This is a genomic window from Streptomyces sp. NPDC051662, assembly GCF_040681655.1.
Lineage (GTDB): Bacteria > Actinomycetota > Actinomycetes > Streptomycetales > Streptomycetaceae > Streptomyces.
Map to the genome: position 1 here is coordinate 567,854 of NZ_JBFAZD010000002.1, position 42,934 is coordinate 610,787.

The following is a 42,934-nucleotide window of genomic DNA, read 5'->3' on the forward strand; positions in this document are numbered from 1 at the left end:
GCGATCTGCGAGGACCTCTGGCAGGACGGCGGCCGGGTGCCGGCGGCCCGGTCCGCGGAGGCGGGGCTGCTGCTCTCGATCAACGCCTCGCCGTACGAGCGCGAGAAGGACGACACCCGCCTCGACCTGGTGCGCAAGCGCGCCCAGGAGGCCGGCTGCACCACCGCGTATCTCGCGATGATCGGCGGCCAGGACGAGCTGGTCTTCGACGGTGACTCGATCGTGGTGGACAGGGACGGCGAAGTCGTGGCGCGCGCACCGCAGTTCGCCGAGGGGTGTGTGGTCCTCGACCTCGAACTGCCGGCCGCCTCGCCGGAGGCCCCGGACGGAGTGGTGGACGACGGGCTGCGGATCGACCGGGTCATCCTCTCCGAGGACCCGCTGCCGGCCTACGAGCCCGAGCTGACCGGTGGCTACGCCGAGCGCCTGGACGACGAGGAGGAGGTGTACTCGGCGCTGGTGGTGGGCCTGCGCGCGTACGCCGCGAAGAACGGCTTCCGGTCCGTGCTGATCGGTCTCTCCGGCGGTATCGACTCCGCGCTCGTCGCCGCGATCGCCTGTGACGCGGTCGGCGCGGGGAACGTGTACGGCGTCTCCATGCCGTCGAAGTACTCGTCCGGCCATTCCAGGGACGACGCGGCCGAGCTGGCCCGCCGTACCGGACTCAACTTCCGTACGCACCCGATCGAGCCGATGTTCGACGCGTACATGGGCGCGCTCGGGCTCACCGGGCTCGCCGAGGAGAACCTTCAGTCGCGGCTGCGCGGCACGATGCTGATGGCGCTCTCCAACCAGGAGGGTCATATCGTGCTCGCGCCGGGCAACAAGTCCGAGCTGGCGGTGGGCTATTCGACGCTCTACGGCGACTCCGTCGGCGCGTACGGCCCGATCAAGGACGTCTACAAGACCTCCGTCTTCCGGCTCGCGCGCTGGCGCAACCGCGTCGCCGAGGAGCGCGGCCAGACCCCGCCGATCCCGGAGACCTCGATCTCCAAGCCGCCCAGCGCCGAGCTGCGCCCCGGGCAGGTGGACACGGACTCGCTGCCCGACTACGACGTGCTGGACCGGATCCTGGAGCTGTACGTCGACCGCGACCAGGGCAGGGACGCGATCGTCGCGGCCGGCTTCGACGCCGAACTGGTCGCCAGGACGCTGCGGATGGTGGACACGGCGGAGTACAAGCGGCGCCAGTACCCGCCGGGCACCAAGATCTCGGCGAAGGGCTTCGGCAAGGACCGGCGGCTGCCGATCACGAACCGCTGGCGCGAGCTCACGCCGTAAGCCCACGCCGTAAGCTCACGTCGAAATCTCACGTTGTAACGGACAGGGCTCAGCCCACCCGTTCCGTCGTCGCCTCGGCCTTCGTCACGGCGGAGGCGACGACCCGCGACGCCTCCGGCACCCGGTCGGCCCGGTCACCCCGGTCCAGCAGCCCGGCCGTCACCGCGATCGCCAGGCCGACGACCGCGAGCACCGCGCCGACCAGGGTCGGGGACAGCCAGCCCCAGCCCGCCGCGATCGCCACGCCGCCGAGCCAGGCGCCGCCCGCGTTGGCCAGGTTGAAGGCCGAGTGGTTGGAGGCGGAGGCGATCGTGGGCGCGTGCCTGGCCTTCCGCATGACGAGCATCTGGAGCGGCGTGGTCGTCATGAACCCGACCGCGCCGAGCACCACGACCGTCACCAGCGCCGCCCACTGGATGTGCGCCGTGAAGCGGAAGGCGAGCAGCACGACGGCGAGCGTGCCGAGCGAGGCGTACAGGGTGGGCCGCAGCGCGCGGTCGGTCAGCGGCCCCGCCGCCAGCGCGCCCAGCGTCATTCCGATGCCGAAGAGCGCGAGGACCAGCGTGACGGAGGATTCGCCGAAGCCCATCACCTCGGTCGTGATCGAGGCCAGATACGAGTAGACGGCGAAGACCCCGGCGAAGCCGAAGACCGCGGTCGCGAGGCCGAGCAGCACCTGACGGTCGCCGAGGGCGCGTATCTCACGGCCCACGCTCTGGTGCGCCTCAAGCGGTATGTACGGGACGAGCCGGGCCAGCGCCGCGAGCGCGATCAGGCCGATCACGGTCACCACCAGGAAGGTGGCGCGCCAGCCGAGGCTCTGGCCGAGCAGAGTGGCCGCGGGGACGCCGACGATATTGGCGACGGTCAGGCCCAGGAACATGGTCGCGACGGCCCGCGCCTGCCGGCCCTCGCGCACCAGCCGGGCGGCGACCACCGCGCCGACGCCGAAGAACGCGCCGTGCGGCAGCCCGGCGAGGAACCGGCCCGCCAGCAGCCAGCCGAAGCCGGGGGCGAGCGCCGAGCCGAGGTTGCCGATGACGAAGAGCCCCATGAGCAGGAGCAGCATCCGCTTGCGCGGGATACGGGAGCCGAGAGCGGTGAGCAGGGGGGCGCCGACGACGACACCGATCGCGTAGGCCGAGACCAGATATCCGGCGGTCGGCACGGACGTACCCAGATTCTCCGCGACATTGGGCAGCAGGCCCATCATCACGAACTCCGTCGTCCCGATCCCGAAAGCGCTGACGGCCAGGGCGAACAGGGCGAGGGGCATCGAGAGACCTTCCATGGTGAGCTTCCGGGGGTTAAGTACCCCCACGGAACAAAGTCTCTCAGGGTTTCTATTCCGGCGGATGAACTCCGGATTGCGCCCAGCGCTCCGATCGGCGAGACCCCGGTCAGCGAGGCTCCGACCGTCGAGGCTCCGGTCGGCGGTGCCCCGCCCGCCGGCTCAGCGCAGCTCCACCCGCGCCGCGATGGGCAGATGGTCGCTGTCCGTCTCGGGAAGGGTCCAGGACGAGGTCGGTTCGACGCCCTTCACCATGATCTGGTCGATCCGGGCCAGCGGGAACGACGCCGGCCAGCTGAAGCCGTACCCGTGCCCGGCCGCGCCCTGCGTCGAGCGCATCTGGGCGGTCACGGCGTTGAGCGAGCGGTCGTTCATGGTGCCGTTCAGATCGCCGAGCAGGATCACCCGGCTCAGCGACTCGTCGGCGATGGCCTCGCCCAGCGCGTCGGCGCTCTTGTCACGCTGGTTGGCGGTGAAGCCCGCGTTCATCTTGACGCGTACGGACGGGAGATGCGCCACGAAGAAGGCGACCGGGCCCTCCGGTGTGTCGACGGTGGCGCGCATGGCGCGGACCCAGCCCAGCCTGATGTCGACGGGCTTGATCCCGCTCATCGGATACTTGCTCCACAGTCCCACCGTGCCCTGCACCGAGTGGTACTTGTACGTCTCGGCCAACGCGTCGACATAGATCGGTACGGCACTGGCCTTCAGCTCCTCCAGCGCCACGACATCGGCCCCGGACCGTGCCAGCTCGCGCGCGGTGCCCTGCGGGTCGGGGTTGTCCGCGTTGACGTTGTGGGTGGCGACCATGAGGTCACCGCCGCCGCCGGACTTGTCGGTGAGCAGTCCGCCGAAGAGATTGACCCAGACCACGGCGGGCAGCAGTACGGCGATCAGCGCGGTGGCGGACCGCCGTACCAGCGCCAGGAGGAGGATCAGCGGAACGAACACGCCGAACCAGGGCAGGAATGTCTCGGTGAGACTCCCCAAGTTGCCGATCTTGTTGGGGATCTGCGCGTGAAAGATCATCAACAGCGCGACGACCACGGCGAGCACCGCCAGGACGATGCCTCGCCGCCAGATGCCCGGGTCGCCCCGCCATCGGTCGAGCAGGGCTCTGGCGCGGGAGGCGGCGCGGGGGTCCTCCTCCTCGCCGTCCGTCACCGAATGCGCCGTGTACTCCTGCGTCATATGCGCTGCCCTCACTGCCTTGCCGTGCACGCTCGCCCCCGACCCTAGGCGATGTACGGGCACTTTCTCCGCCGTCCGGGGACAGCCGTTCCCGCACGGAGACGAAGAGGGAGGGTTTGGGGGTTCCGATCACGGATGGAAGAGCGGCGGGTGTGACAGATCCCGCACCGCTGTATCGGGCGATTCGAGTCGCGCGCCCGTCCGGTACGGGGAAACCGGTACTCCGGTACGGCGGAGCCGGTACGGGGAGAACGGTACGGGGACACACGCGCGTCCGTCACGTGCGCGGGCCCAGCCCCTGGAGCACGGCGCTGATGATCCGGTCGGGAAGGTCCTCCTCCAGCGGCGCGCCCTGCCGGTACAGGGTGCGCATGAGCATGGGGCCGATCAGCAGCTCGTTCATCAGCTCCACGCTCAGGTCGTCCCGCAGCTCACCGGAGGCGACCCCGCGCCGGATCAGCTCCGTCGTCATCGCGCGCCGGGGGTCGATGACCGTCCTGTGGTACTCCGCCCAGAGCCTGGGCTGGCCCTTCATCTCGACGACGACGTTGTGCAGCAGGGCCGAGGAGCGCTGGGCGAGACCTCGCTGACGCATCGCCTCCAGCATGACCCTGAGATCGTCGAGCGCCGAGGTTCCCGGCAGTTCGGGCTCGGGCGGCTCGATCTCCCGCAGGACATCGAGGAAGAGCGCCTCCTTGCCCTGCCAGCGCCGGTAGATGGTCGCCTTGCCGACGCCGGCCGTACGGGCGATGCGTTCGACGGAGAGCGCGCCGAGCGGCACACCGTCCTCCAGCAGGGTCACGACGGCTTCCAGGATCGCCCGCTCGACCGCCTCGCTGCGTGGCCTGCCGCGCCGGTGTTCCTTCTCGTGACCCTGCTCCCGCACCTGTCTCCGCCTCTCGCCGCCCCTGGACCTACGGCCTGTAGGCCGCGCCGCGCTTCCGCCGCGCCAATTCTCGTACACGGCGGCCCGCCGCACGCCGTCCTCGCGCACACGTACACGGCGCGCACACGTACACGGCGTATACGGCGTACGGCGTCGCTGTCAGCCGCGGACGGCGCTCGCGGGTTCGGGCACCTCCTCGCTCCCCGCGAGCTTCCGCGGCTCCGGCCGGCCCGGCAGGAAGAGCGCGACCACCGCGGCGCCGATCAGCGCGACGGCCGCCGAGCCGAGCGCCGTGACATGCATGGCGTCGAGGAACGCGTCGTAGGCGGAGCTGATCAGCGGCCGGCCCGCCGGACCCATCTTCTCGGCGACACCGATCGTCGCCTCGATCGACTCCCCCGCCGCGTCCCGGGCGCCGGCCGGGACCGCGCCGAGGTGTCCCTCGATCCCGCCCCGGTAGGTCGCGGAGAGCACCGAGCCGAGTACGGCGATCCCGAGGGCGCCGCCGACCTGGCGGAAGGTGTTGTTGATGGCGGAGCCCGAACCGGCCTTCTCGCGGGGCAGCGCCTGCATGACCGCGACGGTGACCGGCGGCATGATGTGCGCCATTCCGGCGCCCTGGACGAAGAAGACGAGGCACAGCACCCAGACCGGGGTGTCCGTGCCGAAGAGGGCGAACGCGGCGAGTCCCGCGGCGACCAGCAGCATGCCGACCGTGCAGACCGCGCGGGCGCCGAACCGGTCCACCACCAGCCGGGCCCGCGGCGCGAAGATCATCTGGGCCGCGGCCAGCGGCAGGATCAGCAGTCCGGACTGGAGCGCGCTGTAGCCGCGGACGCTCTGGAGGTAGAAGGCCGAGAAGAAGGTCACACCCATCAGCGCGAAGAAGACCAGCGCGATGGCGGCGACGGCGGCGGCGAAGGCCGGCTTCCTGAAGTACGAGATGTCGATGGCCGGATGGCTGCTGCGCTTCTCGTGCCAGACGAAGAGGGCCAGTACGGCCACGCCGCCGATGAGCGGGGCGAGCACGCCCGCGCCGGTGAAGTCGGCCAGCTCGCCGCCGCGGATGATGCCGTACACCAGCAGGACGAGTCCGACGATGGAGAGCACGACGCCCACCGGGTCGAGCCGGCCCGGCCTGGGATCCTTGGAGTCCGGGACCAGCAGCACCATCGCGATCAGCGCGACGGCGGCCACCGGGACATTGACCAGGAAGATGGAGCCCCACCAGAAGTGTTCGAGCAGCAGACCGCCGGTGATCGGGCCGATGGCGATACCGAGGCCCACGCTGCCCGCCCAGATGCCGATGGCCTTGGGCTGCTCCTCGCGCTCGAAGACATTCATCAGGATGGCGAGGGTGGCGGGCATCACAAAGGCGGCGCCGAAGCCCATCAGAGCGCGGTAACCGATGAGTTCGGCGGGCGATCCGGACAGGGCGGCGAGCGCCGAGCCGAGGCCGAAGACGGCTGTGCCGAAGAGAAGCATCTTCTTGCGGCCGACACGGTCACCGAGCAGCCCGGAGGTGAAGAGCAGTCCGGCGAAGACGAGCGTGTAGGAGTTGATCGCCCACTCCAGCTCGCTCTGCGTGGCGCCGATACCGGTGGGCTCGGGGGCGGCGATCGTCTTGACCGCCACGTTCAGGATCGAGTTGTCCAGCACGACGATGAGCAGGCTGAACATCAGAACACCGAGGATGGCCCAGCGACGGCGGTGGACCGCCTCCGGGACTCGGGACTCGGGTATGCGGGGTGCGGCGGCGGCGCCGCCGGACGGTGTGGACATGGCGTACACCCTAGACGCGTTTCGATACGAGACCGTCTCGTATTGGAAAGTCTTTACGAACGGCCCCTACTTCCCGCGACCGGCCCCGGGATGCCACCATGGAACCGGTCCGGGGACACCGTCAGGGTGCCTCGAGATGACGAAAGGGCCTTTGGCCATGACTGTTCAGACCGAGGCTGCTCAGAAGCCGCCCGCGGGACGCCCGGCCGGCTCCGAAGCCGGTTCCAAGGCGCTGTACGGCGGGAAGAGTTCGCGGCGTATCACCGTCCATGACATCGCCGCCGCCAAGGAGCGCGGCGAGAAGTGGCCCATGCTCACCGCCTATGACGCGATGACGGCCTCCGTGTTCGACGAGGCCGGCATTCCGGTCATGCTCGTCGGCGACTCGATGGGGAACTGCCATCTCGGGTACGAGACGACCGTGCCCGTCACGCTCGACGAGATGACGATGCTCGCCGCCGCCGTCGTACGGGGCACGAAGCGCGCCCTGATCGTCGGCGACCTGCCGTTCGGCTCGTACCAGGAAGGGCCGGTCCAGGCCCTGCGCAGCGCCACGCGGCTGGTGAAGGACGCGGGCGTGGGCGCGATCAAGCTGGAGGGCGGCGAGCGCTCGCACAGCCAGATCGAGCTGCTGGTGCAAGCCGGTATCCCGGTGATGGGGCACATCGGACTCACGCCACAGTCCGTCAACACCCTCGGCTACCGGGTGCAGGGCCGCGGCGAGGAAGCCGCGCAGCAGCTGCTCCGCGACGCCAAGGCGGTACAGGACGCGGGGGCGTTCGCGGTCGTGCTCGAACTGGTCCCCGCCGAGCTGGCCGCCGAGGTCACCCGCATCCTGCACATTCCGACCATCGGGATCGGCGCGGGGCCGGAGACGGACGCGCAGGTGCTCGTCCATACGGACATGGTCGGGCTGACCGGAGGGAAGGTGCCGCGCTTCACGAAGCAGTACGCGAATCTCCGGCAGACGCTCGGGGACGCGGCGAGGGAGTTTGCGGACGAGGTGATTGGAGGAACGTTCCCTCAGGAGGAGCACACGTTCCACTAGGCGGATTCGCCCCCGCGAGGGGGCCCTCCGCCCCAGAAGCCACTGCCCGCACGAACGACAGCCCGCCGATCTTCCCCCGTCGGCGGGCTGTCGGCTGCTCCGACGGGGACTGTCGGCTTCCTCGGCGGGGGCTGTCGACGGCCCAACGGCGGTACGCGGTGGGGCCGACGGCCGCCCGACAGCCGCCCGACAGCGGCCTGTCGGCAGCTTGTCGGTGGATTGTCGGTGGCGGCTGGTCCACTGGTGTCATGACGCGAATCGACAAACACCCCAACGGCAGCCGCACGGGCAACGCCGTCGAGGTACGGGGGCTGGTCAAGCACTACGGCGGACCACAGGGCACCCGGGCACTCGACGGAGTGGACCTCGATGTACGCGAGGGCACCGTCCTCGGTGTGCTCGGACCCAATGGCGCCGGCAAGACAACGCTCGTCCGTATTCTCTCCACGCTCGTCCAGCCGGACGCCGGGACCGCGATGGTCGCCGGGTACGACGTGCTGCGCCAGCCGCGCCAGCTGCGCCGCACCATCGGTCTCACCGGCCAGTACGCCTCGGTCGACGAGAAGCTCTCCGGCTGGGAGAACCTGTACATGATCGGCCGGCTGCTCGATCTGTCCCGCAAGGACGCCCGCCGCCGCGCCGACGAACTGCTGGAGCGCTTCTCCCTCACCGAGGCGGCGAAGAAGCCCACGATGCAGTACTCCGGCGGGATGCGGCGCCGGCTCGACCTGGCGGCCTCGATGATCGGCCAACCGGCGGTGCTGTATCTGGACGAGCCGACCACCGGGCTCGACCCCCGTACCCGCAACGAGGTCTGGGACGAGGTGCAGCGGATGGTCGCGGAGGGTGCCACCGTCCTGCTCACCACCCAGTACATGGAAGAGGCCGAGCAGCTCGCCAGCGAGCTGACGGTGTTCGACCGCGGCCGGGTCATCGCCAACGGCAAGGTGGACGAACTGAAGGCGAAGGTCGGTGGCCGTACGCTCCAGATCCGGCCCACGGACCCGGCCCAGCTCCCCGCGATGGCGCGGGCGATCGCCGAGACCGGGCTCGACGGCCTGGCCGGCACCCAGGCCGTCCCTGACGAGGGCCTGCTGTACGTACCGATCCTCAGCGATGAGCAACTGACCGCGGTCGTCGGTCTGCTGGGCGAGCGCGGCTTCGGAATCGCCCATATCGGCACCCATCTCCCGAGCCTGGACGAAGTGTTCCTGGCCATCACCGGCCAGAAGACGGCCTCCGTGTCCGACACCACACCCGAGGAGGTCGCGGCATGAGCACGACCACACTGCCCACGTCCGCGCCGGAGAAGGCACCCGCGCCGAGGCCCGCCCACACCGCCGCCGCCGAGGGCCGGATCGGACTGCGCGCCAATCTGCGGCACATCGGCGCGCTGGTGCGCCGCAACGCCCTCCAGATCAAGCAGGACCCCGAGTCGATGTTCGACGTCCTGCTGATGCCGATCGTCCTCACGCTGCTGTTCGTCTATGTCTTCGGCGGCTCCGTGGGCGCGAGCCTCGGCGGCAGCCGCGACCAGTATGTGAACTATGTGGTCCCCGGTCTGATGGCGATGATGGGCATGAACATCGCGATGGCCGTGGGCGCGGGTGTGAACGACGACTTCCGCAAGGGGGTCATGGACCGGTTCCGCACGATGCCGATAGCCCGGTCCTCCGTGCTGATCGCCAAGATCGTTGTCGAGATCGGCCGGATGCTGGTCGCCACCGCCATCCTGCTCGGCATGGGTTTCCTGCTCGGCATGGAGATCAAGACGTCGGTGCTCGAACTGCTCGGCGCCGTCGGACTGTCCCTGGTGTTCGGCGCCTCGCTGATGTGGATCTTCATCCTGCTGGGGCTCACCATGAAGACGGCGCAGGCCGTCCAGGGGGTGGCGGTGCTCGTCCTGATGCCGTTGCAGTTCGGCTCGTCGATCTTCGCCCCGCCGTCCACGATGCCCGGCTGGCTCCAGGCGTTCACCGACTACAACCCGCTGTCCAATCTCGCGGACGCGGCGCGGAGTCTGATCAACGGCGGGCCTGTCGCGCACTCGATGTGGATGACGCTGGTGTGGGCGGTGGCGATCACGGTGGTGACGGCGCCGCTCGCGGTGGCCAAGTTCCGGAAGAAATCCTGAGGTCCGGGACCCGTCGGACCCGAGACCGGCGGACCCAAGACCGGCGGATTCGGGTCCGACGGGGTCGGGGGCCGATGGATTCAGCATCCGGCGAGGGCGGTGGCCTCCTCCAGCGTGAGGCCGCCGCCCTCGGCGTGGGCCCGCTCGAACGCGGCCTCGCCGAGCAGGCCCACCACGACCCCGCGCGCCCTCACCAGGTTGTCCCGCTCCACGAACGTTCTGAAGTGTCCGACGGGCAGCAGCCCCTCGTACGCGCCGATCAGCCGGGCCGCGTCCCGCACCCGCTCCGGTGCGGCGCCGGCCGCCGCCAGGCCGCCCAGTGCCCAGGCCGCCGTCAGGAGATGGAGGGGGGCCATCTCCGGAGCCATCATCATGGACAGCGGCGACAGCGACATGCGCAGGGCCACGCGGGCTTCCGCCAGTCCCTCGGTGTACCGGCCGGCCAGGCAGTCCAGCCAGGCGAAGGTCCCCTTCACCAATCCCTCGAAGACCGCCAGTGTCTCGGAGCGGAACGTGTCGAGCAGTCGCCCCAGTTGCTCCCTGGCCTCGGCCTCGCGTCCCGTTCTGCCCAGCCACAACCCGAGATAGAGCCGGGCCGGCAGCGACTCGTGCCACGCGTCGTGACGCTCGGCCAGCAACTCGCGGAGGATGCGCTCGCCCTCCTCGCCCTCCCCCGTCTCGAACATGGTCGCCGCGAGTCGGGAACGCAGCAGGAAGACCTGGCTCTGCGCGCCGAGCCCCTCGGCATGGGCGATGGCGGCCGTGTAGTCCTCGGCGGCCAGGACGTGCTGACCGGCCTTCTCCCTGGCCTCGCCGCGCGCGGACAGCGCCTCCGCCGCGCCCCAGGCATCCCCCAGCCGCTGGTAGATGTCCAGGCTGCGGTCGGCGTCACGCCTCGCGTCCCCCGCCAGGTCGCTGCGGTTCGCCAGCAGATTGGCCCGTGCGTGCAGCGCCGCGGCCAGCTCCCACTCGTAACCGAATTCCTCACTGGCCCGTACGGTCTCGTCCAGGATCAGCCTCAACTGGCCGGCGTCACCGGTGAGCAGGATCGCGAGGAACCACAGGGTGGCGGGGAAGCGGCAGGTCTGCGGCAGTCCCGGCCGGTAGACGGTGATCACCGCGTCCAGCCAGGCGAGCCGCAGAGGCGTGGTCCAGTCGTCCTCGTCGAGGTTCATGCTGATCATCTCGATCAGCCGCACCTGGCGCCGGGCCTCCTGAAGCATCTCGGGGGCCATGGGCGGCGGCGCCTCGGTGCACCGCTGCGCGATGGGGGGAGCGGGCTCCACCGGCGGGGCGAACGGATCGGGTCCGAGCTCCGCGGTGGCCCCCGCCCAGTGGTGGGCGTCGGCGGAAAGATCGAGCATCTGCCAGAACCAGCAGAGGGAGAGTACGAGACACAGCGCCTCCTGCTCGTCGCGGGCGGCGACGGCACGGCGCAGCGCGGTGCGCAGATTCTCGTACTCCAGCTGGAAGCGGGCGATCGCGGCGTGCTGGCCCGGGCCGCGCAGTACGGGGTCGGTGGTACGGGCCAGCTCCCGGTGGTAGACGAGATGACGGCGCTCGGCGGCGGCCCGGTCACCGGCCTGGTCGAGCCGCTCGGCGGCGTACTCCGCGACGGTTTCCAGCAGCCGGTAGCGCATATCGCCGTCGGGCGCGGGGGCGGCGACGACGAGGGACTTGTCGATGAGCGAGCCGAGGAGCCGGGCGACGTCATGGGGTGCGACGGCTTCAGTGGTGTCCGGTTCGTACGGGCCGCCCACTTCGCCGAGGCCGGCCGGGGTGTCCGAGCCCATCGGGGTGTCCGAGCCGGTCGGGGTGTCCGAGCCGGCCGAGGTGTGCGAGCCCGTCGGGGTGTGCGAGCCGGTCGCCTCATCCGCGCAGACCGCCTCGGCGGCCGTCAGTCCACAACCGCCCGCGAAGACCGACAGCCGCCGCAGTACGGCGCGTTCGGACGCGTCCAGCAGGTCCCAGGACCAGTCGACGACGGCGCGCAGCGTCTGCTGGCGCGGCAGAACGGTCCGGCTCCCACTGGTCAGCAGCCGGAAACGGTCATCGAGACGATCCGCGATCTGACGTGGCGTCAGCATGCGCAACCGCGCCGCCGCCAGCTCGATCGCCAGCGGCAGACCGTCCAGACGACGACAGATCTCCGCCACCGCCGCCGGATCCCCCGCCGGATCGAACCCCGGCCGCACCGTACGAGCACGCTCCGCGAACAACCGATGCGCCGGATCCGGAGGCAACGGCTCCACCGGCCGCACCGACTCACCCGGCACCCCCAACGGCTCCCGGCTGGTCGCCAGGACGGTCAGCTCCGGGCAGCGGGCGAGCAGCTCCTCGGCGAGGGCGGCGGCAGCGCCGATCACATGCTCGCAGTTGTCGAGAAGCAGCAGCATGCGCCGGCGCGCGCAGTGCTCGGCCAGCCGGACGATCGGCTCAGCGGCGTGCCGATCGGCGGCGCGCAACTCCTCGGCCCCGACGCCGCGCAGCACGGTCTCCCGCGCTCCGAGTGCGGTCAGTACGGCCTCGGGCACGGTCTCCGGATCGTTCACGGGTGCCAGTTCGGCGAGCCATACGCCATCGGGCCACCCCTCGGCCATCCGCTCCGCGGCCTCCTGCGAGAGCCGGGTCTTCCCCGCTCCGCCGGGCCCGAGCAGGGTGACGAGCCTGGCGCGGCCCAGATCGTCGCGGATGGCTTCGATATCGCCTTCGCGGCCGACGAAGCTGGTCAGCCGCGCGCGGAGATTGCCGGGGGGCGTGGCGGCCGTGTCGGCTGCGGGGGGCGTGGCGGTGGTGGCGGTCGTACGGTCGGAGTGTCCACCGCCCCCGGCCCGCCCGTGCGCACCGTGGAACCCGCCGGTGTCTTCGGCCCGCCCCTTGGGCCCGTCGGCGCCCCGGAGCAACTCCTCGTGCAGAGAACGCAGTTCGGGGCCCGGGTCGGTGCCCAGACGGGCCGCCAGCGCGCGCCGCACCCCGTCGTACGCGGCCAGGGCCTCGGCCGGGCGTGCCGCGTCGCGCAGGGCGCGGATACGCAGTGCCTGAAGCGGCTCGTCGAGCGGGAACTCACCACAGAGCGCGGCCAGTTCGGGCAGCGTCTCCTCGGCCCGGCCGAGGGCGAGCGCGGCCGTGAGCCATGCCCGGCGGGCCTCCAGCCGACGGGTCTCCCAGCGGGCCGCCTCGTTCGTACGGTCGGGGAGGTCGGCCAGCGCGGGACCGCGCCAGAGCGCCAGCGCCTCGTCGAGCAGGCCCGCCGCCTTGGCCGCGTCCCCGTCCGCCAGGGCCCGCGCGCCCTCCCCCGCGAGCCGGCCGAAGCGGTGGAGATCCACCTCCTCCTCATCGGCGCACAGCAGGTAGCCGCCCTCCACGGAGGAGACGGCCGTGGGGCCGAGCGCCCGTCTCAGCCGCCCGACCAGCGCCTGGAGCGCCCCCACCGCGTCGGCGGGCGGGTCGCCGTCCCAGACCTCGGCGACAAGCAGGGCGACCGGAACCGCACGGCCGGGCCGCAGGGCGAGCACCGTCAGCAGCGCACGCAGCCGCGCACCGCCAAGGGCGACGGAGGTGCCGTCGTCATGCAGTGCCCGTGTGGTGCCGAGGAGCCGGTAGCGCATCAGCCCATTGTCCGTGACCGCCGCCGGGAAGGCCGCCCCGACCTGTCCGGTCGCGAGTCCGACCAGCGCGCCGGTCGCCTCGCCGTCGTACATGATCTTCCACCGTGCCACGGCACCGGCCTCTCCCTCCCCCTCCCCGGAACCGGGATCCGTTGGCGAGACGTTATCGGCGTGCCGGACGTTCGCGTTCTGACGGCTGTACGGTCGGTCGACGCCGACCCCGTAGTCCCGGCGCCGCTCACGCCAGGGCGGCCCGACCGCCCTACCGCCCCACGCCGCACGTCCCACGCCCCGCCCCACGCCCCGAGGAGACCCACCCATGACCACCGCCTCCTCCCGCCGGAGCGACCGGCGGATCTCCCCCGTCTTCCTGGGCATCGCCGCTGTCACGGCGGTCTCGGGCTGGGCCGTGTGGACCGACTTCGCGGCGAACATCCGGATCGCCGTATTCCTGTTCGTCACCGGCGCCTGGATCGTCTCGCTCTGTCTGCACGAGTACGCGCACGCCCGTACCGCGCTCCACAGCGGGGACATCTCGGTCGGGGCGAAGGGCTATCTGACGCTCAACCCGCTCAAGTACACGCACGCGCTGCTGTCCATCGTGCTGCCGGTGATCTTTGTGATCCTGGGCGGTATCGGTCTGCCGGGCGGCGCGGTCTTCATCGAGCGCGGGCGCATCCAGGGCCGCTGGCGGCACAGCCTGATCTCCGCGGCAGGCCCGCTGACGAACGTACTGTTCGCCGTCGTCTGCACCGCGCCCTTCTGGCTGGACGCCCTGTCCGGTGTCCCGACGGGCTTCCGCTACGCCCTCGGCTTCCTCGCCCTGCTCCAGATCACCGCGGCGATCCTGAACTTCCTGCCGGTCCCGGGCCTGGACGGCTACGGGGTGGTCGAGCCCTGGCTGTCCTACAAGGTCCGCCGCCAGGTGGAGCCGTTCGCTCAGTACGGACTGCTCGCGGTCTTCGTTCTGCTCTTCTTCATCCCCCAGGTGAACGCGGCCTTCTTCGACTTGATCCACACGATCCTGCGCGGGATGGGGGTCTCGGAGCTGGACAGCTACTGCGGACGCGATCTCTTCAGCTTCTGGACGACGCGGAACGAATACGTCTGCGGCCCGGCCGGCCAGTAGCGGTACCGGCGGCGACGGCGAGCCGGACAGGACCTGACCGACCCTGTCGATCCAGTGGTCGCCCCACCTGGCGACGAGGTCCCGACGGGATACCGCGTTGATTCCTCCCGGGGCGGCGCTACCCGTTCAGATCCCAGAATGGGGCCGGCGCAAACCGATCACCGAGTCATCCGGAGATGTGGAGTGGAATGGTGAGACAACGGTTTCCATGAACATCTCATAGGCCCAGTGATCTCTGCTGTCGGGTTCGGCGCCATCTCCGGTGACGAATCCACGAAGGATCCACCCCGGGCCGTCGGCGCCCAGTACCCGCACACCCTGCACGGAACGATTGCCATCGGGTTCAATGACAGGAACGGATACCCTGAGCTCGACGCCGGCCATACCCGCCCATTCCACGACCGCGGTCCCCTGCGCCTTCATCTTCTTCATCATGTTCCCGCGGATCACATCCCAGGAACGTCCTTGGGTGGCTCGATAGGCTTGCAGCTGAATCGCCGTCGGACCCTTTATCACCGTGACCGCGAGAATCTCGTCACCATCCCGCATCGGCTCGATCCGCAGCCCGGGTTCCGAAGGGATCCGCATTCCCCCCAGGTCGATACGTTCTCCACCCGGAACGTTCTCGCCACTGTCCCACGGTCCCACGTGAATTCCGCGTCGAGCGGGATGCCACGGATCTCCGGTACGGAGAACCTCCCGACAGTTGTTCTCCGCGTATTCGAGTATCGCGTCGAGTTCTTCCTCGGTCATCGATTCCTGTTGAACCACGACGGCCATCAAACCGACCAGGTTCTCCAAGGTGATCAATCCCCGCGACTGCGCCTCGTGGACTGCCGCGATATCACCCAGCATGGCTTCGATCATGTGGGTAATCTGACGCTGTTCGAGGCGCGGCGCCAACTCCGCGGCCTCAGCCGCTTGGTCGTCGGGAGAGCGCCCGCTGTCCCACCTGAGCCAGAGAACGGACTTGAGCGCCGCGAGGATGACCCAGGCCGGTGTTACGCGATCCCAGGTCCCGAACTCGGCGGAGACGACACGGTCGGGAGCGATCGAACCGTTCCGGTTGAACTCCCCGATGATTCCCTTGGCTTCATTTCGCACGTCGCGCATACCAGATCCTCTTGAGATTCCGCACCGGGCGGCCGTGGGACGTTCCCGGGCATGGGGGACACTGGAGCGCGTACGACGACAACCCACGACGCCCAAGGCGCCCACGACGCCTCGACAGGAGCCGACCCCCATGCCCCGCCTCGCTCTGTACGCCCTCGCCGTCTGTGTCCTCACGGTCGCCGCGGCCGTGTTCTCCTTCATCCAGGGCAACTGGCTCGGCATCGTGTGGGTGCTGCTGGCCGGGCTGTCGTCCAACATGGCCTGGTACTACGTACGCAAGGCGAAGGCCGAGCGCGCGGCCCGTACGGCGACGGCCACGGGCTGACGGCGCGGGCCGGGGCCCGTGCCGTCGTTACCCGTGCCTCCCCTGTACGTACCTGGCTAGACGTCCGTCACACGCAGGCCCGCGTGTGCCTTGTACCGGCGGTTCACCGAGATCAGGTTGGCCACCAGTGACTCCACCTGGTGGGCATTGCGCAGCCGGCCCGCGAAGACCCCGCGCATGCCAGGGATACGGGCCGCCAGCGCCTGGACGAGGTCGGTGTCCGCGCGTACCTCGCCCAGCACCATCACATCCGTGTCGATCCGCTCGACCGCCGGGTCCTGGAGCAGCACCGCGGAGAGATGGTGGAAGGCGGCGGTCACCCGCGAATCCGGCAGCAGGGCGGCGGCCTGCTGGGCGGCGCTGCCCTCCGTCGGCTTCAGGGCGTACGCGCCCTGCTTGTCGAAGCCCAGTGGATTGACACAGTCGACGACGAGCTTGCCCGCCAGTTCCTCCTTGAGGGCTGCCAAGGTCTTGGCATGGCCCTCCCACGGCACGGCGATGATGACCACATCGCTGCGGCGCGCGCACTCGGCGTTGGCCAGGCCCTCGACGCCGTTGCCCAGTTCGGCCGCCGCCGTCTCGGCCCGCTCGGCGACCCGGGAGCCGATGATCACTTTCTGTCCGGCCCGCGCCAGCCGGTAGGCGAGCCCGCGCCCCTGGTCGCCGGTGCCGCCGAGTACCCCGATGACGAGACCGGAGACATCCGGGAGGTCCCAGGGGTCCTTGGCGGGAGGCTTGGGAGTGCTGCCACTGTCCGTTGAAGTCATGGTCACGACCCTACGCGCCGGTACAAGGGCACGTTCGGGTGAGCCTCCTCCGACCGCCCGCGCCGCGCGGCCGACTGCGGCAGGATGCGGGCCCATGGATGCCGTACGCGTCGCACTGCTGCGTGAAGTACTCGCCGGAACGGAATGGCCGTCCACGACCCGCCGGTTCGCGGGGGCGCTGCGTGCCTCCGTCGTGTCGCACGGCGGCGGGCTGCTGCTCGTCGGGACGGAGGAGTACGAGCCGTGGCATCTCACCGCGCATCTCGTGGACGAGGCGGCGTGGTCGGGGCAGCCGGAGCTGACGCCCACGCTGGTACGGCACCGGGTGCGCTCGGGGGACCCGGCGCATCTGGCCGTCGGTCTGGGCCGTCTTGAGGCGGCCGGCCGGGGCGAGACGCTGCTCGTGGTGGCGCCCGAGCGGCCCGGCACCGGCCTGCTGGAGCGGGTTCACGGCGCGCGCCGGGCCGGGGCGACGGTGCTGTCGCTCGACGGCGGTGACGCGGAGGTGCGCGGGCTGGCGCACGAGGCCCTGTCGGTGGACGCGATGGAGGCGGCGCACGGCGTGGATCTGGACACCGTGCAGCATCTGGTGAGCGCGGCGGCCGGGGAGAACAGCCTGCCGGGGCGGCGTGGGCGGCGGCGGTTCCGGGACCGGCTGTCGCGGCTGGCCGACCAGCTGACGGCGCCGCCGCCCGCCCGCTGGTAAGCCCCGAGCCGGCACGTGCCGGCGCGCCCTTGTGCCGACACACCCTTGTGCTGACACGCGCTTGTGCCGACACACCCTTATTCGGTTGCCCGATCCACTCGTCCACACCGAACATGGCCTCTCGTGACCAGAAAGCTCGGCGCGATACTGCCGGATCTCTCCCCGCTCCGTTCCTCCCGGGAATTCCGGCTGCTCTGGGTGCAGGGGCTGGTGACGAACTTCGGCAGCTTCATGGCGATGATCGCGCTGCCGCTCCAGATCAAGGACCTCACCGAATCGCCGCTCGCGGTCGGCGCGATGGGCGCGGTGGAGCTGGTGCCCCTGGTGATCTTCGGGCTGTACGGCGGCGCGCTCGCCGACGCCGTCGACCGGCGCAAGGTCATCCTGCTCACGGAGGCGGGGCTCGGCCTGCTCGCCGTCATCCTGCTGGTGAACGCGCTGCTTCCCGAGCCGCTGCTGTGGCCGCTGTACGTGGTGGCGGCCGGGGTGTCAGCGCTGGCCGGGCTGCAACGACCCGCGCTGGACTCGCTGATGGCGCGGATCGTCCCGCACGCCCAGCTCACCGCAGCCGCCGCGCTCAACGCGCTGCGCTGGCAGCTCGGCGCGATCGCGGGGCCCTCACTGGCCGGTCTGGTCGTCGCGTACGCCGGTCACGGCACGGCGTACGGGGTGACGATCCTGGGCTTCGCCGTCTCCGTACTGCTCTGTCTGCGGCTCTCTCCCGCGCCCGCCGCGCATGACGCGGAGGCGCCGTCCCTGCGGGGCATCGTGGAGGGGGCCCGTTACGCGTGGAGCAGACCGGTGCTGCTGGGGACGTACGCGATCGATCTGGCCGCCATGTTCTTCGCCTTCCCGAACACGATCTTCCCGTTCCTCGCGGACGATCTCAACGCCGAGTGGTCGCTCGGTCTGATGTACGCGGCGGGGTCGGTCGGCTCGGTCGTACTCAGCCTGACCAGCGGCTGGACCTCACGGGTCCGCAGACACGGCCTCTTCGTGGTGTTCGGCGCGGCGGGCTGGGGGCTGGCGATCACGGCCGCGGGGTGGTTCTCGAACATCTGGGTGGTGCTGGTCTGTCTGGGGTTCGCGGGCGCGGGCGACATGCTCAGCGGTCTGGGCCGCTCGACCATCTGGAACCAGACGATCCCGGAGGAGCTGCGTGGCCGGCTCGCGGGCATCGAGGTGCTCTCGTACAGCGTCGGACCGCAGCTCGGCCAGATCCGCGCGGGCACGATGGCGGGCTGGACGGGCACCCGCCCCGCGATCTGGAGCGGTGGGCTGGCCTGTCTGGCCTCGGTGGGGCTGCTCGCGGCGGTGCTGCCGAGGCTGGTGACCTACGACTCGGAGACGGACGAGGACGCCCTGCGCCGCCGCGCCCAGAAGGAAGCGGCGACGGCGGCGACGGCCTGACCCCGCCGGATACGGCCCAGGCCCGGTGGCCGGACCGCACCCCTCAGCCGGACGGGTTCGTGTCCTTCCCGCCCTCGGACTCGCCCTCGGGCGCGTCCTCGGACGCGTCCTCGGACGCGTCGTGCCAGCGCGGATCCGTCTCCCAGTCCAGATTGCGCTCCTGAGCCGTCTGCATCGCGTGCTCCGCCTCCTGGCGGCTCGCGTACGGCCCGAAGCGGTCCTTGGCGGGGCACTCGGGCCCCTCCTCGACCTTCCGGTGCTTCAGGCAGTAGTACCACTCGCCGGGCTTGCCGACCGTGCGCTTCTTGAACAGGGCCATCATCGGCTCCTTCCTCTGACGCCATGCTGCCCCACCGGCGCTCGTTAGACTCGCCGGCATGTCTGGCCAGTCACTCCTCGTACCAGGGGAGCTCTCTCCCGTCCGCTCCGTCCCCGGCAGAATCCGGCGCCCCGAATACGTCGGGAAACCCGCTCCCACCCCGTACACCGGGCCGGAAGTGCAAACCGCGGAAACCATCGAGCTGATGCGGATCGCGGGCCGCGTCGCCGCGCAGGCGATGGAGGAGGCCGCGAAGCACATCGCGCCCGGCGTCACCACGGACGAGCTGGACCGGGTCGCGCACGAGTTCATGTGCGACCACGGCGCCTATCCGTCGACGCTCGGCTACCGCGGCTTCCCCAAGTCCCTCTGCACCTCGGTCAACGAGGTCATCTGCCACGGAATCCCGGACTCCACGGTGCTCCGCGACGGCGACATCGTGAACCTTGACGTGACCGCGTACCTCAACGGGGTGCACGGGGACAACAACGCCACCTACTTCTGCGGGAATGTCGACGAGGAGTCGAAGCTCCTGGTGGAGCGGACCCGCGAGGCGCTGAGCCGCGCCATCAAGGCCGTACGGCCAGGCCGCCAGATCAATGTGATCGGGCGGGTCATCGAGTCGTACGCCAAGCGGTTCGGCTACGGGGTCGTCAGGGACTTCACCGGCCACGGGATCAATTCGTCGTTCCACTCCGGGCTGATCATCCCGCACTACGACAGCCCGCACGCCACCACCGTCATCCAGCGGGGCATGACCTTCACCATCGAGCCGATGCTCACGCTCGGTACGTACGAGCACGACATGTGGGACGACGGCTGGACCGTCGTGACCAAGGACCGCAAGCGGACCGCGCAGTTCGAGCACACGCTGGTGGTGACGGAGACGGGGGCCGAGATTCTCACGCTTCCCTGAGGTTGCCGGCCCCGGAGGGCGGGGTAGCGTTTTTACCGACAGGACGTCGGGAACCAGTTGACTTAGGTAAGCCTAAGTAAGAGTATCGGTCCTGGCGGCCGTCCGTGCCGCCGACGCCGGCACCCGCCTGCTCCCGTCCCCCTCGGTCCCGGAGGCCCGCCTTGGACGCAACCGCCACCGCCACCCCGTTCTCCACGCTCATCCGCGTCGCCTCGCACGCACAGCACACCGAGGCGGAGACCTCGACCTTCATGAGCGATCTGCTGGGTGGCCGGCTCGGGGTGGACGCGTATACGCGCTACACCGAGCAGCTGTGGTTCGTGTACCGCGCGCTGGAGGGCGCCTCGGAGTCGCTGCGACAGAACCCGGTCGCCGGGCCCTTCATCCAGCGCGAGCTGGAGCGCACACCCGAGCTGGAGCGCGATCTGGCGCATCTGCGCGGGGCGGAGTGGCGTACGGGCCTGGAGCCGCTGCCCGCGACCGCCGCGTACGCCGCGCGGGTCGAGGAGTGCGCGCGCGACTGGCCGGGCGGCTTCGTGGCACACCACTACACCCGCTATCTCGGAGATCTCTCCGGCGGCCAGATCATCCGTGACAAGGCGGAGAAGACCTGGGGCTTCGCCCGCAAGGGCGACGGCGTCCGCTTCTATGTCTTCGAGGGGATCGCCAACCCGGCCGCGTTCAAGCGGGGTTACCGCGAGCTGCTCGACCGGGTGGCGGCGGACGATCTGGAGAAGCAGCGGATCATCGACGAGTGCAAGCGCGCGTTCGACTTCAATGGAGCGGTGTTCCGCGAGCTGGGCGCGCAGTTCCCGCTGAGCGCGTAGGCCCTGTCCGGCCGGACAGGACCTAGGTCCGGCTCGTCGGGGAACTCGGTCCGGAGGTGGCCGTCGTCGGCACGGATTCCCTCCGGCACACCCGCGATTCCTTGACATGGTCGCGACACCACACACAGGCTTGTCAACCGAAAGTTGAGTGATTGTCTGCTGATACCCCACACCTACAGACAGGGCCGACAGTGCCGATACTGCCGATAGTGCCGAGAAGAAGACGTATCAGACCTGCCGCCGTCGCCGTGGCCACGGCCCTGACACTGGCGGCGGGGATGACAGGGGGACTCGCCAACGCACCATCGGCCACCGCGGACACCGGGAGCACCGGGAGCACCGGGCGCGCGTCCGGGCCGGATGCCGCGACCGCCGCCGTGCACACGGTCACCCTGATCACCGGTGACCAGGTGCTGCTGGACAAGGACGGCGGCGTCATCGGCGTGGCACCCGCCAAGGGCCGGGCTTCCGTACCCGTACAGATCAGCCGGACCGACGGGCACACCTATGTGATCCCCTCGGACGTCGAACCACTGATCGCGGAGGGGCGCCTCGACCTGTCGCTCTTCGACACGGCCGAGTTGAACCGTCCCGAGTACGACGAACTGGCGGACGGCGGAACACCGGTGCTCGTCGAGTACGCCGCGAAGAACCCGGCCGCGCGGACGCGACTGCACGAGACGACCAGCACGCCCGTCACAGATCTCTCGGCGGTGGACGGCGAGGCGCTGGTCCTGCGCCCGAAGGAGGCGGCCGGAGCGTGGTCCTCGCTCTCCCGCACCTCGGCCGGGGTGAGTGAACTGGCCCCGGGCGTCGCCTCCATCCGGCTCGACGGCGTGGCGACGGCGGCCCTGGACGTGAGTGTCCCGCAGATCGGCGCACCGGACGTGTGGAAGTCGGGCTACGACGGGACGGGTGTGCGGATCGCCGTACTCGACACCGGCATCGACGCCGGTCACGCCGATGTGGCCGACAAGGTCGTCGCCCAGCGCAACTTCACGGCCGAGGCGGACGTCCAGGACCACAACGGGCACGGCACGCATGTGGCGTCGACCGCGGCCGGTACCGGCGCCGCGTCCGGCGGCAGCTACCGGGGCGTGGCTCCGGGCGCCGACCTGGTCATCGGCAAAGTGCTCAACACCGCCGGTTCCGGCCTCAACTCCGACATCATCGCCGGGATGCAATGGGCGGTCGAACAGGGCGCCGACATCGTGAACATGTCCCTCGGCGCCCCGGACAAGCTGGGCACCGACCCGCTCGAAGAAGCCGTCGACGCGCTGTCCGGCCAGGCGCTGTTCGTCATCGCCGCGGGCAACTCCGGCCCGGGGGACACCACCATCGGAACCCCCGGCGTCGCCGACAGCGCGCTGACCGTGGGGGCCGTCGACAAGAAGGACGCGCTCGCGTCGTTCTCCTCCCGGGGGCCGCGGCTGGAGGACGGGGGCGCCAAGCCCGACGTGACCGCGCCCGGCGTGGACATCACCGCGGCGTCGGCCGCGGGGACCATGCCGAACTCCCCGCATCCCGCCCCCGGTTACGTGACGATCAGCGGCACCTCCATGGCCACCCCGCATGTCGCGGGCGCGGCGGCGCTGCTCGCCCAGCGGCATCCGGACTGGAGCGGCCCGCAGATCAAGTCCGCGCTGGTCGGTTCGGCCGAACCCGGCGGGTACAGCACCTACGAACAGGGCAGCGGGCGGATCGACCTGACCCGGGCGACGGGGCAGAGCGTCGTCGCCGAGCCCGTCTCGCTGAACTTCGGCCGCGTCCTCTGGCCGCACACCGACGACGAGCCGATGACCCGGACGATCACCTACCGCAACGACGGCGACCAGGCGGTGACGCTCGACCTGTCCGCCGTCGGCGCCGACGCGGCGGGAGCCGCCGCCCCCGAGGGGCTGTTCACGCTCAACACCCGGCGGGTGACCGTCCCGGCCGGTGGAACCGCCGCCGTCGATGTCACCGCGGACACCCGGATCGGCGGGGACGCCGCGGGCGCCTACAGCCTCACCGTCATTGCGGCCGGCGGCGGCCAGACCGTCCGCAGCGTCGGTGGGCTCGACCGCGCGGCGGAGTCCCACGACGTCACCTTCCGGGCCACCGCCCGGGACGGCTCCACGCCCGGCTCGTTCGACTGGGCCGCCACGCTGACCGGCGTCGGGAACGACGCCTACGAGCTGGTCAGGGGGGAGAACGGCACGGCGACGGTACGGGTGCCCGCGGGCGACTACACGGTCGTCGGCAAGACCTTCACCAGGGATGACCCCCATGGACTCGGCCTGGACTACCTCGTCGCGCCGAAGTTGACGGTCGACCGCGACATGACCATCGAGATCGACGCCCGGCGGGCGAAGCCGATCGACGTGTCCTCGCCGGACCCGGAGGCCGCCGGATACTCCTCGTTCATGGTCACCACGGTGAAGGCGCACGATACGGAGACCACCACCAGCCTCGGGCTGGGGACGAATCCGGCCGGCACCCGCACCGCGCAGATCGGTGACCCGGCGCCGCCGGGCGAAGTGACCTCGCACTTCCTGTCGCACTGGTACCGCGGCGACAGCGAGTACCACCTCGCCGACACCCTCAAGGACGCCTTCTACACCGGCCATACGCAGCATGTGACCTCGGCCGACCTGGCCGAGCTCACCGTACGGCAGGGGTCACCGGTCACCGGCGCCACCGGGCTGAACTGGACCGCGGCGCTCGACATCGGGGCGGGCGCGGTGGGGTTCTACTCGGACCTGCCGAACACGAGGACGGTGTACCTCCAGGGGGGTTACCGCTGGGGCGAGTTCTCCCAGCAGCTCGCGGCCGACTCCAGGACCGTCCTGGCCGAGTACCGGATTCCCGGCAGGACCTACCACGGCGGCAGGAGCTCTACCGAGACCGTCAACACCGGGGTGTTCGGCCCGGCGCTGAGCAAGGGTCTGGGGCTGGTCAGGGAGGGCGACACACTGACCGGCACGATCCAGCCCTTCGCCGACGGGGCGGGCCACGGCGGCGGGAGCGTGTACGACGCGGAGTCGGCGTCCACCACGCTCTACCGCGACGGCCGCGCGTACGCGACCGTCGACGACGTCCTGGACGCCGCCAGTTTCCAACTGCCCGCCGAGAGAGCGCGGTACCGACTGGTGACCACCGTGGGCCGGGCCTCCTCCGGTGTCTCACCGGTCAGCTCGACCGTCACCTGGCAGGCCGAGTTCAGCTCGTCCCACTCGTCGAAGCGCGTCGCCGTCCCGACAAGCGTGGTCCGCTACGCCCCGGAACTCGCCCTCGACTCGACGGCCGCCGCCAGCGTCAGGCAGTCCGTGCCGGTCACCGTCCAGGGATCGGCCGCCGGCCGCGACCTCGCGTCGCTGACGGTGTCCGTCTCCTACGACGGCGGCAAGTCCTGGCGTCGGCTGGTCGTGCGGAAGGGCGTGGTGACGGTGGACAACCCGGCCGCGGGCGGCACGGTCTCCTTCCGGGCCGACGTCAGGGACCGGGAGGGCAACGCCTTCTCCCAGACGATCACCGACGCCTACCGTACGAAGTAACGCGCCTCGCGCGCACGGTCGGTCGGGCTATGTACCCGTGAGCAGCCGTACCCGGCCGCCGATCTCGATCGATCCGTCAGGGCCGGGGGCCGTGATCAACTGCGACCCCCGGCCCTGTGTGATGTTCAGGGCACGGCCCAGCTCGGCCGTGAGCAGCAGCGCCGCCGCGCCGGTCGCCTCGTCCTCGGCTATGCCGTCGGCGCGGCGCGGGAAGGCGCGGGCCCTGACCCGGCCGGCGGCCTCGTCCTCCCAGGCCCAGGCGTAGAGCCAGCCCTCGCCAGGCGGCGGGGCGGGCAGCGCGTCGACCTCGGCGGCGGAGGCGTACTGCCGGAGCGTGCGCGGCGGCGCCCATTCGGGGCGGGCGGTGATCCAGGTGAACTCGCCGTCCTGACGCACCCACACCTCGCCCGCGGGCGGGTTCACGGTCTCCAGATCCAGCAGCCAGGCCGCGCCGACGAGCGGATGCCCGGCGAAGGGCAGCCGCAGCCCCGGCGTATAGATGTCGACCACACCGCGCTCGGGGTCGTCGACGAACACCGTCTCGCTGTAGCCGAGCCGGGCCGCGATGGCCTGCCGGGCCGCCCGGTCGGGGTGGTGACGCCCCTCGCGGACGACACCGAGCGTATTGCCGTGCCGGCCGTCGGCCCCGCAGAAGACGCTGAGTACGTCGATGTCAGTCACGCAGGCATTTAAGCACCGTCGTCGAGCGGCGCGGCCTGGCCTGTACGGCGCCGCTGGGCCGCGAAGACGACGGCCGCGCCGGCGGCGGCGATCGCACCGGCCGCGCCCATCAGCGCGCCGACCGGGACCTCGGAGCCGGTGGAGGCGAGGGACCCGCCCCCCGTACCGCCGACGGTGCCGCCGCCCGCCGTACCGGAACTGTCCGAACCGCCCGAACCGCCCGAACCGCCCGCGCCGCCCGGGAGGTTGGCGTTCTCGTCGAGCGCGACCGCGAGGGTCAGCCTGTCCAGCTCCGTGCCCGCCTGGTACATCCCGCCGAAGGCTTTCGTGCCGTCGGCGGTGAGGGTCGCGGGTACGGCGTTCAGCGTGACGACGCCGTCCTTGACGACCGGACCCGCGGCCGGGACGTCCAGCGTGGCGACGGTCAGATCCTGGTACGTGGAGACCTTGTGCGTCTCCTGGTCCTTGGTGCTGACATCGGCGACGAGCGTGCCCTTGCCGTCCTTCACCACGACCTGGAGACCGCCCAGCCGGAGGTCGAGCACGTACTCGCCGTCCGCCTCCTGGTGGCCGAGGAAGCGGACCGTACCGCCGAAGGACGCCGTGAGGGTCTGAGCGGTCGCGTCGAAGTCGCCCGTGCCCTTGGGGAAGCGGTAGGCCGCGGCGCCCGACTTCGCCGCGCCGTCGGAGAGTTCGACCTTGCCCCGGGCGATCGGGCCGGCGACGTACGAGCGGAAGGACTCCTTGACGCCCCAGTCGAGAGTGCCGTCCACGATCGCGCCGTCCTCGGCCGTCGGAGGCGCCGCGGAGGTGGAGGTGGACGGGGTGGTGTTCAGGGTGGTCGTGGTCGGGGCGGTGGTGGTCGGGGCGGGCCCGGTGGGCGCCTCCGAGGTGGGGGGCTTCGTCGGCTCCGTGGGGGCCGTCGTCGGCTCGGGCTCCGTCGGCGTCAGCTCGGTCGGCGTCAGCTCGGGCTCGGTCGGCGTCGGCGAGGGCGTGCCGCCGCCCGTCTCGTAACCGACGGCGAGCGTGGCCTTGTCCAGCTCCGTGCCCTCCGTGTACATCCCGTTGAACGCCTTCGCGCCCTCGGCGGTCAGCGTGGCCGTGATGTCCTTGAAGACCATCCTGGTGCCCGAGGTCTCCGGACGGATCCCCGTCAGATCGATCGCGGCCAGCTCGATGTCGTTCTGGGTCGCGCCGTTGAGCGTGACGTCCGCCTCGATGGCGCCGCCCGTCCCCGCCGTGACCAGCCTCACGTCGGCCACCTTGATCTCGAAGCCGTGCGCCTTGGAGGAGAACAGCACGCTGCCGTCGAAGTCCGTGGCCACATCGTGTGTGGCGGGGTCGTACGAGCCGGTGCCGTTGGTAAAGGTGAAGGGGCCGTTCCCGGTGGCCTGGGTGGCGCCGTCGGCGGCGGTGATCGTGCCCGCGGCCATGCCGGTCACGTAACGACGGAAGGACTCCTTGAGGCCCCAGTCCAGGGTGCCGTCCTTCAGATCCAGCTTCGGGGCGGCGCCGGGCGCGGCGAGCGGTCCCCGGGGCACGCCGGCCGGGGGGCCGGACGCGAGCGCCGGGAGGGTGAAGGCGGTGGCCCCGAGAGCCGCCGCCGTCGCGATGGCGGCGGCGAGTGCTATGGGGCGGCGGGTTGCTGCCATGGGGGGATGTACTCCTTGACGGTGGGGCGTGGAACGCACGCGTGAACACACGGAATCCGCGCGGGAGATGGCGGAGCCGTGGGGGGGTGGTCGTGGGGGGTTGGTCGTGGGGGTTACGGCGTGTCGGTGCCGCGGCGCCTGCGGACGGTGACGGCCGCGAAGCCCGCCAGTCCCGCGACGACGAGCGCGCCCGCGCCGATCGCCACATACGTCCCCGCACCGGCGGACGACGAGGACGAAGAGGCCGAGGCGGCGTCCGTGGCCGGACCGCTGGAGGGCGCGGCGGACGAGGCGGCCGTGTCCTCCGGCGCCGCGGAGGGCGAGGCGTCGCTGCCCAGGTCGGGCAGCGCGGGCAGCTCGGCCTTCTTGTCGACGGCGACGGCCAGCGAGACAGGGTCCATCGCCGTACCGGCCGCGTAGAGGGAGCCGAAGGTGTCGGCGCCCGGTGAGGTGAGCGTCGCGGGAACCTCGGTGAGCGAGGCGAGACCGTCCTTGGGCGTGAAGTCCTTGGCCTCGAAGGTGACGAGCGGCACGGCCTTACGGGGCGGACTGCCCTCGGCCGCGTCGAAGACATCCGCCGAGAGCGTGCCCTTGCCGTCCTTCACCCGTACGGCGACCTTGCTGAGCGTCAGATCCAGCTCGGTTCCGGTGAACCGGACGCTGCCCGCGAAGGCGGCGTCGAGCGTGCCCTTCCCGGCGTCGTACGTCCCCTTGCCCCGCGGGAAGCGGAACAGCGCGCCGCCGTCCTGGGCCCCGCCGCTCAGCGTCCATTTCCCCTTGGCGATGGGGCCGGTGACGTACTCGCGGTAGGTGCGGCGCACGCCCCAGTCGACGGCCGCGTCCTGGAAGGCGTCCTTCGCCTTCTCGCCGTCACCGGATCCGGTCGCGGACGGCGCCGGTGACTTCTTCCCCGGCGCGCCCGCCGCCTTGACATCCACGGACAGGCTGACCGGATCGAGCGCTGTACCGGCGGTGTAGTAGCCGGCGAAGGCGGTGGCGCCCTGCGCGGTGAGCGTCGCCCAGACGCGGGTGAGGACGACGGGGCTGCCGCCGCCCTTCATCTCGATCCCGGAGAGATCGAGAGTGGCGAGCGGGACCTGGGAGGTCGAGGTGACTTTGCCGCTGCCCCTCGACTTGCTGGTCATGTCCGCGTGGAGCGTGCCGCTGCCGCCGGTGATCCGGACGGTGGGACGGCTGATCGTGAGATCGAGTTCATGGCTGCCGTCCGCCTTGAGGTGACCGACGAACCGGACCCCGCCGGAGAAGCCGGCCCGGAAGGCGCCGGTGTCCGGGTCGTAGGTGCCGGTGGCCGAGTGGAACCGGAACTGGCCGCCCACCGTGGCCGCGCCCCCGTTCAGCGCCCAACTGCCTTGTGCGATGGGGCCGGTGACATAGCTGAGGAAGGACGACTTGATGCCCCAGTCGAGCCGGCCGCCCCGCACCGTACGGTCGGCGGCCTGCGCACCGGCGGCCGGCAGCAGGGCCACCGGCAGCGCCATGAGCAGCGCGACGACGAAGGCGCGCACGGGTCTGAAGGACAGCATCGGAGTCACTCCCACATCTGACGAGCAGGGACGGCGGACCCGGACACAGCACAGCCCCGGGCCTAACAAGCAAGGTAAGGCTAACCTAAGCTATCTCCAGCGTGTGCTGGACCCCTCCCCACGGAAACCTCGGCCGAACCACTCACAGCACAACTCGACAGAACGAACAGGATGGTGCGCTCGGTGCGCAGATCACGTCTCACGGGCGCCCCTCTCTCCGCGATTGCCCTCGCCCTCGCTCTCGCTCTGACCGGCTGCGGTTCCGGCGGCGGAAGCGGAAGCGGAGGCGGTACGGATACGACCGGCGCGAAGCGGAACCCGACGCCCACCGCCGCCGCCGCCGACCGGCTGGAGCCACTGGCCGCCGTACCCGCGCCCCGGCTGCCCGTCACCGTCAACTCGGCCGACGGCAGGAAGGTCACGGTCGCCTCGGCCGACCGGATCGTGCCGCTGACCGGGTCGCTGAGCGAGATCGTCTTCACACTCGGTCTCGGTGAGCGGGTCGTCGCCCGCGATGTCACCGCCACCTTCGAACAGGCCGCGAAGCTGCCGGTGGTGACCCGGGCGCACGATGTCTCGGCGGAGGGCGTGCTGTCGCTCAGGCCGACGCTCGTCCTCGCCGACACCACCACGGGCCCCGCGGAGGCCATCGGCCAGATCCGTGACGCGGGCATTCCGCTGGTCGTCGTCGACCCGGCGAAGAGCCTCGCCGATGTCGGGACACGGATCGACGCGGTGGCCGGCGCGCTGGGGGTGCCGACGGCGGGCGCCGAGCTGAAGAAGCGTACGGAGGGCCGGATCGACGCCGTACGCGAGGAGATCCCGGCGGGCGACGCGGACCGGAGCGAGGACGGTGGGAAGGACAGCCGGAAGGACAGCCGGAAGGACAGCGGGAAGGACAGCCGGAAGGACGGCGGGAAGGACGGCCGGAAGCCGCGCGTGACCTTCCTCTATCTGCGCGGCTCGGCCTCCGTCTATCTGCTCGGCGGCCGTGATTCCGGGGCGAGTTCACTGCTGGAGGCGGCCGGGGCGGTCGACGCGGGCAAGGAGTCGGGGCTGACCAAGGACTTCACCGCGATCACGAGCGAGGCACTGGCGAAGGCCGCGCCCGACGCGATCCTCGTCATGACCAAGGGGCTCGACTCGGTGGGCGGGATGGACGGCCTGGTGAAGATCCCCGGGGTCGCCGAGACACCGGCGGGCATGGACCGCAGGGTCATCACGGTCGACGACGGAGTGCTGCTGAACTACGGCCCGCGCACGGACGAGGTACTGCGGTCGATCGTCAAGCAGCTGTACGCGAACGGGAAGTGACGTGATGTCGGCGTTCACCGCTCACGAGCCGTCCCCCACGGAAGCGGATCCGCCCGATCCCGATCCGTCCGATTCCGATTCCGCTTCGAGCGTTCCCGATTCGAGCGTTCCCGATCCGTCCGGGACCGGAACACCCATGAGAGCCGGGACACCCGCGAAAGAGCGTCGGCGACCGCCCGGGAGCACCACCCTGCTGACCGCCGGACTGCTCGGCGCGCTCGTCGTCCTCTGTCTGCTCTCCGCCGGGATCGGCGCGTACCACATCCCGCTCGGGGACGTCCTCGCCTCCGTACAGCACAGGACCGGGCTCGGCGGCGCGGCGCTCGACCGGGTCGGCGAGAGTGTCCTGTGGAACGTACGGCTGCCCCGCGTCGTCCTCGCGCTCCTCGTCGGCGGCTCGCTCGGCTGCGCGGGCGCGCTGACGCAGGGCGTGTTCGGCAATCCGCTCGCCGAACCCGGTGTCATCGGCATCTCGTCGGGCGCGGCGGTCGGCGCGGTCGCCTCCATCGCGCTGGGGCTGAGCTTCTTCGGCAGCTGGACGGTGACCGTGTGCGCGTTCGTGGCCGGGCTCGCGACGGTACTGCTGGTGTACGCGCTGTCCCGTTCCGGCGGCCGTACGGAAGTGGTCACGCTCATCCTCACCGGTATCGCGGTGAACGCGTTCGCCGGGGCGCTGATCGGACTCTTCATCTTCTTCGCGGACAACGCGCAGATCACCCAGATCACCTTCTGGCAGCTGGGTTCGCTGGCCCAGGCGACCTGGCCCAAGGTGCTCGCGGTGCTGCCGTGCGCGCTGGCCGGTCTGGTCCTGGCGCCCCTCTACGCGCGGCGGCTCGACCTCCTCGCCCTCGGCGAACGGCCGGCCCGTCATCTGGGGGTGGATGTGGAGCGGCTCCGCATGGTGCTGGTGCTGGCCGTCGCGCTGCTCACGGCGGCCGCGGTCGCGGTGGCCGGGATCATCACGTTCGTGGGGCTGCTGGTGCCGCATCTGCTGCGGATGGCGAACGGCCCGGGCCATCGCTTCCTGATCCCGGGCAGCGCGCTCGGCGGCGCGCTGGTCCTGGTCGCGGGCGATCTGGCGGCCCGTACGGTCGCGGCCCCGGCGGAACTCCCCCTGGGCGTGCTGACCGCGCTCTTCGGCAGCCCGTTCTTCTTCTGGCTGCTGCGCAGGACTCGTCGTAAGCAGGGAGGCTGGGCATGAACCACGACGCACCTCCCTGCCGGGGGTCCGGGGGTTGCCCCCCGGGTGAGCACAGTTGGCTGCTGCGCAGGACTCGTCGTAAGCAGGGAGGCTGGGCATGAGCCCCACGTCCCTTCCCGAGCAAGGTGGTTGGGCATGAGCATCCGGAGTCTGTTCGCCGCGCGCGGGCGCGCGCTCCCCGCGCCCGCCGCCCCCGGAGCGCCCCTCGCCGAGGTCCGCGGCCTCCATGTCCGGCTCGGACGGCGCGAGGTGCTGCGCGGGATCGGTCTCGACGCCCGCGCCGGTGAGGTGCTCGCGCTCGTCGGGCCCAACGGGGCGGGGAAGTCGACCCTGCTCGCCGCGCTCGCGGCCGATCTGCGGCCCGACCGCGGCGAGGTACGGATCGCCGGGCGCCCCGCGCACGACTGGTCCGCGCCCGAACTCGCCCTGCGCCGCGCCGTACTCCCCCAGGCGGCCGTGCTCTCGTTCCCCTTCCCGGTGGCGGAGGTCGTACGGATGGGCCGGGCGCCCTGGGCCGGGACGGCGCCGGCGGACGAGGACGAGGCCGCCGTCGCCTGGGCGATGGCGGCGACCGAGACCACCGGGTTCGCCCCGCGCCCGTTCTCCGCGCTCTCCGGCGGCGAGCGGGCGCGTGTCGCGCTCGCCCGCGTCCTCGCCCAGCGCGCCCCGCTGCTCCTCCTCGACGAGCCGACCGCCGCGCTCGATCTGCGCCATCAGGAACTGGTCCTGCGGATCTGCCGGGAGCGCGCGGCGGCGGGCGACGCCGTCGTGGTCGTCCTGCACGATCTGGGGCTCGCCGCCGCCCACGCGGACCGTACGGCCGTACTGCACGACGGAGCCGTCGCCGCCGTGGGACCGCCCACCGAGATCTTCCGCGACGAGTTGCTGACCCGGGTCTACCGCCAGCCCGTCGAGGTCTTCCCGCATCCCCGGACCGGCGTTCCGCTGGTGGTCCCGAAGCGCGCTTCTTGACCTGTACTTGACCCGCTCTTGGCACATCCTGGGGACCCCTGTGACCTGCTCGTATCCGGGGAAGGCAGTGAGAGACGAATCACTGCGCGAGGGGTCACGACACAGGTAAGGCTCAGTTAAGTTAGGGCCGCCTCACCGCCGTACTTCGGCAGCGGCCATTCCAGCTTTTCCAGCTATTCCAGCTATTCCAGCCATCATGGAGCCCCGCATGCGACCTGTCCGTCTCTCCGTCGTCACCGCCACCGCGGCGGTGGCCGCCCTGACCGCGGTGACAGGCTGCGCCGAGAAGACCGACGCGAAGGCCGGTGACGGCGCCGTCCAGGTCACCGCGGCGGACGACTCCTGCGAGGTGTCCAAGAAGGAGTTCCCGGCCGGCCATGTGGAGCTGGCCGTCGAGAACAAGGGCACCAAGGTCACCGAGGTCTATCTGCTCTTCCCCGACGACCGGATCGTCACCGAGCGCGAGAACATCGGCCCCGGTACGAAGGCCAGGATCACCGCCGAGGTGAAGGCCGGTTCGTACGAGATCGCGTGCAAGCCCGGTATGAAGGGCGACGGCATCCGCCAGAAGGTCACGGTCACCGGCGGATCCGCCGCCGCCGTGCGCAGCCCGGAGATGGACGCCGCCGTCGCCGCGTACCGCAAGTACGTGCAGACGCAGGCCGACGAGACGCTGCCGAAGGTCAAGGTCTTCACCGACGCCGTGCGCGCCGGTGATCTCGAAGCCGCGAAGAAGGCGTACGCGCCGTCCCGTATCGGCTGGGAGCGCACCGAGCCGGTCGCCGAGTCCTTCGGCGACATCGACCCGAAGGTCGACGTGCGCGCCGACGGTCTGGAGACCGGCCAGAAGTGGACCGGCTGGCACCGGCTGGAGAAGGAACTCTGGCAGGACAAGAAGCTCGGCCCGGACGCCAAGGCGCTCGCGGACGCGCTGGACAAGGACCTGACCGACTGGCAGAAGCGGGTCGGCAAGGCCGAGATCACCCCGACCTCGATGGCCAACGGTGCCAAGGAACTCCTCGACGAGGTCGCGGCCGGCAAGGTCACCGGCGAGGAGGAGCGCTACAGCCACACCGACCTGGTCGACTTCAAGGCCAATGTCGAGGGCGCGCTCCACTCGTACGAGCTGCTCAAGCCGGTCGCCGCGAAGAACGACCCGGCGCTGGTGACGGAGCTGGACAAGCGGTTCGCCGCGCTGGACAAGCTGCTCGACACCTACCGCGAGGGCGCGGGCGCGGACTCGTACACCTTCACCTCGTACGAGAAGGTCGGCAAGGCGGAGCGCAAGGAGCTCTCGGACGGTGTGAACGCACTGGCCGAGCCGCTCTCCAAGCTCGCCGCCGCCGTCGTCAAGTAGGGCCGCGCCATGCCCTCCGACGACAGCACTCCGGACGGACAGCACGACGCGGAGACGCCGAACCCGCCGGCCCAGCCATCCCCGCCGTCCCGGCGCGCCCTGCTCGGCTGGGGCGGTGCCGGGCTCGCGCTCGGCGCCGCCGCGGCCGGTGGCGCCATGGCCGCGGTACGGGACGGTGACACCGCCGCGCCCGCCACCGAGTCCGGTGCGGCGGTCCCCTTCCACGGCCGCCACCAGGCCGGGATCGCCACCGACGTCCAGGACCGGCTGCACTTCGCCGCGTTCGATGTGACGACCGAGGACCGCGCGGAACTGGTCCGGCTGCTCAAGGACTGGACCCGCGCCGCCGAGCGGATGACGGCGGGACACGCGGTCGGCGAGGGCGCGTACGGCGGTCTCCCCGAGGCCCCGCCCGACGACACCGGCGAGGCTCTCGGCCTCAGGCCGTCCCGGCTCACACTCACCGTCGGCTTCGGTCCCGGCCTCTTCACCGAGGAGCGGTTCGGACTGGCCGAGCGGCGCCCGGCCGCGCTCGTCGAGCTGCCGAAGTTCCCCGGTGACAACCTCGATCCGGCGCGCGGCGGCGGCGACCTCTGTGTCCAGGCGTGCGCGGACGATCCGCAGGTCGCCGTGCACGCGATCCGCAATCTGGCCAGGATCGGCTTCGGGAAGGTCGCGGTGCGCTGGTCGCAGCTCGGCTTCGGCAAGACGTCGTCGACCACGCCGGGCGCCCAGACCCCCCGTAACCTCTTCGGCTTCAAGGACGGCACCAGCAATATCGCGGGCACGGACACCGCCGCGCTGGACAAGCACGTCTGGGTGCCGGACGCGGACGGCCCCGGCTGGCTGGCGGGCGGCTCGTATCTGGTGGCCCGCCGGATCTCGATGCGGATCGAGACCTGGGACCGTACCTCCCTCCAGGAGCAGGAGGACGTCTTCGGCCGCGACAAGGGCGAGGGCGCGGCGGTCGGCAAGGCGCGTGAGCACGACAAGCCCAACCTCAAGGCGATGCTGCCGACCTCGCACGTACGGCTGGCGCATCCGGACTCCCACCAGGGGGCGCGGATGCTGCGCCGCGGCTACTCCTTCACGGACGGTACGGACGGCCTCGGCCGGCTGGACGCGGGGCTGTTCTTCCTGGCGTACCAGCGCGACGTACGGGACGCGTTCATCCCCGTACAGCGGTCCCTGGCGCGCTCCGACGCGCTCAACGAATACATCCAGCACGTGGGTTCAGCGGTCTTCGCGATCCCGCCGGGCGTCCGGGACAGGGACGACTGGTGGGGCCGGGCCCTGTTCGCCTGATATCGGAATAGCGGAAAGGGAGTTCCGACGTGTTCGGAAACTATCTGATCGGTCTGCGCGAGGGCCTTGAGGCCAGTCTCGTGGTCTGCATCCTGGTCGCGTATCTGGTCAAGACGGAGCGGCGCGACGCGCTGCGCCCCATCTGGCTCGGGATCGGGATCGCGGTCGTCATCGCGCTCGGTTTCGGTTTCGGTCTCGAATTCGGCTCGCAGGAGCTGACGTTCGAGGCGAAGGAGGCGCTCGGCGGCTCGCTGTCGGTCCTCGCGGTGGCGCTGGTGACCTGGATGGTCTTCTGGATGCGGCGTACGGCGCGGCACCTGAGGACGGAGCTGCACGGCCGGCTGGACGCGGCGCTCCAGATGGGTACGGGCGCGCTGGTCGCGACGGCGTTTCTGGCCGTGGGCCGGGAGGGTCTTGAGACCGCGCTGTTCGTCTGGGCGTCGGTACGGGCCTCCTCCGACGGCAGCCACGCGCCGCTGATCGGTGTGCTGCTCGGTATCGCCAGCGCGGTGGTGCTCGGCTGGCTCTTCTACCGGGGCGCGCTGCGCATCAATCTGGCCAAGTTCTTCACCTGGACCGGCGGGATGCTGGTGATCGTCGCGGCCGGTGTGCTCGCGTACGGCGTCCACGACCTCCAGGAGGCGCGCTTCCTGGGCGGCCTGTCCAGCAAGGCGTTCGACATCAGCACGACGATCCCGCCGGACAGCTGGTACGGCACGCTGCTCAAGGGCGTCTTCAACTTCCAGCCGGACCCGACGGTCCTTCAAGTCATCGTCTGGTGCCTGTATCTGGTCCCGACGCTCGCGCTGTTCCTGGCGCCGGTAGGGTTGGGCCCGGTCAGTCGGGGTCAAGGAGCAGAGGCGGCCGATGAGCAGGCGGGGAAGGCCGATTCGGGCAGCGGCGGGGCTCGCGACGGCGACGGTTCTGTCGCTGACGGCGAGCGGGTGCGTGACGGTGCACGGGGAGCTGGCGGTACTGCCGACGGCGGACCGGAGTGAGGCCGCGCGGGCGCTGAAGGATTTCACCGACGCGTACAACGCGGCGGACAAGGCGTACGATCCGGCGCTCGACGCGGGCCGGGTGGCCGGCGCGCTGGGCGCGATCAACCAAGCCGGTCTCAAGGCGGCCGGCATCATGAACCCGGACGGCAACCCGCGGCATCAGCCGCTGGAGCTGACCGACGCGACGTTCACGATCCCCAAGAAGGCGGGCTGGCCGCGCTGGTTCGTCGCGAACACCGACAGCAACCGCGACGCGGACGACGGCGGCTCGCAGGACACCCGCTGGGTGCTGGTCTTCGTGCGCAACGGCCCCGACGAGCGGTGGAAGGTGCCGTATCTGACGATCCTGGCCACGAACGAGGTCCCGGACTTCGCGACCGACAAGGACGGCTGGGGCGAACCGGTCGCGCCGGACAGCGAGGCGCTGGCGGTGGCGCCGGGGAAGCTGAGCGCGGCGTATGTCTCGTATCTGCGCGACGGTACGGGGAACACCTTCGTGGACGGGCCGCACACGGACGGATGGCGGGAGGCCCGCGAGAAGAACGCGCGGCTGCCCGGCCTGGTCACGCAGTATGTCGACCAGCCGCTGACCGAGGGCGACTTCGCCCCGCTGGGGCTGAGGACGAAGGACGGCGGCGCGCTGGTCTTCTTCGCCACGCGGTACTTCGAGCGGCAGACGGGCGCGAAGGGTGTCAAGCCGGTGGTGAAGCCGGATGTCAAGGCGCTGCTGACGGGCGACATACGGAACACGCTCACCAAGGAGTGGGTGTCCAGCCAGGTGGGGTTGGTCCCGCGCGCCGACGCGGATACGCCGACGGTGCGGGTGGCGAGCCGCCTTCAGGGGGTCACGGGCGCGAAGGGCTCGTAGGCGCTGTCCGACGACCTGGCCCGGGCCGGCCCGGGCCGCCTCGTATCCCGTGGCCCTCGTACCCCGCGACAGCCTTACGCCGGCCTCCGCCTCGTACCGGCCCCCGCCCTGTCGTATCAGCGGCCCAGCGGCCAGGCCACCGCGTGCGGGTCCAGTTCGCCGTTCTCCCCCGCGTACCGCGCACACGCGTCGGTCAGGCTCTCCAGCAGCGTCAGCGGATCCGGCAGCGGGTGCTCGGGGCCGCGCAGCCACCGCACCGACAGTTCGCCGGGCAACTGGGCCGGGGGTACGAGCACATAGCTGCCCCGGCAGTGCCAGCGCAGCCCCGGGTGCTCGTCCATCGTCTCGGGGTGGCAGTCCAGCTCACAGGGCCACCACTCGTCCTCGTCCTCGGGGGTGCCCCGGGTCGCGGTGAAGAAGAGCATCCGGTCGCCGCCGGAGTCCGCCACGGGACCCACGTCGATGCCCTGCTCAAGCAGCCGCTCCAGCGCCCGGCTGCCCGCTTCCAGCGGCACGTCGAGTACGTCGTGGATCATGCCCGTCGCGGTGATGAAGTTGGCCTCGGGCTGGTTGCGCGCCCATCGCTCGATCTGCGCGCGATCGGTCGTGGACTGGGTCTGCCAGGCGAAGGAGAGGGGGTGTCTGGCCGGGGTGGGGCAGCCGATCCGTTCACAGGAACATCGGTAGCCGACGGGGTGCGCGGCGGGCGAGACGGGCATACCGGCATGCGCGACAGCGAGCAGCAGCGCCTCCCGGCCGGCCACGTCCTCGTCGAACGCGGAGCCGCCGGCGCTCTTCTTGGGGCGCCTGCGCAGCCACTGGGGAATCCTGCTCTCCGTGCCGCGGTAGCGGCCGAAATCGTCGCCCATCTATCCCCTCACAGCTCATGCTCGTCCCTGCGGACTCTCCCCATGGTCCCACCATCCTGCTCCCCGGGTGGCCGGGAGCCCCCACCGGGGTACGGGGTGCCGTCGGCCATCACGGGGTGGATTGCCGCTTGTGCGGTGATATACGGCCCCGTGCGGGGCCTCCGGAACCGGTGGGATTCACCACACCCGCCCCGTATGCATCGACGCGCCCCCGCGCGCCCCCCGGCGCCCGGACGGCTCCGCGCGCGGGCGCCGCGCGCTGGCACTCAGTGCCGCGCGGGCGGTCCGGACGAGTGGATCCGGCGTCCCGTCCGCCGGGTCCGGCGTCCCGATCGCCAGGTCCGACGTCCCGTTCGCCCGGGAAACGCTACTTCGGACTCACTCGTCCAGGGGCCAGCCCGCGCACCGCGTACTCGACGAGCGTGTCCGTGTACGCGTGCGTCAGCGGAAGCGTCCGCAGCAGCCAGCGGTGGGCGACGGGGCCGACCAGCAGCTCCAGTGCGATACGGGGATCGACGTCCTGCCGTACCTCCCCGGCGTCCTGGGCGGCGCGCAGCCGCTTCACATAGAGCTGGAGCTGCGGTTCGAGCATCTTCCTGGCGAATTCGACACCGAGCTCGGCGTTGACGATCCCCTCGGCGGCGAGCGCGCGGGAGGGCACCTCGAACTTCGGGTCGTTCATCTCGTCGACCGTGGCGCGCAGGACCAGCTTGAGATCCGCCTCCAGATCGCCGGTGTCGGGGATCTCGTGGATGCCCTCGCCGCCGTCCGCCTCCCGCGCCATCCGGTCGCTGAGGTCGAGGAACGCCTCCAGCAGCACGGCGCCCTTGGAGGGCCACCAGCGGTAGATCGTCTGTTTGCCGACTCCGGCGCGGGCCGCGATGCCCTCGATCGTCGTCCTGCCGTAGCCGACCTCGCTCACCAGGGCGAGGGCCGCGTCATAGATCGCCCGGCGTGAACGTTCACTGCGCCTGGTGGAGTCGGGTGCCCTGCTGTCAGCCATGGCGTCAATCTACAACCGGGGAGGCGGCACGTATCGTCTCGTACGGCCGCGTACACCGCGTACACCGCGTAGGGAACCACCCGAAGTACGCCGCGTAAGGAACCACCCGAACGGTTGACAGCGCGCGGGCCCGACGGAGCGGACCATGGCTTCACGCACACCAAGCCTCTCCCCCACACACCGTGCGCCCCGCAGCTCGTGAGGAGCCCCCATTGCCTCGTGACGCCTCCCCCCGCCGCTATCTCATGTGCCCGCCGCACCACTTCGCGGTGACGTACTCGATCAACCCCTGGATGAACCCGGCGAAGCCGGTGGACCTGCCGCTGGCCCTGGCCCAGTGGGAGGACCTCCGCGACCGCTACACGGCGCTCGGTCACCGCGTCTCGCTGCTGGACCCCGACCCCGGCCTGCCGGACATGGTCTACGCCGCCAACGGCGCCACGGTCATCGACGGCCGCGTGCTCGGCGCCCGCTTCGCCCATCAGGAGCGGCACGGCGAGGCGGAGGCACATCTGACCTGGTTCCGTACCCATGGCTACACCGACATCCGCGAGCCGGTGCACATCAACGAGGGCGAGGGCGATTTCGCCGTCACCTCCACGTATCTGCTGGCCGGGCGCGGCTTCCGGTCCAGCCCACTCTCGCACGACGAGGCGCAGGAGTTCTTCGGCCGGCCGGTGATCGGCCTGGACCTGGTCGACCCGCGCTACTACCACCTGGACACGGCCCTGTGTGTACTGGACGAGGCGGCCGACGAGATCATGTACTACCCCGACGCCTTCTCCCCCGGCAGCCGGACCGTACTGGCCCGGCTCTTCCCCGACGCGCTCATCGCCGCCGAGCCGGACGCGGCGGCGCTCGGGCTGAACGCGGTGAGCGACGGCCGTCATGTGCTGCTGCCGCAGAGCGCCGCCGGGCTCTTCGCCCCCTTGCGCGACCGGGGGTTCGAACCGCTCGGCATCGACCTCGGGGAACTGCTCAAGGGCGGGGGCAGCGTGAAGTGCTGCACACAGGAGCTACGCGGCTGAGTCCCCGGCGACCAGGGGGTCTCGCCGCAGTCAGACGTCTCCCGGTGACCGGAGGAGAGAAGTTCGGCGGCAACGAGTAGGGTCCCGGGTGATGTTGGGACGACGGGGGCGGGGAACGGATGCGGCGCTGGATCAAGGTGTCGGTGGTGGCCGCGGTGGTCCTCGGCGTGGGCGGGTACGTCGCCGCGCCCTACGCGCAGGACTGGCGGCTGGCCCGGAACGCCTGCGGCGGGGCGCTGCCCCCGGACGCGGTGGACCGGCTCACCCCGGCGGACTCGCGGCTGGGGTCCGAGGAGTCCCGGCAGATCGACGGGCTCGGCTCCTACTGGTGCCGCCTCACGCTTGAGGGCGACAAGGGGCGGGACAAGCGGTTCGTCGAGATGGCGGCGTACACCCGGCGGGAAGACCAGGACCGGGAGTTCATGGCGCTCTTCCCGGAGTCGGGGTTCTCCACGCAGGCTCCCCTGCCCGAGGGACTGCCCGGGTTTGTCGACGAGTACCGCGCCGTCCACCTCCTGCTGGAGTGCCCGGATCTCGGCAAGGACGAGGAGGGCAGACAGCGCAAGCTGCTGGTGAACACCTGGCTGGGCCGGGACGTCAACACCGGGGTCCCGGGAGCCGCGTACCGTACGGCCGTCGCGCTCGCCAACTCGGCTTCGGACAGGCTCGGTTGTGGCGCGAAGCCCCTTGAGGCCCCGAAGCGGGACATCGCCCTGGCCGACCCCGGGGACGATCCGGAGACGGTGCCGCTGTCGGACGCGAAGGACACGGCCTGCGGGTGGGTGGCCGGGGCCGGGCTGTCCGGGAGCGCGGACTGGCGGGTCGCGGTGCGCGCGAACCACTCGGCTCCGACGGGGCGGTGCGACCTGTACTCCAAGGACGAGGAGTCCGGGGAGCAGCTGTCACGGATGACCTTCGTCTCCTGGTACGGCGACTGGAGCAACCGGCTGACGGCCGAGAACGACCGGTACGAGCGTCTTTCCATGACGGCCACCGCCCGCTGCGACGGCGAGGCGGCCAACTACGCGCTCGACGCGTCCGATGACACTCCCGGGGTCGACAAGGCCGCGCGGCAGCGGATGCTCAAGCGGTTCGCGGAGGACGAGGTGAGCCGGCGTGGCTGCTCCGGGCTGCGCCTGTCCTTCTGATCCCCGCCCTCCCTGTCTCCGTCACTACCTCAGCCACAGGGCACGGACATATGAGTCGTCCATCGACTGCCGTAGCGCACCGGCGCGTTGAGTCGGTACGTTCCGCTCCTCCGCCCAGCTGTCCACCACCGTGAACAGCTGGTGCCGTCCGTCCATCAGATCACCGCGCACCGGCCCGGCGACCGGCCGGCGGGCGATATCGCCCATCGGCGGCCGGGTGTCCAACCGCTCCGACGCGGGACGGAAGACGCCCCGGGTGTGGGAACGCACTGACGCGTCGAAGGCGGCGAGATCGGGGATCGTTCCGTCCCTGGCGTAGCGGGCGCGGTATTTCATGAGGCCACCGACGCGGTCCGCCAGATCCTCAAGATCATTGTCGGGCCAGGTCGTCGCGTCCGCGTAGCCTCCGCGCTTGTCGGGCGAGGCGCGGAAGGCGGGGTCGCCGCCCCGGTCGGTCAGCCGCTCCAGGTAGTACGCGAGGTAGGCACGCTCGGCGTCGTAGAGGATCGCGAACGCCTCGGGGTCCTTGGCGAGTTCGGCGACCAGGGACTCCATGTCGGCGTCCGCGTCCGCGAGATCGTCGGCGTACTCGAAAGCCGCGTGCGCTTCACCGGGGGCGAGGAAGCGACCGAGCCGCACATAGCCCCGCTCGTTGGGCTGGACCTCCTCGGGAGCCACCGCGGGGCTGATCGCGTCGTCGTCGCTGCCGAGAGCGCTGGCCCGCCCCGCGTCCACGACATACTCGGCCACCATCCGGGCCACACCCGGCGCGAGCCCCGCGGGAATCTCGGTGTCGTGGAGCGCGGCGGCCACCGCGTAGGCACTGCCGGCCTGCGCCACGGTATGCGGCTTCCCGGGCCCCGACGAACGCGTCGCCCCCTCCACGATCCGCCCCAACAGGCGGGCGCCGTCGCCGCACACCTTCTCATGCGCCAACAGCTCCCTCGCGGGGGCGAGCCGGAGGACATCGCCCCCGGGATCGAGGGCCTTGGTCGCGGCCCCCGGGTCATCGGCGAGGGCCCGCGCCGAGGCAGGCAGCTGCCAACAGGGCTCGTCGTCACCGGAGTCGGCGACGGCCCACGGAACCACCACCGCGCCGACGAGCACCACCGCCGCCGCCCCCAGGACGAGCGTCCGATGCTTCCTCAGCCGACGCGACAGACGGCCGCTGCCGCCGTCACTGTTACTGACACTGTCGCTTCCCCCGTTACGCATTCGGGCAGACTAGCGACCGTCGACGCTCAGGCCCCCGGCAGGTCCTTGATCCCCCCGGGGAACGCCTCTTGACCCGAGACGGAGCGTCCGGCCGCGCGTCCGAGGATGAGCGCCGGCTGAGGAGCCGGCAGAGTCAGCCAGGATACTGGGCAGATGCGTGAATGGGCGGTGGTGAAGAGTCTCCCCAGAAATCCAGCCACGAACAACACTACATTCCCAGGCGGCCGAGGAACACTATTACTATGACCCCTCCATGGATTGACCTGGTGAGAAATTCAGATCCGCTCACCACTCTCTATTCAACAGTCCCCCCACTAGACGCCGTCAGACTACGGTCGATCCACCTCAACTGGCGCGGACCCACCCTGACCTTGCGGATCGACCTTCCCTCCTTTCCAGACAATGCACCGGCCGACTGGGTCGAGTCAGGAAATGACACCTTCCAGTGTCACCTCCAGTTCCTGGCGGTCAATAATTTCAGAATGAGCGCATGGCGGCCTCCCACTCTCGCCGACATCTCTATCTCATCGACCCATGACCGCAAGATCTCCGTCAGCGCCACAGGAGAGAAGACCGTCTTTTCTTTCGACAGCAGTGACTCAATCCAACATTCCACAGGAACGGCGATGAAGAAGAACGAGGGTGAATATTTCTGCCGCGTATGCGGATACGACTTTGAGGATGTGCCAACATGGGTGGGCATCTTTCCTCAATACGTGATCTGCAACTGTTGCGGAATGGAGTCGGGACTCGAAGACGAAGATCTTGAGAAGGTTCGAAACTACCGAGCCATGTGGGTTGCCAATGGAGCCCATTGGCAGGACCCAAAGGCCAAGCCGTCGGGCTGGGATCTGCTTTCTCAGATCGCCAATATTCCGAAACAGTGGCGGTAGCCGGCGAGTTTCGTTCTTCTCGACCTGAGAGGTTGAAGGGTCGATCTGTAGCCGTTGGGAAGAATGCGCGACCGGTCACGCGACGTGGGCCCTGACCGAGCAGGTCAAGCACTCGACCCGGGAGGCTGCCCTGTCCGTCGCCGGACTCTGCGTGCTCATCACGCCGACGGCCGTGGCGACCGCGTGCGAGTCGAAGCGGTGCGCGTATTCGGGCAGTTGGTCGCCGAGCCACGCCGCCGCTTCCTTTGGCTCCCCCCAGGTGCCCGGGACGGAAGCGTAGCCGCGCCGGTGCCGTTCGTAGGCCGTCTTCCACGGCCCGTACCGTTCCGGCAGGTCACGCCACTGCGCCCCGCTCCGCACCCGGTGCAAGATCCCGTTGACCACCTGCCGGTGATCCCGCCACCTGCCACAACGCCCGTTGCTGACCGGAAGGAACGGCCGCAACTGCTCCCGCTCCTGGTCAGTTAAGTCACCCCGACTCACATCAGGACAACGACCCGGCTGCCAGGCAGTCACATGATCGCCCGGGGTGGAACCTAATCCAGGCCCAGTGACCTGACCAGGTCGAGCATCTCGGCGCGGTGCAGGGCGGCCGGGTTGCCCGCGACAGAGTG

At 70.7% G+C, this 42,934-nt stretch carries 35 protein-coding genes and 1 pseudogene (1 of these 36 only partly in view); 21 read left to right on the top strand and 15 right to left on the bottom strand.

What is annotated here, in order from left to right:
• Positions 1 to 1,281: the 3' portion of an NAD+ synthase gene (locus AB0M67_RS05285; protein WP_365742773.1), read on the top strand. It extends 477 nt beyond the left edge of the window; only the last 1,281 of its 1,758 coding nucleotides appear in the window; its start codon lies beyond the left edge, outside the window; the stop codon is at positions 1,279 to 1,281.
• A 49-nt stretch (positions 1,282 to 1,330) separates the two neighbouring features.
• On the opposite strand, the gene AB0M67_RS05290 is transcribed toward AB0M67_RS05285, so the two are convergent.
• The 4 genes from AB0M67_RS05290 to AB0M67_RS05305 form a co-directional block, all read right to left on the bottom strand.
• On the bottom strand, positions 1,331 to 2,557 hold the full coding sequence (locus AB0M67_RS05290) for an MFS transporter (RefSeq protein WP_365742886.1): 1,227 nt from the start codon (positions 2,555 to 2,557) through the stop codon (positions 1,331 to 1,333).
• 177 nt (positions 2,558 to 2,734) lie between these two features.
• Positions 2,735 to 3,763 (bottom strand): endonuclease/exonuclease/phosphatase family protein, encoded by a 1,029-nt coding sequence (locus AB0M67_RS05295; RefSeq protein WP_365742775.1) that lies wholly within the window; start codon positions 3,761 to 3,763, stop codon positions 2,735 to 2,737.
• Positions 3,764 to 4,040: 277 nt separating this feature from the next.
• Positions 4,041 to 4,649, bottom strand: a complete 609-nt coding sequence (locus AB0M67_RS05300; protein ID WP_365742777.1) for a TetR/AcrR family transcriptional regulator — start codon at positions 4,647 to 4,649, stop codon at positions 4,041 to 4,043.
• A gap of 159 nt (positions 4,650 to 4,808) precedes the next feature.
• Positions 4,809 to 6,431 (bottom strand): MFS transporter, encoded by a 1,623-nt coding sequence (locus AB0M67_RS05305; RefSeq protein ID WP_365742779.1) that lies wholly within the window; start codon positions 6,429 to 6,431, stop codon positions 4,809 to 4,811.
• Between the two features lie 157 nt (positions 6,432 to 6,588).
• Here AB0M67_RS05305 and panB point away from each other — a divergent pair, with 157 nt between their 5' ends.
• The 3 genes from panB (at position 6,589) to AB0M67_RS05320 (ending at position 9,613) form a co-directional block, all read left to right on the top strand.
• The gene (gene panB / locus AB0M67_RS05310; protein ID WP_365742781.1) at positions 6,589 to 7,479 is read left to right on the top strand and encodes a 3-methyl-2-oxobutanoate hydroxymethyltransferase; all 891 of its coding nucleotides are present in this window, start codon (positions 6,589 to 6,591) and stop codon (positions 7,477 to 7,479) included.
• Positions 7,480 to 7,727: 248 nt separating this feature from the next.
• Positions 7,728 to 8,756, top strand: a complete 1,029-nt coding sequence (locus AB0M67_RS05315) for an ATP-binding cassette domain-containing protein (RefSeq protein WP_365742783.1) — start codon at positions 7,728 to 7,730, stop codon at positions 8,754 to 8,756.
• A complete protein-coding gene (locus AB0M67_RS05320; RefSeq protein WP_365742785.1) occupies positions 8,753 to 9,613 on the top strand; it encodes an ABC transporter permease in 861 nt (286 codons plus the stop codon). Before AB0M67_RS05315 ends, AB0M67_RS05320 begins: the two co-directional genes overlap by 4 nt.
• 80 nt (positions 9,614 to 9,693) lie before the next feature.
• Here AB0M67_RS05320 and AB0M67_RS05325 read toward each other — a convergent pair whose 3' ends face one another.
• Entirely contained in the window at positions 9,694 to 13,221 is a 3,528-nt protein-coding gene (locus AB0M67_RS05325; RefSeq protein ID WP_365742887.1) for a BTAD domain-containing putative transcriptional regulator, read from the bottom strand.
• Between the two features lie 319 nt (positions 13,222 to 13,540).
• Between AB0M67_RS05325 and AB0M67_RS05330 the strand changes: the two genes are divergently transcribed.
• Positions 13,541 to 14,350 (top strand): site-2 protease family protein, encoded by an 810-nt coding sequence (locus AB0M67_RS05330; RefSeq protein WP_365742787.1) that lies wholly within the window; start codon positions 13,541 to 13,543, stop codon positions 14,348 to 14,350.
• 126 nt (positions 14,351 to 14,476) lie between these two features.
• On the opposite strand, the gene AB0M67_RS05335 is transcribed toward AB0M67_RS05330, so the two are convergent.
• Positions 14,477 to 15,463 carry a DUF3710 domain-containing protein gene (locus AB0M67_RS05335; RefSeq protein WP_365742788.1) on the bottom strand — a complete coding sequence of 329 codons (987 nt, stop codon included), beginning with the start codon at positions 15,461 to 15,463 and terminating at the stop codon, positions 14,477 to 14,479.
• Between the two features lie 130 nt (positions 15,464 to 15,593).
• On the opposite strand from AB0M67_RS05335, the gene AB0M67_RS05340 reads away from it, so the two are divergent.
• Entirely contained in the window at positions 15,594 to 15,788 is a 195-nt protein-coding gene (locus AB0M67_RS05340; protein ID WP_365742790.1) for a hypothetical protein, read from the top strand.
• Positions 15,789 to 15,844: 56 nt separating this feature from the next.
• Here AB0M67_RS05340 and npdG read toward each other — a convergent pair whose 3' ends face one another.
• Positions 15,845 to 16,555, bottom strand: a complete 711-nt coding sequence (gene npdG / locus AB0M67_RS05345) for an NADPH-dependent F420 reductase (protein WP_365742792.1) — start codon at positions 16,553 to 16,555, stop codon at positions 15,845 to 15,847.
• A 94-nt stretch (positions 16,556 to 16,649) separates the two neighbouring features.
• On the opposite strand from npdG, the gene AB0M67_RS05350 reads away from it, so the two are divergent.
• Together AB0M67_RS05350 and AB0M67_RS05355 are read left to right on the top strand one after the other, a co-directional pair.
• The gene (locus tag AB0M67_RS05350; protein WP_365742794.1) at positions 16,650 to 17,261 is read left to right on the top strand and encodes a hypothetical protein; all 612 of its coding nucleotides are present in this window, start codon (positions 16,650 to 16,652) and stop codon (positions 17,259 to 17,261) included.
• A 123-nt stretch (positions 17,262 to 17,384) separates the two neighbouring features.
• Entirely contained in the window at positions 17,385 to 18,671 is a 1,287-nt protein-coding gene (locus AB0M67_RS05355; RefSeq protein ID WP_365742796.1) for an MFS transporter, read from the top strand.
• A 43-nt stretch (positions 18,672 to 18,714) separates the two neighbouring features.
• Here the strand turns inward: AB0M67_RS05355 and AB0M67_RS05360 are convergent, their stop codons facing one another.
• Positions 18,715 to 18,990 (bottom strand): hypothetical protein, encoded by a 276-nt coding sequence (locus tag AB0M67_RS05360; RefSeq protein WP_365742889.1) that lies wholly within the window; start codon positions 18,988 to 18,990, stop codon positions 18,715 to 18,717.
• Positions 18,991 to 19,048: 58 nt separating this feature from the next.
• On the opposite strand from AB0M67_RS05360, the gene map reads away from it, so the two are divergent.
• The 3 genes from map (at position 19,049) to AB0M67_RS05375 (ending at position 24,269) form a co-directional block, all read left to right on the top strand.
• Positions 19,049 to 19,906: a type I methionyl aminopeptidase gene (gene map / locus AB0M67_RS05365; RefSeq protein WP_365742798.1), complete on the top strand. Its 858-nt coding sequence runs from the start codon at positions 19,049 to 19,051 to the stop codon at positions 19,904 to 19,906.
• Between the two features lie 161 nt (positions 19,907 to 20,067).
• Positions 20,068 to 20,733 carry a biliverdin-producing heme oxygenase gene (locus AB0M67_RS05370; RefSeq protein ID WP_365742800.1) on the top strand — a complete coding sequence of 222 codons (666 nt, stop codon included), beginning with the start codon at positions 20,068 to 20,070 and terminating at the stop codon, positions 20,731 to 20,733.
• Between the two features lie 209 nt (positions 20,734 to 20,942).
• The gene (locus tag AB0M67_RS05375) at positions 20,943 to 24,269 is read left to right on the top strand and encodes a S8 family serine peptidase (protein WP_365742802.1); all 3,327 of its coding nucleotides are present in this window, start codon (positions 20,943 to 20,945) and stop codon (positions 24,267 to 24,269) included.
• Between the two features lie 27 nt (positions 24,270 to 24,296).
• On the opposite strand, the gene AB0M67_RS05380 is transcribed toward AB0M67_RS05375, so the two are convergent.
• From AB0M67_RS05380 to AB0M67_RS05390, 3 genes are all read right to left on the bottom strand, one after another.
• Positions 24,297 to 24,950: a PhzF family phenazine biosynthesis protein gene (locus AB0M67_RS05380; RefSeq protein WP_365742804.1), complete on the bottom strand. Its 654-nt coding sequence runs from the start codon at positions 24,948 to 24,950 to the stop codon at positions 24,297 to 24,299.
• An 8-nt stretch (positions 24,951 to 24,958) separates the two neighbouring features.
• Complete coding sequence (locus tag AB0M67_RS05385) at positions 24,959 to 26,602, bottom strand: HtaA domain-containing protein (RefSeq protein WP_365742806.1); 1,644 nt, start codon at positions 26,600 to 26,602, stop codon at positions 24,959 to 24,961.
• Positions 26,603 to 26,715: 113 nt separating this feature from the next.
• A complete protein-coding gene (locus tag AB0M67_RS05390; RefSeq protein WP_365742808.1) occupies positions 26,716 to 28,146 on the bottom strand; it encodes an HtaA domain-containing protein in 1,431 nt (476 codons plus the stop codon).
• Positions 28,147 to 28,329: 183 nt separating this feature from the next.
• Between AB0M67_RS05390 and AB0M67_RS05395 the strand changes: the two genes are divergently transcribed.
• The 7 genes from AB0M67_RS05395 to AB0M67_RS05425 all read left to right on the top strand — a co-directional run bounded on the left by AB0M67_RS05395 (position 28,330) and on the right by AB0M67_RS05425 (position 36,164).
• Complete coding sequence (locus tag AB0M67_RS05395) at positions 28,330 to 29,460, top strand: ABC transporter substrate-binding protein (protein WP_365742810.1); 1,131 nt, start codon at positions 28,330 to 28,332, stop codon at positions 29,458 to 29,460.
• Positions 29,461 to 29,596: 136 nt separating this feature from the next.
• The gene (locus tag AB0M67_RS05400; protein WP_365742811.1) at positions 29,597 to 30,661 is read left to right on the top strand and encodes an iron ABC transporter permease; all 1,065 of its coding nucleotides are present in this window, start codon (positions 29,597 to 29,599) and stop codon (positions 30,659 to 30,661) included.
• 135 nt (positions 30,662 to 30,796) lie between these two features.
• On the top strand, positions 30,797 to 31,633 hold the full coding sequence (locus AB0M67_RS05405) for a heme ABC transporter ATP-binding protein (RefSeq protein ID WP_365742813.1): 837 nt from the start codon (positions 30,797 to 30,799) through the stop codon (positions 31,631 to 31,633).
• 208 nt (positions 31,634 to 31,841) lie between these two features.
• The gene (gene efeO, locus AB0M67_RS05410; RefSeq protein ID WP_365742815.1) at positions 31,842 to 32,990 is read left to right on the top strand and encodes an iron uptake system protein EfeO; all 1,149 of its coding nucleotides are present in this window, start codon (positions 31,842 to 31,844) and stop codon (positions 32,988 to 32,990) included.
• Positions 32,991 to 32,999: 9 nt separating this feature from the next.
• A complete protein-coding gene (efeB, locus tag AB0M67_RS05415) occupies positions 33,000 to 34,295 on the top strand; it encodes an iron uptake transporter deferrochelatase/peroxidase subunit (protein WP_365742817.1) in 1,296 nt (431 codons plus the stop codon).
• Between the two features lie 29 nt (positions 34,296 to 34,324).
• Positions 34,325 to 35,293, top strand: coding sequence for an iron uptake transporter permease EfeU (efeU, locus tag AB0M67_RS05420; RefSeq protein WP_365742819.1), 969 nt, complete (start codon positions 34,325 to 34,327; stop codon positions 35,291 to 35,293).
• A complete protein-coding gene (locus tag AB0M67_RS05425; RefSeq protein WP_365742820.1) occupies positions 35,244 to 36,164 on the top strand; it encodes a hypothetical protein in 921 nt (306 codons plus the stop codon). Before efeU ends, AB0M67_RS05425 begins: the two co-directional genes overlap by 50 nt.
• Before the next feature lie 116 nt (positions 36,165 to 36,280).
• On the opposite strand, the gene AB0M67_RS05430 is transcribed toward AB0M67_RS05425, so the two are convergent.
• A complete protein-coding gene (locus tag AB0M67_RS05430; protein ID WP_365742822.1) occupies positions 36,281 to 37,033 on the bottom strand; it encodes a bifunctional DNA primase/polymerase in 753 nt (250 codons plus the stop codon).
• Positions 37,034 to 37,400: 367 nt separating this feature from the next.
• The gene (locus tag AB0M67_RS05435; RefSeq protein ID WP_365742824.1) at positions 37,401 to 38,036 is read right to left on the bottom strand and encodes a TetR/AcrR family transcriptional regulator; all 636 of its coding nucleotides are present in this window, start codon (positions 38,034 to 38,036) and stop codon (positions 37,401 to 37,403) included.
• Positions 38,037 to 38,218: 182 nt separating this feature from the next.
• On the opposite strand from AB0M67_RS05435, the gene ddaH reads away from it, so the two are divergent.
• Positions 38,219 to 39,064 (top strand): dimethylargininase, encoded by an 846-nt coding sequence (gene ddaH / locus AB0M67_RS05440; protein ID WP_365742826.1) that lies wholly within the window; start codon positions 38,219 to 38,221, stop codon positions 39,062 to 39,064.
• A gap of 119 nt (positions 39,065 to 39,183) precedes the next feature.
• Positions 39,184 to 40,212, top strand: coding sequence for a hypothetical protein (locus tag AB0M67_RS05445; protein WP_365742827.1), 1,029 nt, complete (start codon positions 39,184 to 39,186; stop codon positions 40,210 to 40,212).
• A gap of 24 nt (positions 40,213 to 40,236) precedes the next feature.
• Here the strand turns inward: AB0M67_RS05445 and AB0M67_RS05450 are convergent, their stop codons facing one another.
• Positions 40,237 to 41,427: a hypothetical protein gene (locus tag AB0M67_RS05450; RefSeq protein ID WP_365742829.1), complete on the bottom strand. Its 1,191-nt coding sequence runs from the start codon at positions 41,425 to 41,427 to the stop codon at positions 40,237 to 40,239.
• Between the two features lie 242 nt (positions 41,428 to 41,669).
• Here AB0M67_RS05450 and AB0M67_RS05455 point away from each other — a divergent pair, with 242 nt between their 5' ends.
• Positions 41,670 to 42,320 carry an Imm50 family immunity protein gene (locus AB0M67_RS05455; protein ID WP_365742830.1) on the top strand — a complete coding sequence of 217 codons (651 nt, stop codon included), beginning with the start codon at positions 41,670 to 41,672 and terminating at the stop codon, positions 42,318 to 42,320.
• A 291-nt stretch (positions 42,321 to 42,611) separates the two neighbouring features.
• Here AB0M67_RS05455 and AB0M67_RS05460 read toward each other — a convergent pair.
• Positions 42,612 to 42,803: pseudogene (locus AB0M67_RS05460) on the bottom strand (transposase); the annotation flags it as partial.
• Between the last annotated feature and the right edge of the window lie 131 nt (positions 42,804 to 42,934).

What these genes read in the sequence shown, in the direction of transcription:
- efeO (WP_365742815.1), top strand. Translation starts at nt 31,842, where the DNA reads ATGCGACCTGTCCGTCTCTCCGTCGTCACCGCCACCGCGGCGGTGGCC.
- AB0M67_RS05445 (WP_365742827.1), top strand. Translation starts at nt 39,184, where the DNA reads ATGCGGCGCTGGATCAAGGTGTCGGTGGTGGCCGCGGTGGTCCTCGGC.
- AB0M67_RS05435 (WP_365742824.1), bottom strand. Translation starts at nt 38,036, where the DNA reads ATGGCTGACAGCAGGGCACCCGACTCCACCAGGCGCAGTGAACGTTCA.
- AB0M67_RS05340 (WP_365742790.1), top strand. Translation starts at nt 15,594, where the DNA reads ATGCCCCGCCTCGCTCTGTACGCCCTCGCCGTCTGTGTCCTCACGGTC.
- AB0M67_RS05385 (WP_365742806.1), bottom strand. Translation starts at nt 26,602, where the DNA reads ATGGCAGCAACCCGCCGCCCCATAGCACTCGCCGCCGCCATCGCGACG.
- AB0M67_RS05400 (WP_365742811.1), top strand. Translation starts at nt 29,597, where the DNA reads ATGAGAGCCGGGACACCCGCGAAAGAGCGTCGGCGACCGCCCGGGAGC.
- AB0M67_RS05350 (WP_365742794.1), top strand. Translation starts at nt 16,650, where the DNA reads ATGGATGCCGTACGCGTCGCACTGCTGCGTGAAGTACTCGCCGGAACG.
- AB0M67_RS05325 (WP_365742887.1), bottom strand. Translation starts at nt 13,221, where the DNA reads ATGCGCTACCGGCTCCTCGGCACCACACGGGCACTGCATGACGACGGC.
- AB0M67_RS05295 (WP_365742775.1), bottom strand. Translation starts at nt 3,763, where the DNA reads ATGACGCAGGAGTACACGGCGCATTCGGTGACGGACGGCGAGGAGGAG.
- AB0M67_RS05320 (WP_365742785.1), top strand. Translation starts at nt 8,753, where the DNA reads ATGAGCACGACCACACTGCCCACGTCCGCGCCGGAGAAGGCACCCGCG.
- AB0M67_RS05315 (WP_365742783.1), top strand. Translation starts at nt 7,728, where the DNA reads ATGACGCGAATCGACAAACACCCCAACGGCAGCCGCACGGGCAACGCC.
- efeB (WP_365742817.1), top strand. Translation starts at nt 33,000, where the DNA reads ATGCCCTCCGACGACAGCACTCCGGACGGACAGCACGACGCGGAGACG.
- AB0M67_RS05450 (WP_365742829.1), bottom strand. Translation starts at nt 41,427, where the DNA reads ATGCGTAACGGGGGAAGCGACAGTGTCAGTAACAGTGACGGCGGCAGC.
- AB0M67_RS05430 (WP_365742822.1), bottom strand. Translation starts at nt 37,033, where the DNA reads ATGGGCGACGATTTCGGCCGCTACCGCGGCACGGAGAGCAGGATTCCC.
- npdG (WP_365742792.1), bottom strand. Translation starts at nt 16,555, where the DNA reads ATGACTTCAACGGACAGTGGCAGCACTCCCAAGCCTCCCGCCAAGGAC.
- AB0M67_RS05330 (WP_365742787.1), top strand. Translation starts at nt 13,541, where the DNA reads ATGACCACCGCCTCCTCCCGCCGGAGCGACCGGCGGATCTCCCCCGTC.
- AB0M67_RS05390 (WP_365742808.1), bottom strand. Translation starts at nt 28,146, where the DNA reads ATGCTGTCCTTCAGACCCGTGCGCGCCTTCGTCGTCGCGCTGCTCATG.
- AB0M67_RS05335 (WP_365742788.1), bottom strand. Translation starts at nt 15,463, where the DNA reads ATGCGCGACGTGCGAAATGAAGCCAAGGGAATCATCGGGGAGTTCAAC.
- AB0M67_RS05290 (WP_365742886.1), bottom strand. Translation starts at nt 2,557, where the DNA reads ATGCCCCTCGCCCTGTTCGCCCTGGCCGTCAGCGCTTTCGGGATCGGG.
- map (WP_365742798.1), top strand. Translation starts at nt 19,049, where the DNA reads ATGTCTGGCCAGTCACTCCTCGTACCAGGGGAGCTCTCTCCCGTCCGC.
- AB0M67_RS05455 (WP_365742830.1), top strand. Translation starts at nt 41,670, where the DNA reads ATGACCCCTCCATGGATTGACCTGGTGAGAAATTCAGATCCGCTCACC.
- AB0M67_RS05360 (WP_365742889.1), bottom strand. Translation starts at nt 18,990, where the DNA reads ATGGCCCTGTTCAAGAAGCGCACGGTCGGCAAGCCCGGCGAGTGGTAC.
- panB (WP_365742781.1), top strand. Translation starts at nt 6,589, where the DNA reads ATGACTGTTCAGACCGAGGCTGCTCAGAAGCCGCCCGCGGGACGCCCG.
- AB0M67_RS05405 (WP_365742813.1), top strand. Translation starts at nt 30,797, where the DNA reads ATGAGCATCCGGAGTCTGTTCGCCGCGCGCGGGCGCGCGCTCCCCGCG.
- AB0M67_RS05305 (WP_365742779.1), bottom strand. Translation starts at nt 6,431, where the DNA reads ATGTCCACACCGTCCGGCGGCGCCGCCGCCGCACCCCGCATACCCGAG.